This window comes from Selenomonas sp. AE3005 (assembly GCF_000686945.1).
Taxonomy (GTDB): domain Bacteria; phylum Bacillota; class Negativicutes; order Selenomonadales; family Selenomonadaceae; genus Selenomonas_A.
The window spans coordinates 1-56,064 of the sequence record NZ_JMME01000017.1 but is presented as its reverse complement, the minus strand read 5'-3'; the positions used below and the strand labels follow the sequence as shown (position 1 = coordinate 56,064).

The window sequence follows — 56,064 nt, the reverse complement described above, 5'->3', positions numbered from 1 at the left end:
GTATCGGCGCACAGATTCTTGCGGATTTGGGCCTGACTAGTATCCGCCTGATGACCAACAATCCGGCTAAGCGTGCAGGCCTTGAAGGTTACGGCCTGACCATCACGGAGCGTGTGCCGCTGATGATTCATGCCAACAAGTTTGACAAGAAGTATCTGACCATTAAAAAGACGAAGATGGGCCATCTTTTAAATGATGACACTTTAAAATAATATATGTATACGGGAGGAAATGACAATGGCAAATATTATTGAAGGTTTTATTACCGCAAAAGATATGAAGGTGGGTATCGTAGTAGCCCGTTTTAACGAATTCATCACGAGTAAGCTCTTAGGCGGCGCGCTGGACGCTTTGCACCGTCATGAGGCTAAGGACGAGGATATTGATGTAGCCTGGGTGCCGGGTGCTTTCGAGATTCCCGTGGTGGCCAAGAAAATGGCTGAATCCGGCAAGTATGACGCCGTTATCGCCTTGGGGGCTGTTATCCGTGGTTCGACGACGCATTATGACTATGTCTGCAACGAGGTTTCCAAGGGCGTTGCCCAGGTTGGCATGCAGACGGGCGTACCGACTATCTTTGGCGTGGTGACCACGGAAAATATCGAGCAGGCTGTGGAACGCGCAGGCACGAAGGCTGGCAACAAGGGGACGGATGCTGCTATGGCCGCTATGGAAATGGCAAACCTGCTGAAGAAAATCGGCTAAGTGTATTTAGGAGGCTGAAAGCAAATGAAAATTGGCATTATCAGCGATACGCATGGCCATGAAGGCGCATGGCAGACAGCTTTTGACAAGCAGTTCCATGATGCGGATATGATTCTTCATGCCGGTGATGTGCTCTATCATGGGCCGCGTAACCCGATGAAGGCCGACTATAATCCGGCCGGTCTTGTGGAGAAAATCAACAACTGCCCGGTGCCGGTCATCATTGCCAAGGGCAACTGCGATTCTTCTGTGGATGCCAGCTGCTTAGAGCTGCCCATTGAGGCACCTTATGCCTATGTAGTGGCCGAGGGGATTCGCATTATCGTCACGCATGGTGACGCTGTCATGACGGACGCGGAAAAGGATAAACTGGCGGCACACTTAAAGGCCGACCTCTTTATCAGCGGTCATATCCATACCACGGTGCTGGAAAAGCGTGGTAATACCGTCTTTTTAAATCCGGGTTCTGCGGCGCTGTCCAAACGTGAGGACAAGCGCAACACCTTTGCGGTGCTGGACAAAAAGACGATTTCGATTTATGATATTGATACGGACGAAGTTCTGGCAACTTATACGTTTGATTAACAAGCAGGCCTTCCTCGCAGGGGAGGGCCTTTATTATTGAGGAGAAAGATGTAATGAAAGACCATTTAGTAAAAGCCACGGCCGATGGTGTACGCATTTATGCGGCCGTGACCACGGATTTGGTAAATGAGGCTATCCGCCGTCATGACTGCTATCCGGTGGCAGCAGCAGCCCTCGGGCGCACGATGACGGGAGCGCTTTTGCTCGCCGCTAACCTTAAAAATAAGGAGGCGCTCACGGTAAAATTTGCCGGCGGCGGCCCCTTGGGCATTGTGACCGCTGACGCTACGCCGGAAGGCTATGTGCGCGGCTATGTGGGAAATCCGCATGTGAACCTGCCGCTCAATGACAAGGGCAAGATTGATGTGGGCGGCGGTGTAGGTACGAATGGTACGGTATCCGTAACGCGCTTTACAGGGCTTAGAAATCCCATAACCGGCAGCTGTGAAATCACTGATGGTGAAATCGCCGATGACCTGACGAAGTATCTCTATGTTTCTGAGCAGACGCCGTCGAGTATTGGCCTGGGGGTTCTGGTTAATCCGGACTTTAAGTGCATTGGGGCAGGCGGTTTCTTCATTCAGCCACTGCCGGATGCTACGGAAGAATGTATCTCGAAACTCGAGGCCAACCTGCAGAAGGTGAATTCTGTTTCGCACATGGTGGAAAATGGCTATACTGCCAAGGACATCATTGCGGAAATGCTGCAGGGCTTTGACATCAACTATATGTCGGAAACGGAACTGGCGTTTAAGTGCCATTGCTCCAAGGAAATGCTCTTTAACGTGCTCATCAGCCTGGGCAAGGAAGATTTGGACAGTCTGGTGGCTGATGGCAAGGCCGAGGTTTCCTGTCATTTCTGTAATGAGAAATACGAATTTACTGGCGAAGAGCTGCAGGAACTGGCGGCAGCAGCCGATAAAGTCCGCTAAAACTACTACTTTCGTGGTAGGTCTCGGGAAAGTTTCTACTTTTGGGTAATTGTATCATCACTTTGCTATGCTTATAATAGACCATGTCACTTGGGGAAGTGATGATATATAGCCTTCAAGAATGGGGAAGCCTTGCAGGTAGTGGAATTATATATTTTTGAAAAGCGCAGGTCTTGCATGTCCTGCGCTTTTGGCGTATACTAAATGGGATTGATTCCATTTAGAAAGGCAGGAAGTTATGCTTCAATTGAATGAACAGGAATGCTGGCAGATGACCGAGGGACTGACGCGGATAATTACCGCATCGGTGGAAGACCTGCGGCATACGGTCTTTGAAGTGCTCAGTGAGATTGCGCCCTTTGACTGTGGCGTGTCTTATGTGGTAAAGAATGACCCTGATGCCAAGCATTGCCTGGAGCCTATGGCTTATAAAAACGCCGATGTTGTACCTTCTGTTCAGACTTTGTTACGGGCTGCTGAGCTGGCGCATAAGTCTAGTGCTTACAATTCCCTGGAGTGGCAGAAAAAATCGCTGATATTCCGCGATTCCGATATGTTTAATGATGCTTTTTTTACCCAGACTGAAATCGGTCGCATGGTTCACGATGAATTGGGCATGAGCTACGCCTGCAAGATTTTTTTAGTGCATGACGGTATACTGGTGGGGAAGTTCTGGTTGTTGCGCCGCAAGGAACGTGGCAACTTCGAGGAAAAGGAATTATTCCGCCTGCGTCTGCTCGAACCGATAATCACCCGGGCGATGTATAAATATCATCCGCAGAATGAGGAAGGGCGCCGGGCCAAGCAGATTCTTAAGGAAAACTTTGGCCTGACCGACAGGGAGCGTCAGATAACCGGCCTTATTTGCCGGGGAATGTCCAACAAGCAGATTGCCGATAAGCTGATTTGTGCTGAGGCCACGGTGAAAAAACACGTGACGGCCATTGCCAAGAAGATGGACGTTTCCAGCCGCAGTGAGATTTTTCATCGCTGTGTGATGGAAAAAGCTGTACAAAATTTCATCTGATTGTGAAATACGGGTACAGAAAGCCTTTACATGCAGGCTGAAACGTGGTAAACTTAGATAGTTAATTTAAGTATTCTTATGTTAAAGAGTGGGTGCGAACCCACTCTTTAGTCTTATGTTTGGAATACAATGTGTATAGGGAGGTGGATGTATGGCAGCGAAGGATATTGAGGCAGCTGTAGAATCCATGGTGGCAGAGCTGCTCACCGGCCAGGACGTCATTGAACTGGTGGATGTGGAGTATGTGAAGGAACATACTGATTGGTATTTGCGTGTCTACATCGATAAAGAAGGCGGCATAGATATCGAAGATTGTCAGGAACTCAGCGAACGGCTGGAGGCTGTGCTGGATGAAAAAGATGTGATTCCTGACGCTTATATACTGGAGGTATCTTCGCCGGGCATTGACCGCGTGCTCAGAAAGCCCCGGGATTTGGTCCGGGAGCAGGGCAAGGCTGTGGATGTGACTCTCTATGCACCTTTGGATGGCAAAAAGAATCTTACGGGTGTGCTCACGGCCTTTGACGGTGAGAAGATTACCCTGGATGATGAGCTGACCATCGAATTGAGCAAGGCAGCTCAGATTCGTCTGCATATTGATTTTTAAAATATTGGAGGATAAAAATTTTGGCAAGAAGAACAACGAAAGCGAAGGACAACGGACAGGAGTTTCTGGAAACCCTGCGCGAATTGAGCCGTGAGCGCAGCATTGATGAGGAATTTTTATTTGAGGCCATTGAGGCAGCCCTGATTACGGCTTATAAGCGTAATTTCGGCTCGGCACAGAATGTCCGCGTTACCTTGTCCCGTGACACTGGTACCTATCATGTGTACGCTATCAAAACTGTAGTGGAAGACGCTGCTGACGATATTACGGAAATTTCCCTGGCACAGGCACGGACCATTCGTCCGGACTATGTGGTCGGTGACGTTATCGAAATCGAAGTGACGCCGGCTAATTTCGGCCGTGTGGCTGCGCAGACGGCTAAGCAGGTAGTGGTGCAGCGCATTCGTGAGGCTGAGCGCGGCATGATTTACGAGGAGTTTCAGAGCCGTGAAAGCGATATCCTCACCGGCCTGGTACAGCGTGTGGAAAACCGCAATGTATTCATCGACCTGGGCAAGACCGAGGCTGTGCTGACGCCGACGGAACAGATTCCTACGGAAACTTATGCGCATGGTGACCGCATTAAGGCGTATATTGTGGAAGTAAAAAAGACCAACAAGGGACCGCAGGTTGTGGTATCCCGTACGCACCCGGGCCTGTTAAAACGCCTCTTTGAACTCGAAGTACCGGAAATTCAGGAAGGTATCGTGGAAATTAAGTCCGTAGCCCGTGAACCGGGCAATCGCTCGAAGATTGCCGTTTGGTCCAAGGACGAATCCGTTGACCCGGTTGGTTCCTGCGTTGGTTACCGCGGCATGCGTGTACAGGCCATCGTTGATGAGCTCGGCAGCGAAAAGATTGATATCGTGAAATGGAGCGAGGACCCGGCTAAGTTCATTGCCAATGCTCTTAGCCCGGCGAAGGTTGTTTCCGTAGCCGTAAATGAGGCCGAAAAGGTTTCCCGCGTAGTGGTGCCTGACTATCAGCTGTCCCTGGCCATCGGTAAGGAAGGCCAGAATGCCCGTCTGGCAGCTAAGCTCACCGGCTGGAAAATCGATATCAAGAGTGAAACTCAGGCTGCTGACGAAGAACTGGACGAAAACATGAACGAAGTGGAAGTCGAAAGTGACGAGGCTTTCACGGCAGAAGGTGAATAAGGTGAAAACCAAGAAGATTCCGCAGCGGATGTGCCTGGGGTGCCAGGAAGTAAAGTCCAAACGGGACCTCATCCGTATCGTGCGCAGCCCTGAAGGGGAATTTTCCGTGGACGCCACGGGGAAAAAGCCCGGCCGGGGTGCCTATATCTGTCCGCGTCAGGAATGCTTTACCGCCGCGCGCAAGAGCCGGGGGCTGGAGCGTTCCTTTAAAAGCCAGATTGATGTGTCTGTATATGACCTCTTAGAGCAGCAGTTAGACGCTTTAGCAAGTGATACTGAGGGCTAAGTATGGCGATTACAAATGAACAGCGCATTACCAATTTGCTGAGCATGGCACAGCGGGCTAACCGCATTGTTTCCGGTGCCTTTGTTGTGGAACAGGCCATGAAGAAAAAACAGGCAGTGTTTGTGCTCCTGGCTGGTGATGCCGCTGAGGAAAGCAAAAAGAACTTTAAAAATTTAGCAGATAAATATGCGATTCCCTATGCCGAGGCGCTTGACCGTGAGAGCCTGGGCGCTTGTCTGGGCAAGGAATTTCGTGCCGTCGCCGCTTTGACGGATGAAGGTTTTGCGAAAAAACTCCGCCAGCTGATGGAGGAATCACTATGAAATAATTCGGGGGTGGATTGATGTCCAATATGAGAGTTTATGAATTGGCCAAAGAATTCAATAAAGAAACGAAAGAAGTCTTAGAAGTACTGCGTAAGGCTAATTTCGCTGTAAAGAATAATTTTAGCAGCGTTGGGGAGGCAGAACGTGAGGCCCTGATGAAGCATTATAATAAAGATACGAAACCGGCAGCCAAGGCTCCGGCCAAAGAAGTCAAACCGAAAGCCCAGGAGCAGGTACAGGTAAAGGACGCAGCTCCGAAGAAACCGGCTGGGGAAAAGAATCATCATAATGGTGACAGCCAGCGCAAGAGTGCGCCCAAAAGCGAAGGTCATAATGACCGTCCGGCACGCAGCGAGCGCAGCAATGACAGAAATGACCGCAGCGAGCGTGTTGAACGCAGCGACCGCAACAGCGACAGAGTAGAGCGTGGCAGCCGCAATGACCGCAACAAAAACGAGCGCAACGACCGTAATGAGCGCAATGACAGAAATGAGCGTCGTGGCGGCAAGAACGACCGGGGCGGCCGTAATGACAGAAACGACCGCAACGACCGTAATGAACGCAATGGCGGCCGTAATGACCGCCGTGGCGGCAAGGGCCGTAACAACAAGCGCGGCGGCCAGCAGCCGGCACCGAAGATGGAAATCGCCCGTCCGAAACACATCAAGCTGCCGGAAATGATTGCCGTTAAGGACCTGGCCTCCAAGATGAGCTACACCGCCGCTGAAGTGGTGAAGAAACTCTTTATGATGGGTGTAATGGCTACCATCAACCAGGAAATCGACTATGATACGGCTGCTCTCGTAGCCTCCGAGTTCGGTGTTACCTGTGAAGAATTGCCACCTGATGCAGACCCGACGGAAATCCCCGAAATCGAGGATGACCCGAAGTCCTTGAAACTGCGTCCGCCGGTGGTTACCGTTATGGGCCATGTTGACCATGGTAAGACCTCCCTGCTCGACAGTATCCGCAACACGCATGTATCGGCACACGAGGCCGGCGGTATTACCCAGCACATCGGTGCTTATCAGGTAAACTGCAAGGGCAAGAAGATTGTATTCCTCGATACGCCGGGCCATGAGGCGTTCACGGCTATGCGTGCCCGTGGTGCCCAGATTACGGATATCGCTATCCTCGTAGTGGCTGCTGATGACGGTGTTATGCCGCAGACCATCGAGGCTATCAACCATGCCAAGTCCGCTAACGTGCCCATTATCGTGGCTGTCAACAAGATTGATAAGCCGGGTGCTAATCCGGACCGTGTGAAACAGGAACTCATGGAACATGGCCTCGTACCGGAAGAGTACGGCGGCGACACCATTATGGTTCCGGTATCGGCCAAGCAGCAGATTGGTATTGATGACCTTCTGGAAAACGTCCTGCTCGTGGCTGAAGTCGAAGAACTCAAAGCCAACCCGAACCGCGACGCCCGTGGTGTAATCATCGAGGCTAAACTCGATAAGGGCCGTGGTACGGTAGCAACGGTACTCGTACAGAACGGTACCCTGCGTATCGGTGATTCCGTAGTCTGCGGTACGACCTATGGTAAGGTCCGCGCTATGGTGGACGACCGTGGCAACAACGTCAAGAAGGCTGGTCCGTCCGTGCCGGTTGAGATTCTCGGTCTGAACGATGTACCGGCCGCCGGTGATATTCTGGCCGTACTCGAAGAAAAACAGGCCCGTTCTATTGCTGAGGCCCGCGTAGAACGTCAGCGCACCAACCTCATCAAGAGCAAGAAGGTTTCCCTCGATGACCTGTTCCATCAGATTCAGGAAGGCGAAATCAAAGACCTTAACATCGTGGTTAAGGCCGACGTACAGGGTTCTGTCGAGGCTCTCTGCGGTTCGCTCTTAAAGCTCAACAAGAACGACGAAGTCCGCGTCAGCGTTGTGCATTCCGGCGTAGGTGCTGTAAACGAATCCGACGTTATGCTGGCCTCCGCTGCCAACGCTATCATCATCGCGTTCAACGTCCGTCCGGACGCCAATGCGCGCCGTGTAGCTGACACCGAAGATGTAGATATCCGTACTTACCGCGTTATCTATGACGCCCTTAACGATGTTAAGGACGCTATGAGCGGTATGCTTAAGCCGAAGTACAAGGAAGTTATTCAGGGCCGCGTAGAAATCCGTCAGGTCATGAAATTCTCCAAGGCACTGGTTGCCGGTTCCTACGTTCTCGAAGGCAAGATTCACAACAACTCCAAGATTCGTATTATCCGCGACAATATCGAAGTGTTCGATGGTGAAATCGACTCCCTGCGCCGTTTCAAGGATGAGGTGAAGGAAGTAGCTGCCGGTTACGAATGCGGTATTTCCATTATCGATTACCGTGATTTCAAGGAAGGCGATATCATCGAGGCCTATACTATGGAAGAAATTGCCACGGATATCAACGAGGCCAACAAAGAGGCCGCCAGAAAGCGTCAGGCAGAGGCCGAGGCCCGGGCAGCCAAAGAAAACGAGGAATAATGACTGAGATAAAAGTAGAAGGAGGTGCGTGACTGTGGGACAGCTGCGTGTGGAAAAAGTGCAGGAGCTGATGAAACAGGAAATCAGCCAGATTATCTTAAGGGAGCTCAAAGATCCCCGTATTGGTTTTGTTACCGTAACTTCCGTGGAATGCACGGGAGATTTGCGCGAGGCCAAAGTATATGTGAGTCTGATGGGCAGTGAAAAGCAGGTTGAGGACTGCTGGAAAGGACTTAACAGCTCCCTGGGCTTTATCCGCCGGGAAATCGGCAAGCGTATTCGCCTGCGTGTTACCCCGGAATTGAGCTTTGCTTTGGATAAGTCGCTGGATTACAGTGCGCATATCCAGGAACTGCTCTTAAAAATCAAGGCTGAAGAAGGTGCCAAAGACACCGGGGCAGCCTCTGAGGAGTAAATATATGCAAATTTCATTGAAGGAAACGGCAGCGGAGCTGAAAGCTAAACAGCGTATTGTCATCACCGCTCATGTGAATCCCGATGGCGATGCCATTGGGAGTTCGCTGGGCCTGGCACATGCGCTGCGGGCTTTGGGCAAAGACGTGCAGGTTTTCATCGATGATGATATCCCGGCAGCATTTTCTGTGCTGCCGGGATATGAGCTTATAGGGAAACCTGTGGACGGACAAAACATTCCTGCTGACCTGCTGGTGGCAGTAGATGTGAGTCTGGACAGGATTGGCAGGGTGGCTGAGCTTTGCACAGCCCCTGTCCTTAATATTGACCATCATGTTACCAATGACGGTCAGGCCGCTAAGCTCTATCTCGATGGAAAGGCAGCCGCCGCTGCAGAAATAATTTATCAGTTGATTGGTGAACTGGGTGTCGATGGCAACCGCGATATGGCCATGTGCCTTTATATGGGACTGGCTACAGATACGGGCTGGTTCAGATTCTCCAATGCTACGCCCAAAACTATGCTGGCGGCAGCTGACCTGCTGGCCTGGGGCGCTGAACCCAATCTCATTTCCGAGGCGTTGGAGCAGCGGCCTTTTGCCGAGGTGCAGAGTCTGGCTGTCGGCATGCAGAAAATTGAACTGCTGGCCGGCGGCCGCGTGGCCGGTGCCTGCCTGGATTATGCGACAATGCAGGAATACGACGCCCCCGAGGGGCTTATCGGCATGGTGCGCGTGATTGAGGGCGTGGATATTGCTTTCACTCTGAAGGAAAAGGAACCAAATCTCTGCCGTGTAAGCCTGCGTTCCAAGGGACTTGATGTAACGAAGATTGCCCTGCAGTTTGGCGGCGGCGGTCATGTGCGTGCCGCTGGCTGTACCATTGAAAAAAATTGCGCCGAGGCACGGATGGAGCTCATAAACGCCATTATGCAGGTGCTGGAGGCTGAATCGTGACGGCTGCGGCACCGGCAGGTCCGGTACTAAGCGGTTTTTTGAATATCTTAAAACCTCCCGGCATGAGCTCTCATGATGTGGTGGGCTATGTGCGCCGCGTGCTCCATACGAAAAAGGTAGGGCATGCCGGCACCCTGGACCCGGCGGCTGCCGGTGTATTGCCGGTAGCTGTGGGCACGGCAACCCGGCTTATCGAGTACATGGAGATGGCTGACAAGACCTACCGCGCTGAGGTGCGGCTGGGCATTGCCACTGACAGCGGTGATGATACGGGTAAGGTTTTGACTTGTCAGACTGACCTGCCCAAATTTGACCTGTCAACGCTGGAGAATGCTTTAGCCAGGTTTCAGGGGAAAATCACCCAACGGCCGCCGGCGCATTCGGCCATTAAAATCAATGGCCGCCGGGCCTGCGACCTGCTGCGGGCCGGTCAGACGGTGGAGATTCCCAAGCGTGAGGTCATGATTCACCGCCTGCAGCTCCTGCGCTACGCAGGTGATACCATGCTCATTGATGTGGATTGCAGCAAGGGAACCTATATTCGCAGCCTGTGTCAGGATATCGGCACGGCGCTGTCGGTTCCGGCTACCATGGCTTTTCTGCTCAGACGGCGCGTGGGAGATTTTTCGGCTGAGCAGGCGCTGACCTTGGAAGAACTGGCAGCGCAGGGGGCATCAGCCCTGTTGCCGCCTGATGAGTTCCTGAGCGGTATGCAGCGTTTTGATTTAAATCCTAAGCGGGAAAAGGCGTTTTGCAACGGCCTTTCCAGTACCGTACGGAACTTTACGGCGGAGACGCCGGCCCTGCGTGTTTATGCTGATGGGCACTTTATCGGTATTGGCCGCTATGATGCGGAAAAGGCAGAACTTTTCCCGGTGAAGGTAATAGGGCGGTGAACGGAAAATCATGGAAGTATATAACAAACTGACAGATTTGACAAAAAAATATCCCCGTCTGACGGTGGCCTTGGGCATGTTTGACGGCGTGCATATCGGCCATCAGAGCATTATCCGCCGTGCGGTGGAACTGGCCCGTACAATTGACGGCCGGTCAGTGGTCTTTACCTTCAGCAATCACCCTTTGTCGGTGTTGGCACCGCAGGCCCTGCCGCCACAGATAGGCAATAACAGCCTGCGTGAACAGCGTCTGGCGGAGCTGGGGGTAGATATACTAATCTCTATTCCTTTTACCAAGGAATTTGCCAGCCGCCGGCCGGAGGAGTTTTTGGAGCTTTTGCGGCAGAATCTGGCACCTTATTATGTGGTGACAGGCCCAAACTATACCTTTGGCAACAAGGGCAAGGGCACGCAGCGAATGCTAATGCGTTCGGGGCTGGAATACGGCTTTACGGCCGAAATTTGCCCGGCTGTTCTGCGTGATGGCCGGCCGGTCAGCTCCACGCGTATCCGCAAACTGCTGTCTGAGGGTGATTTGCAGACGGCCAGTGACTTTTTAGGCTATCCTTTTACGGTGATAGAACGCGTCATTCATGGTGACGAACGGGGGAGAGTTATCGGCTTTCCAACGGCTAACCTGGCTATCAGCGAGCAGCGCGTCATGCTGCCCAATGGGGTTTATGCTGTGGGCGTAACCTATCAGGGAAAGCATTATAACGGCGTGGCCAATATCGGCAATAATCCCACCTTCAAGGGCTGTAACCGCCGCATTGAAGTGAATATCGACGCGTTCAGCGGCAATATCTACGACATGCTTATCGCCGTGGAGTTTTTGGCAAAACTCCGTGACGAAGTGAAATTCGATGGTGTGGAACAGCTCGTCAGACAGATAAAAAAAGATAAAGAAAAGGCCAGGAACTACTGGCAATACTGAAAAATGCTGTGCAGGCTTTAGTAGCTTGCACAGCATTTTTATTTCTTATACATGCGGCTGAGCGCATTGTCTTTAAAGATATTGCCCTGTTCGATGTAGCGATGGACCATTTTTTCGGATTTGTGACGTGTCTGCCGCATGATGGTCAGGGCGTCGATATCATGCTGGGCAGCACTGGTGGCAAAGCCGCGGCGCAGGCTGTGCCCGGCAAACTGCCGGGGGTCAAGTCCGGCCAGACCGGCGTATTTCTTGACAATCAAGGCCACGGACTTGTCGGATAACTGCACATCACGCAGGCTTTGCGCCTTGGTGATGGGGCGGAAGATGGGGCCATGTGAAATACGGGCGGCATCAAGATATTTTTGCAGGGCCCGTACGGCGCAGATTTCCGGGTCAGGCGCATAGGGAATGGCAATGTTGGAACCATGCCCCAGCTGGTCTCCTTTGGCCTTGGGAATGAAGATGACAAGCCCCTGCGTGGTGAAGGTAAGTTCCTCGCGTTGGACACTTACGAGTTCTGACCGGCGGAACGCCCCGGCAAAACCCAGAAAAATGAGCGCTTTGTCGCGCAGGCCGGTCAGGCTTTCTTCGTCGAAACAATCGGCCAGCAGGTAGAGGGTTTCCATGAGAATGGGGGACTTGCCACGCTGGAAGGTTCCCTTTTCGCGGCGTATGGCGGCCATGGCGGCGCGTACCATGCCGTCCTTGGCCGGGTTGTTTTTGCCGTAACCGGCGGCAATATGGTTTTCGGAAATGGCCGTAATGCGCCGCGAAACGGTGTTGGCCTTGGCATCATCTGCCAGGTCGTTTATGTAGTTGACAATGGTTTCCGGGGCTGCAGGCAGGTCGCGTTCCCCGTGATACTGACACCAGTCAGCAAAATCGTTCCAGTCGCAGGCATAGGCTTTGAGTGTATTGTCGGCCTTGGCCTTTTCCAGCCGGCGTTTGGCCTTGGCTGAGAGCCGTTGATTGGCAGCCACGCGCTGGTTCTTTACCAGCATGAAATTATCTTTAGTGTTCATAGGCGTCCGTCTTTCGTAAAAATATATACATATAATACAACATTTCCGTGGCTAAAAGCAATAAAATAACCCTACCGCCAACCGCGATAGGGTTATTTTATGATATATCAGCTTTTGGTGATATTTATGCGCAAATTAAAGGGCACGCTGAACCTTACCAGAACGCAGGCAACGCGTGCAGACGTTTACACGTTTTACTTCGCCTTCAACAACAGCGCGTACACGCTGGATGTTCGGCTTCCAAGTACGTCTCGTCTTCAGGTGGGAATGGCTGACATTGTTGCCAGACAGTTCGCCTTTTGCGCAGATTTCGCAAACACTTGCCATGTGTTACACCTCCTTAACCTGTGGGAGCACTAACACTCCTAACACACAATAATGGTATTCTAACATAAAAAGGCAGGGGGTGCAAGTATTTTTACTTGACAGGCCGAAATTTATTTCCGAAAATCTTGCAGAAGGTGCAATCAATGGTGCAAATCGGGTTTTTATTACTATTTTATATTGTATAATAGATAAATTTATAATAAAATACGACTATGGGATAAGGTTAGGTCCTAATCTCAAATAAAATACGGAATGGGTTGTGTTATGAAAAACTTCAGATTGACAGAGAAAGAAATGAATACGCTGGCTGAGCGTTATCCGACACCGTTTTTGGTGGCATCGCTGGACAAAGTTGAGGAGAACTACCAGTTTATGCGCCGTCATCTGCCAAGGGCAGGGGTGTATTACGCAATGAAGGCCAATCCGACACCGCAGGTGCTGCAAAAATTGGCGGCACTGGGTTCTCACTTTGATGTGGCGTCTGCCGGGGAAATGGAAATCCTCCATGAGCTCGGGGTCGGCGGTGAACAGATGATATATGCCAATCCGGTAAAGGACAGGGCAGGACTTAAAGCCGCGGCGGCTTTTGGCGTGCACCGCTTTACCTTTGACGATGAATCAGAAATAGATAAGATGGCTGCGGCTGTGCCCGGTGCGGACGTACTGGTGCGGATTGCGGTACGCAATAATAAAGCCCTGGTCGATTTAAATACAAAATTTGGTGCGCCGGTGGAAGAGGCTCTGGGGCTGTTACAAAAGGCACAGGCTGCCGGCCTGCATGCCATTGGTATCTGTTTTCACGTGGGCAGCCAGTCTCTGTCTACGGCCGCCTATGAAGAGGCGCTGCTGGTGGCACGCAAGCTCTTTGATGATGCTGCAGAAATGGGCATGCAGCTGACGGATTTGGACATTGGCGGCGGTTTCCCTGTCCCCGCAGCCGAAGGTCTTAATGTAGATTTGGCCGCGATGATGGAGGCCATCAACAAGCAGATTGACCGTCTGTTCCCCGATACCGCGGTATGGACGGAACCGGGCCGTTATATGTGCGGTACGGCTGTAAACCTGGTGACGTCTGTCATCGGCACCAAAAAGCGCGGCGCACAGCCCTGGTATATTTTGGACGAAGGGATTTACGGCTGCTTTTCGGGTATTATGTACGACCATTGGACATATCCGCTGCACTGCTTTGGCAAGGGGAAAAAGACGCCGGCAACGTTCGGCGGTCCGAGCTGTGATGGTATTGATGTGCTTTATCGTGACTTTATGACGCCGGAGCTTAAAATCGGGGACAAGGTTCTGGTCACGGAGATGGGCGCTTATACCAGCGTCAGTGCAACGCGGTTTAACGGCTTTTATCTGGCACCAACGATTATTTTTGAAGACGAGCCGGAGTATGCGGACCGTATGCAGCCTGATGATGAACAGGCAGATAAGGCGGCGGTATGATGGATATTGCAGAGATAAAACACATGCTCTTTCATGCGCTGACGGAAGAGTCTTTGGAGGAACGGCTGGACCAGGCCAAATCCCAGCAGGAAGTCTATGCTATTCTGCAGGAGCTTGATTACTTCACGCTGACAATGGAGGAGTTTCAGCAGGGTATCACTGCCATGCAGGCAGACGCTGAGCAGGAATAACTTAAACAGTATATTAAAAGGAGGCCGCGGCTTGATAACCGCCGGCCTCCTTTACTATTGGCAGCCGCTTACCATGTAAGAGGTGATACAAGTCTTTTTTTTGCTTAACCCTTTTCAGAGGGCGGTGTTTGGAGTATAATAGCGAAGTTACTGCATTTATTTAAAAATATTTTGGGAGGCAGGTATGGAATTATTGATTACAGCCCTGGGGCTTTATGCCTTGGGAACTTTGGCAATTATCTGGCCCAAGCGCTTAGAACTTGCCGCACACTATACGGCCATGTGGCTGGCCACGGGTGCCAGTCTTATGGTGCTATGGGTGGCGTGCCAGTTTTTAGGTCAGGCCGGCTGGGGAATGCCTATTTATAATGATACAATTTGGCAGCTGGGGCGGTATTCGCTGGTGCTGGACAGCTGGAGCGCGGCCTTTTTGCTGATTATCGGCCTGTCCGGTGCGGCCGTCAGCATTTATGGTATCGGTTACGGCCGTGGTTATCTGGGCAGCCGTATCCGTCAGCTGGCCGGCCTGTGGAACCTCTTTATCGGCTCCATGGTAATGGTGGTGCTGGCCGGTGACGCCTTTACCTTTATCCTCGCCTGGGAAGTTATGGCTCTGGTGTCCTTCCTGCTCGTGAATCACGAGAGCGAGAAAAAACAGGTGGTGCATGCTGCTTACCAGTACATGGTAATGACGCATATCGGCACGGCGGCCATTTTAATTGCCTTCTATATTTTAGGCGGTGGGGCGGACAGTTTTGCTTTCAAGGATTTGGCACATAGCGAACTGACGCTGCCTTTGCAGCACCTGGCCTTTGGCTGCGCTTTTGCCGGTTTTGCTTTGAAGTCCGGTCTTATGCCGCTGCATGTCTGGCTGCCCAATGCTCATCCGGCAGCCCCGAGTCATGTGTCAGCATTGATGAGCGGCGTTATGCTGAAGGTGGCGGTTTATGGTTTTGGCCGCTTTGTCTTTGAGTTTATCGGCGCTGAGGTGCTCGGCTACGGTCTGGTGGTTATGGTCATCGGTCTGCTGTCAGCTTTCCTGGGCGTGCTGTACGCGTCCATGGAAAAGGATATGAAACGTATTCTGGCCTATTCCTCCGTGGAGAATATGGGCATTATCTTTGCGGCCTTTGGCTGCGGTATGGTACTTACGGCCCTGGGGCACAGCCGTCTGGCCATGGTAGCGTTCACGGCTGTGCTGGTGCATTCTGTGGCCCACAGCCTGATGAAATGCCTGCTCTTTATGAGTGCCGGTTCGGTTATGCACGCTACGGGCACACGCAATATCGAAAAGCTGGGCGCGCTGGCGGAGAAAATGCCCTGGACGGCGGCTTTTACCTTCGTGGGTTCCATGTCCCTGGCCTCGCTGCCCTTTACGGCCGGCCTGGCAGGGGAGTGGCTGACACTGCAGAGCATGATGACGCTGGCGTTTCAGGCTGCCTCCACAGAGCTGCGCCTGCTCGTAATTTTTGCTTTCGTTCTGTTGGGCCTGACGGGGGCATTGGCCCTCGGCTGCTTTGTACGGCTTTACGGCGTGGCCTTCCTGGGACGCCGCCGTTCCGGACTTGTCTTAAAAGCACATGAAATGCCTTTTTCCATGCTGCTGGGCATGGGGATTGAGGCTGTGGCCATCATCATCGTCGGTGTAATGCCGGCACCGTTGGTCAATATTATGCGTAATGTCCTGCTGGTTGATGGCGAGGCCATGCCCGGGGGTAATTTCCTGGGTATCTGGTGGGACGGCGGTCAGTCTGTAGCCCTGTTCAGCCCCTGGCTGATTCTGCTGCTGGCCGGTGTGCTGATAGCGCTGCTGTGCGCTGCTTTAATCAGCCGGAAAATCGTGGTCACGCAGGACGTTACCTGGAACTGCGGTACGGAACCTACCCGCCGCCAGCAGTACACGGCAACAGGCTTTTCCAAGCCTTTGCGCCGGGCTTTCGATTTCATTCTGAAACCGCGCCGGGAACGCGTATTTCTGCAGCGTGAGCATGCATATTTTGGGCGCAAGCTGCAGTATAATCTGCAGATTCCTGACCAGTTTACGGACAGGCTCTATCGTCCGGTGCAGCATGTTCTGATTCGCAGTGCAGAAATCCTGCGCAAGCTGCAGCAGGGCAGTGTGCGCCTGTATATCGGTTACACTATGCTGGCTATGGTAGTGGTTCTTCTTTGGGGGGCGATGTGATATGGTAATGGATATAATGATAGCAGCCGGTCAGGCTGTACTGTTGCTGTGTCTGGCACCGCTGATTGTTGGGATTATCAACAAGACCAAAGCAATCCTGCAGAAACGGCAGGGGGCCAGTGTATTTCAGGAATACTTTGACCTGTGGAAGTGGTGGCAGAAACCTGTCATCGTTACCAAGTATTGCAGCTGGGTGTTTTTGGCAGCACCGGTGGTGTACCTGGCCACCAGCATAATGGCAGCCATGATGCTGCCGGGCCTTTTACAAAACGGCCTGCGTCTTGGTGACGCCTTTGTCTTTGTATATATTCTGGCTTTGGGCCGGTTCTTTATGACTTTGGGTTCCATGGATTCTGCTACGGCGTTTGGCGGCATGGGCGGTTCCCGCGAAATCTATATTTCCGTACTGGTGGAACCGGCGGTCATGCTGGCCATTCTCGTCAATGCCGCGCGTTACGGTTCCACAACTTTATCGCAGATGGTCATTGACTACAATGCCTTTTACTTTACTGTGCCGGCAGTAATGGCAGGCGTGGCCTTTTTCCTGGTCATGCTGGCGGAAAACAGCCGTCTGCCGGTGGATAACCCGGACACCCATCTGGAACTGACCATGATTCATGAGTGCATGACGCTGGAGTATTCGGGACGCCTGCTGACCTTTATACATTGGGGCAGCATGTTAAAGATTCTTTCCTTTCTGGTGCTCTTTGGGGCGCTCTACATGCCCCTGCCGCTGCCGATAGCCGTGAAGGTGCTGCTGAGTGCCGTGCTTATCGGTCTGGTGGAAACGCTGAACAACAAAATGCGCCTGTTTAAAGTACGCGTGTATCTGTCGGCAGCTGTCGTCATGCTGGCGGTAGCTTTTATTGCTCAGTAAGAAAGGAGTAAGTAAGTGGAATATATAGTAGTTCTGCTCCTGTTTGTGGTTGTTATGCAAACAAGGGTAATGGAATTGCGCCGCTCAGTTGTCTGCCTTATGATTCAGTCGGGACTTATTGCCAGTGCCTGCATAGTGGTGGGGCTCAATCATGGCCTTTGGCATGCGCTGGTGCCCTGCCTGCTGACGATTGGTGTTAAAGTCATTTTCATTCCGGGCACGATGCTGCGCTTAATCGATAAAATCACCGATGACCGGGAGATTTTTTCCAATATAAATGTAAACTATGCGACGCTGGCCGCGGCAGCCTTTTTGGTGCTGGGCTATATTCTGGCCGGGCGTTTCATGCTGGCACCAATCGCCAGGGATATTTTTGCCGCGACCATCATGATGATTATGACGGGGCTGGCTCTGATGGTAATGCGCCGCCGCGCTATTTTGCAGATGTGTGGTCTTATCACGCTGGAAAACGGGATTTACCTGCTCGGCCTGATTATCACGCAGGGCCTGCCGCTCGTGGTGGAGCTCGGTGTATTCCTCGACGTGCTCATCGCGGTCGTCGTGCTCGTCATTCTGACCAACCGTATGAGCCTGTCCTTTATGACCACGGATACCACGGTTATGAAAAAGTTGAAAGGGTGAGGCAGTAGTAATGGAATTATATTATATTTTGGCACTGCCACCCATCTTTGCCATGGTGGCAGCCAGCAATGTGCTCAGTCTGTCTGTACTGCACTGGGCTGACAGACTGACGGCCTGTGCCGTCTTTGGCTGTATATTGTCCTTAGGGGCGCATTTTGTTCCGGCCGAGCCCCTGCGTCTGAACTATTTTATGGTAGACGCGTTCAGCCTGTGGATGCTGTTCATCATCGGCCTTTTGTATATGGCCTTTGCCTGGACCAGCAAGGCCTATCTGGAACGTGACACCAATATCCGCTATGGTTACCTGCGCCGGTTTACGCATTTGGAAGGCCGTTTTTACGCGTTGTCCCATCTTTTTGTCTGGACGATGATGCTGGTGGTGACGGTGGACAGCCTGGGACTGATGTGGGTGACGATTGAGGCCACTACGCTCGTTTCGGCGCTGCTTGTAGCGTTTAAATTTACCCGTACATCTTTAGAGGCAGCCTGGAAGTATGTAATGGTCTGCACCGTAGGCATCTGTCTGGCACTCTTAGGTACGATTATCGTTTATTATGGCCAGCTGCAGGCCTTGGGCGACACAGCACCCCTTAACTGGGAGTTCCTTAGTGAACACGCTGTGATGCTGGACCCTGATGTGGCTAAGATGGCCTTTTGCTTTCTGTTTGTGGGCTATGGTACGAAAATTGGCCTGGCGCCGATGCATGCCTGGCTGCCGGACGCTCATTCCGAGGCCCCGGCCCTGACCAGCGGCCTGCTTTCCGGGGCGCTCTGTATCTGTGCCCTGTACGTGCTGCTGCGTGCTACGGCTGTTTTAATGCCGGCTGTAGGCATAGATTTTATCAGCAATATGTATATCTACTTTGGCCTCTTTACCATTGCTCTGGCTGTACCATTTGTGGTGGTGCAGCGCGATGTAAAGCGTATGCTGGCTTATTCCTCCATGGAAAACTTCGGCCTGCTGGCTGCCGGCTTTGGCCTGTTTATGCCGCTGGCTGCTGAGGCCTCCCTGCTGCACATGTTCAACCATGCACTCGTTAAGTACATGCTGTTCTATACGGCAGGGACGATTATGGAAACGTATGCCACAAAAAACATGATGCGCATTCATGGCATGATGCAGCAGGCACCGCGGACAGCGATGTTCTGGCTGCTGGGCATTGTGGGCATTTTAGGTATGCCGCCCATGGGTGTATTCTTCAGTAAGTTCTTTATCATCGCGTCGTTCTTTGAAAATAATCACCCGTATCTGGGTATTATGGCGCTGCTTTTCCTGGCTGGCATGCTCTTTGGTATTCTTTACCATGCCATGCGTATGCTCGGCGGCAGACCGAGCCGCAAATCGGCCGGCGAACTGCTGGGCCGTCTGGATATGACGGTGCTCATCATCATGCTGGCAGGCAGCGGCCTTATCAGTGCTTTTGCTTATGAAATTCCGTATGTCGGCACTATTCTGACGGCAGCGGCACAGATTGTCCTGGGAGGTGTACACTAATGGCAGAGGCAATATGGCAGCTTAAGACTGTCAAACCCAAGGCCCTGAAGGGGACGGCAAATATCCTGTCCAACGGTGGCAAAAATCCCTTGACAGCGATGTTTGGCCGTGACGAATCAGAAAATCCTGACGTACAGGGCTATGCTATCTATGTGGTCTTTGAAAACCTGGCCGAGCATAGGCTGGAGGCGGTAAAGGCCATCTTTGAGCCGGGGGAATCCCTGTGCTATGAATCCCTGACGCCGCTTATCCCGGCTGCGGCCTGGTATGAACGGGAAATTCAGGATATGTTTGGCATTGTGCCCCAGGGACACCCGGACCCGCGTCCGTTGGTACTTCATGATACCTTCCCGGAAGGTTATTATCCCCTGCGTAAAAAAGTCGACAAGACGGCACAGGTGCGCGGCCAGCGTCGTATGGACATGGCTGTGGCACGCGGCGAGGGACTCTTTGAAGTTCCGGTAGGGCCAATTCATGCCGGTATCATAGAGCCGGGACATTTCCGTTTCAGTCAGGCTGGTGAATCCATGCTGCAGCTGGACGCCCGTCTCTTTTACACTCATCGCGGCCTGGAAAAGGTGATGGAGGGTAAAACCGTAACAGAGGCGCTGCCAATTGTGGAACGCATTTGCGGTGCCTGCTCCGTGGCCAACACCTGGAGCTATTGCCAGGCTGTGGAAAAAATTGCCGGCGTAAAAGTTCCGCGCCGGGCGGAAATCATCCGCACGCTGCTGGCGGAAGTGGAGCGCATAACCAACCATGTCGGTGACCTCGGCAATATTCCGGCCGGTGTAGGTTTCAATCCGGCTATCAGTTTGGGCGGCCGCACGAAGGAATTGCTCATGCGCCTGCAGGAACAGCTGGCCGGCAATCGTTTCCTGCGCGGTGTCATCGTGCCCGGCGGCGTAGCTAAGGATATTACGCCGGCTTTGGCAGACGCTGTCACGGCGGCGCTGGAGAAAGCCGCACAGAATGTGGCTGACCTCGACGCAATGTTTGCGCAGCAGGCCAATTTCCAAAACCGTATCCGCACGACGGGAACGGTGCGCAAAACCACAGCTGTGGACTTAGCTATGGTAGGGGTGGGGGCCAGAGCCTCCGGCTTTGCCCATGACAGCCGCAAGGACTTTGCCTATGGTGTATATCCGGAACTTGACTTCCAGCTGATTACGGAAACGAGCGGTGATGTGGCTGCCAGATTGGCCGTACGCATTCGGGAACTGCGCGAGTCCTTTGCCTTGGTTAAGGCTTTACTGGCCAAACTTGACCAGTCAGCTGACGAGTCAGATTTGACCGTCAATATTGACTGGTCAAATGTCAGCGGCGAGGGCTGGGGAATCAGCGAATCGGCCCGGGGCAGTGATTTCCACTATGCAGCCCTTATTGATGGCCGAATCGACCGTATTTTTGTCCGCAGCGCCTCCTATCCCAACTGGCCGGCTGTGACTATCGCCGTACAGGGGGATATCATTCCTGACTTCCCGTTGATAAACAAGAGCTTTGAGCTTTGCTATGCTTGTATAGACCGCTGATTAGGAGAGTATCATGTTTAAGGTAATAGAACGACTGTTAAAAGATAAAATCGCTACCGAAGAACTGTCTTTCAGCGGCAGTGAGCGTTATCGGGGAAAGATAACCGGCAGCTGTCCGCAGAATTTGCGGGCAGCCTGTGCCGCTGCATGTCCGGTTGGTGCCTTTCAGCCGGCTGAAAACGAGGCCGGTTATACTATTGACTACCGGCGCTGCCTTTTCTGCGGTGCCTGTGTAGCTAAGGCGATGGGGGCAATTAAGCATGAAAACAGCGATGCCATGCCCGTACTCACGGAAACGGCGGCTGAAGTAACGGCCGCGGCCATCAAGCAAAAACTTGGCCGCAGCCTGCATGTGCGCCACTTGGACGCCGGCTCCTGCAATGCCTGTGACTTTGAAATGGGAGCCATGTCCAATCCGGTTTATGACCTGCACCGCTTTGGTGTTCATGTTGACGCGTCACCGCGCCATGCTGACCTGCTTATGGTTACTGGTGTAGTGACACGCAATTTGGAACAGGCGCTGAAAATGTCTTATGATGCCATGCCCGAGCCACGCCTCGTCATGGCATGCGGTGCCTGTGCTGCCGGCGGCAATACCTACGGCGAAAGTTACGCTATTGTCGGGGCTGCCGACAAGGTAGTGCCGGTCGATATTTATATCCCTGGCTGTCCGCCGCGTCCGGCGGCGATGATTGCCGGCCTGCTCGCGGCAGCTGATATGCTGAAAGCAAAAATGTAAGAAAATACGACAAACTGCCCTGTAATATTGTAGGGCAGTTTTTTCTTTTTCTTATCACTGACAGACAATTCCAATAAATAACATTATTTAAATTTGAACAGAAAATAGTTGACATTTATGGAAAAATAAGCTAATATAATACGCGTGGTGAGAAACAAAAAGTGAAAAGCTTCTCAATCTGCAAAGTATCTTTTTATGAAAGAGGTTGAATGTAAAATGGCAAACATCGATCTTAGCCAGTATGGTATCACTGGTACGACTGAAATTCTCCACAATCCGTCCTATAAGACGCTTTTTGAAGAAGAAACTAAAGAAGGCTTAACTGGATATGAACAGGGTCAGGTTTCCGAGCTGGGCGCCGTAAACGTCAAGACCGGTATCTTCACTGGCCGTTCTCCTAAAGATAAATTCATCGTTGACGATGAGACTTCCCATGACACTGTTTGGTGGGATTCTGAGGATTATCACAACGATAACCACAGAGCTACGCCGGAAACCTGGAACGCTCTGAAAGAAATCGCCAAGAAAGAACTCTCCAACAAGAAACTCTACGTAGTAGATGCTTTCTGTGGTGCCAACAAAGACACGCGCATGGCTGTACGTTTCATCGTGGAAGTTGCTTGGCAGGCTCATTTCGTAACGAATATGTTCATTCAGCCGACGGAAGAAGAACTGGCTAACTTCAAGCCGGACTTCGTTGTTTACAACGCTTCCAAGGCTAAGGTAGAAAACTACAAGGAACTGGGCCTCCATTCCGAAACGGCAGTTGTATTCAACCTCACGAGCCGTGAACAGGTTATCATCAACACCTGGTACGGCGGTGAAATGAAGAAGGGTATGTTCTCCATGATGAACTACTTCCTGCCGCTCAAAGGCATTGCTGCTATGCATTGCTCCGCCAACACGGACAAGCAGGGCCAGAACACGGCTATCTTCTTCGGCCTCTCCGGCACGGGTAAAACCACCCTGTCCACGGACCCGAAACGTCTGCTGATTGGTGACGATGAACATGGCTGGGATGATGAAGGCGTATTCAACTTCGAAGGCGGCTGCTATGCTAAGGTTATCAATCTTGACATGGAATCCGAGCCAGACATCTATGGCGCTATCAAACGTAACGCTCTGCTCGAGAACGTAACTCTTGATGAAAAGGGCACGATTGATTTCGCTGATAAGACCATCACGGAAAACACCCGTGTATCCTATCCTATCGACCACATCAAAGGCACTGTTAAGGGCTTTGTAAATGATAAGAGCGCAGCTCCGGCAGCCAAGAGCGTTATCTTCCTGTCCGCTGATGCTTTCGGCGTACTGCCGCCGGTTTCCATCCTGACTCCGGAACAGACGAAGTACTACTTCCTCTCCGGTTTCACGGCTAAACTGGCTGGTACGGAACGCGGTATCACCGAACCGACGCCGACCTTCTCCGCTTGCTTTGGTCAGGCATTCCTCGAACTGCATCCGACCAAGTATGCTGAAGAACTCGTTAAGAAGATGGAAGCTAACGGCACGAAGGCATACCTCGTGAACACGGGCTGGAATGGTTCCGGCAAGCGTATCTCCATCAAAGATACCCGCGGCATCATCGATGCTATCCATAGCGGCGCTATCAAGAAAGCTCCGACCAAGAAGATTCCGTTCTTCAACCTCGAAGTACCGACGGAACTTGAGGGCGTTGACACGAACATTCTCGACCCGAAGGATACTTATGCTAACCCGGCTGAATGGGAAGAAAAGGCTAAAGACCTTGCTCAGCGTTTCATCAAGAACTTCGACAAATACACGAAGAACAATGAAGCAGGTAAGGCTCTTGTTGCTGCTGGCCCGCAGCTCTAAGATTGCATAATAGAAAGACCATCGCATTTTTACCGTGCGATGGTCTTTTTTTGACATTTGACAAGTCAATTTTAAGGGAAATCTAATGCAGGCGTGCTATACTTTCTCAGAGAATTTTGTGAAAGGCAGGGAGTATGATGACATTAAGTTTTGAGAAAAGATTTCCCACAGAAGAAGAACGCTATGAAAAATATATCTGGCTGATAAAACTGTCCATAATTGCAAATATTTGTGCCTATATCGCCATCATCTTAGCAGATGCAGATGCTATGAACCTCATGCGGGTAGTCAAATTTGTTTTATGGACAGTAATTTATATCGTACTCCTGCAAACAGCCTGGAAAAGCAGAGCCCTTCATTTTATTATCCGCCTTTGGCTTTGTGCTGCCAGCAGTGTTGCCTTAATGGCGCCGCTGATAGCTTATTTCGGATTTATGCCTATGTTGTTTGGCGCCGTTATTACCATCTTTGCCAATCGAAAACATCTGAAAATATTTTTAAGGTACAAAGATTTTCTAAAGTATCTTGCCGCTTGTTTTGGAATAAGTATCCTGATGAATGTGGCCGGCTGTGTAGGAGTGCCGGGAATAGATAATGCAACACTGTATCAGATAAAACATCTGTTGCTGTTTTATTTATTATGGCGCTTGCTCCAGCACGAATGCAAACAGGGCAGACCCTTTCGGGAAACCATCCGCATACTTATGCTGATGCCGGTAATCGGTGTATTCATGCTGATGGGCTGGCTGTCCATTATCCCCATGCTTAGAAAAAAGCTGTTCGGTGAAGACGGCCACGACTTTTTAGCGCTGGAGAAGTAACTGAAAAAAATCATTAAGGCACACGGGCTTTTATCCGATATACCAATAAGGATGATTGAGGACTTTCATCAGGGAGGATAAGGCAATGCGTATCTTGAAAAACTTGACCAGGCAGGAGCTGGACTATTATACCAGCCAGCCCACGGCGAAGAAACTCAATGAGCGAATCAAGACGGACGGCGTGACCGTTCCCGCTCCCAATGCAGAACAGCAGGTTAAGCGTTCAGCAGCTGAGGATAAGGTGGATATTTCCGCAGCTGGTTATGAACTGCAGCGGGCAGATGAGCAGGCTGTCCGTGAACAGACGGAGGAAGCCCCGCGGATTGATTATTCCGTTTCCCGTCAAGGTGACAGCAATAAATTTGTCATCCGTTTTGGGAATGCAGCTATGGTCAGCCGGGCGGTGAAGCAGGGCTATATCGAGGTCGAAGGTCAGCGGATTGACCTTTCCGATGATGTGAAGAAGCAGCTGCTGGCCACGAGCAAACAGATTCAGGATATGAAGGAGGGCGTTTCCCTGCATAACTTCCTGCTCCACGAAGCGGCCAATGCCCGCCAGAACAGTGACGCTATGAAAGAAGCCAACGACAAGATGAGCCGCGCCATGCAAACCGCATCCCGCATCATGCATGGCCGCAAAGTTTCCCCTGCCGATGAAAAGGAACTGATGGAGTTTAACAAAGACCTCTACGCCATGGCAAAGAGTGCCGCGGCTTTGGAACAGCACCGCCGTAAGCGGGACGACAAGGATGATGAAAAGATTTCCGCCGACAACGAGGAAGCCCGGGCACGGGAAGCCGAGCCGAAGGATTACAGCGTGGAAGAAATGCCCATGCCTGACGTCGAAACTCAGATGACGGTTTCTCTGGATGGAGAAGTGGGTGAGGTAATCGATATTGGAACAGGGAAGGATGTGTAAATCATGGCAGATATGAGAATTGGCGCGGGTTTCAGCTCGCCTTATGAACGATATGACAACTATGGCAGTTACAGAGAATATGGGAAAGAAAATGCTGGGTATGAAGCAGACAGCGTTTCTTCCCCGCAGGAAGAGGAGAAAGACCAGAATGTAAATGGCCGCAAATCTAGTCCCGGGGAATGTGAAACCTGTAAGAACCGCAAATATCAGGATGGCTCCAATGAGATGGTTTCGTTCAAGGCAGCAGGGCATATTGACCCCAACAGTGCCGCTTCGGTCGTTATGAGTCACGAACAGGAACATGTATCCAACGCCTACCAAAAGGCGGAATTGGGCAATGGGGAAGTGGTAAGGGCCAGTGTGCGCCTAAAGACAGATGTCTGCCCGGAATGTGGCCGAACCTATATCTCCGGCGGTGAAACCTCCACCCAGATTCGCTACTACAACGAGGACAATCCCTATCAAAAGGATTTGAAATCCGCTGATGTCAGCAAATACCGGGGCGCCAATGTGGATTTTGATGCTGGCTGAAGCTGATAGAACAGCTTCCACTGTATACAGAAATTGAAGTAAACGGCCAAATCTACTGGTTCATGCATGCTGACTGTGAGCCTGACGTTCCACTGACCGAGCAAAAAACAAAAACATTATTGTGGAACAGAAGCCTGGCTAACTAAGTGGAGAAGTATATCAGTCATCGGAATAGCAATGAAAATAGAAAATCGAGAAAGGGGGGCTAAGCCCTTATTCTCGGTTATTTTTATCAAGATGATATGGTCAGGTTGTAGTGATATAGAAATAGGGACCTTACCTCGAAAATTCAGGAGGTTTAGGTCCCTTGTGGTATTATTTCCAGTATTGATTGAAAGTTCCTTTGGGATAGTCTGAGGGATGAGCCCATCCAACAGTGCCATCTGACTTTCTGAGGCACATCCAAAAATCAATGCCTAAATCGGCAGTGGTTGCCTCGCCAATATAAACGCCCCATGGGGAATTGGCGTTTGCAGTGGTGAATCCTGAAATATTGTACCCCTCCAGCCACCAGAGCAGCTGTCCGTTCCATAAGCCAAGATATGTTCCTTCGCCAGTATACTGGAGCAGATGAATGATTGTGCCGGGATAAAGCGTGATGAACTGTGGACTAGATGAGTTTTGATACTTATAAGCCTTGGTGGCTTTCAGTACTTTGACTGCATGACGATTGGGGTGAGTATAGACCACGCAAGAAATGCGATCAACGACTTCATTGACAGAAATTGTACCGCTTACATTGCTGCTCCTGGGGGCTGCATAGAGAGTTACGGGAGCTTGGACTTTTAGTTTTACGTTGACTGCAGCTTCAGCTGGCATTCTATCCCATACCGTATAGTTTGCAGGAATTTCCGCAGCTAATACATATGTTGCAGTTAAAAATAGGATAGCCATAAGTAAGAAGGGGATTTTCATATGTGTTCGACTCATATAATCACATCCTTATCAGAGCCTGCGGATACCAAACCATTGTGCATTTTGATCCCAGAAAAGCTGGAGCTGAAGGTCAACAGCGAATTTGCGCTGGTAGCCATATTGAGCACCAGGGGGCATATATTCATGCCTACTGGTGAGAATGAAGCGGCCAGTTGCATCGTTGTTTAGTGCTGTGCTGATTTGATGCCATTCGCCGGGCGTATACCCCATGGCCGCAAGACTATCAATGGAGACGTAAGTAACCCATTGACCATCTTTCTTACCGATAATCCAATAGCCACAGTTTTTGGCATGAGCACCTACGTCAGCAATTATTTCGAAGAATTGCATGCTGGGAAAGGTCGTGTATATTTTGCGGATTTTATAGCCGATTCCAGCATTATCACCATCATAAGCGGTGAATGAGAGATAGTCACGAGTTCCGTTACGGCTCATGAGTCGCAGTACGCCATCTCGCTGGAGGATGAACTTAATGGCCTCATTATCATAGGTTTCATTGAGTACGCGGGTATCCAAATAGAGAAATGTGGATTCACCGGGTGTCAGGAATCCTGTTTCCTGCGCAGAGACCGCCTGTGGGATGCCAAATAGGCAGGCCATTAACAAGAAACAACTAAGTAACAGTTTTTTCAATTCAAGCACCTCCTAAAAATGAAGAATCATAAACCTATATAGTGATTCGACTACAAAGCCAAGATTCCTTTAAGTATATCAGATATGAACGGAGGAAAAAATTTTACTTGTAATGGTTTGTAATGTATAGGGGGTTGATGTATGGAAACAAGACCCAAAAAATCAAGAAAAAAATCTCCGTCCCGATGGAGCAGTGGAATTTGTTCTATCTGTGGTGTATGGGTAAATATGAATACTCAGGAGCATGCGGAGGGGCATGGCTTCAAGAATGCCGACAAGATGGCAAAGGCTGGCGTCGTAAAATCAAACAACAAAATGGGGTGAAGAAAATCAGCACGGTAATTTACTATTACTCGGCAACGGGTAACTCGTTGTATGTGGCGCGGGAATTGTAGAAAGCGGTCAATGATGTAGAGATAAGGTCGATTGTAGAAGCTATGCAGGAAGATAAGCCGCAGGTCAATGCAGAATGCGTGGGATTTGTATTTCCTATGCATTACTTTGGCTTGCCGTTGCAGGTTGAGCACGATACTGGAATCTCCGTATATCTTTGCCATAGCTGCCTGTGGCGTTCCTTATTGGGGCAGGCCGTTTGTGGATGCGGAAAAGATATTGAAGGAAAAGCATAGATTATGGCGAAATAACAAAGGGCAGAAAAAGGTACCGGCATAAGAAAATCAAAGCGGCAGAGCTAATCCGGAGGAATGTGTGATGCTTCAGGTCTATACAGGGAATGGCAAAGGAAAGACCACAGCGGCTATGGGACTTGCCATCCGGGCATTAGGGGCAGGCAGGAAAGTTTATATCATGCAATTTATGAAAAGCCTGGCCTATAGTGAGCAGAAGATTCTTCAGGGCTTTGCGCCTGAACTTATTTTAAGAACCAGTGGTAAGCCGTTTTTTGTTGCGGAAGAAGGAACTTTAAGTAATGAGCTGCGGGATAAGCTGGGAGACAGCGTAGTGATTTTTCCGAAGGGGAAACCTCCGCAGGATTATGTTGAACTTATAAAAGATGGCTTTGTTGAAGTGACAAGAGCAGTATCTTCGGGGGATTACGGGCTGATAATTCTGGATGAACTCAATATGGCATTGCATTTTGGGCTGATAGGCAGAAGTGATGTTGAGGAACTGCTGGAAAAGGCGCCAGAGAATACGGAACTGGTGATTACCGGAAGATGTGCTCCAGATTGGCTGATTGAGCGGGCTGACCTGGTTACAGAAATGAAGGAAGTTAAGCACTACTATACGAAAGGTGTCGAGGCGCGTAAGGGGATAGAGTGTTGATGAGGAGGAGAGCGGAATGAGCAGGATAAAAGAACTTAGAAAAGTAGTTGGCAGTAAACTGCGCGAAAGCATAACGGATGTGGAAAAGCTGGAAAGTGCCTATGCGCACCTTTATGGCGTTTCCCTCGCCGCTACAGTGATAGCGGAAAAGCGTGGCGAGGATTCGGAGTTTGCCAGCATGGCCGCCATGCTGCATGACATAGCAGCCTATGTCAATGGAACATATGATGACCATGCGCATAGAGGGGCAGATATGGCGAAGGAAATTCTGTTGCGAAATGCCTTGGCTAAGCCCAAGGAAATTGACATTATATGCTCTGCTATATACCATCATGATGACAAAATGGTGAGGGATGAGCCGTTGGCTGAAGTGCTGAAGGATGCAGATGTCATGCATCATACATTCAACGATTTGGCAAAGCCGGTCAAGGAAAAGGAGCTAACACGCTATCTGGCATTAAGGCAGGAATTCGGACTGCCAGTACAGGAGTAGAATTTTTGCAAAAACTCACGATGAGGAGCATTTATGGTCAATAAAATATTAACCAGCTTTTTTGTGCGCAGGCTTCCGGAAATCAGAAGAAGCAAGGGCATCACAAGAAAAGAAATTGCCAAGGGAGTTGGTATTACCTTAGGCAAGTATGACAAATGGGAAGCCGGAAAGGTGCTGCCTAAGTCAGAGGATATTGCCCGGCTCGCCAGCTTCTACAAAATGAGCGTGGATGAATTTTTGGGGCTTACGGAAGAAGAAAGTGAAGTGATTAAACAGAAGCTTATAGAAGATGCCGAAAGGCTTTCGCCTGAGGCGCGGAAGATTGTGGTAGATGCCATGACGGACAAGCAGGCATAAAATCTGCTGGGGGTGATGACATGGACTATTCGGTGGAATATCGGAAAAATAAGATGCCAATGGAGCTCTTTCGGCAGAGATATCAGGATAAGGAAAAATACATGGCATATTGTCGTGAGTGCCCAAGGTACGATACCGTCTGGAGCTGTCCGCCGTTAGATATAGATTCGGAAGTCTATTTATCCCGATTTGAATGGATAAATGTGGTGGGGGCTAAGATCAATCTGGAACGCCATGTGATAGAAGATGCTGATACTGCAGACAAAATAAAAGATCAGGGCTGGAGGATTGTGTCTGAAGTGAAGCTGCGCATGGAAGAAAAACTACGCAAGCTTGAGAGGGAACTTCCTGGAAGCATATCCCTTTCGTCTGGTGGCTGCAATTTGTGCATAGAGTGCAGCCGGAAAGCAGGTCAGCCATGCAGGTTGCCGGATAAGATGAGATATTCGCTGGATGCCTTTGGCTTCGACCTGAGTGCCATAACCCAGGATATGTTGGGAATAGAAATCCAGTGGTGCAGGGACAGACTGCCGGACTACTTCACCTTGGTTCATGGGATAATGACGGTGAACGAGGTGCCGGAGAAAATATGGTTGTCTATAAAAGCAGATATCAAATAATGCCTGTGATCAGGCAGTGTGTTAGAGAAAAAATCTGAGGTGATAGCATTGGTAAAACTGACAGGTTACTACCAGCTGCCGGGGGCAATTCCGCAGTCGGTGGATTTTGAGGACTTATTCGATAAATCATTCATGCGTAAGTATACGAACTACCGCAGCTTCGAGAAATTCCTGCAAGGGGGAAGATTCCATATCACATCTCAGCAGGATTTTGAGGATCTTCCCGAGGAACAGATGGATAAGCACGTTGCCAAGACTACACGGTTTAGAAGCTGGGGAGAAATGATTGATTTCGCGACAGATATCTATGCGCGGAAACAGGATAAGAAGATGTCATAAAAAAACGCCGGGAGCTATGTAGAGACCCCCATAAGTTAGATTTCTTGGTCTAACTTATGGGGGTCTCTACATCATGCGGTAGCCTTTTTGGCGCGTTGGTAATAATTTTGGGATTAGGAAAATTGGGGAAAGCGTGTATGATAGCCGAGGTGCTTGGATATTATAATTTGGCAATTATATCGGAAATTGCCACAATTACGGCAGAGCCACTGATGGCAATCCTATGGTTTTCCATAATTTCACAGCGAAGAGTGCCGCCTCGCTTGGATGCCTGATAAGCATTTATTACAGATTTTTGCATTTGTGATGCCCAATAATCTGCAATTTGGCAATGAGCTGAGCCGCAAACAGGGTCTTCGGCTATGGATAATTTAGGAGCAAAACTTCTCGAAACACAATCAAACTCCAATCCTATCGCCGTAGCATTTTGGATGCGTCCATCGATGTTTTTCAGCAATTTCTGATTTGGATGCATTGTACGCACATCGTCCTCTGTCTCAAAGACACAAATCAAATCCAGTCCAAGGATTGCTTTTTTCGGGCGAATGCCAAAGGCGGCTTCCATATCATCTGTAACGGGAATTTCCTGCAAGTCGTATCGTGGAAAATCCATCTCATACATATCTTCGTTACGTTTGACGGTCAAGAGACCGCTCATTGTGTTGAATCGAACAACATCACTGTTCGGATTATAATAATTCAGAATGACAAACGCAGAAGCAAGAGTGGCATGGCCGCAAAGCTCCACTTCTGTTCCTGGAGTAAACCAGCGAAGGTGGTATCCTTGTTGTTCCTTAACGATAAACGCAGTTTCGGATAGGTTGTTTTCCATCGCCAATTTCATCATGGATTCATCGGATGGCCAAGCATCCATGACACAAACTGCAGCTGGATTTCCCGAAAATGGCTTATCTGTAAATGCATCAACTATATATTGTTTCAAACTTAAATACCTCCTGGTAAAATAGTACGTCGAGAAAGAATTCACAGCCTAACCGTGATTTTTCTTCCGGTATGATAAGTGTTTTGGTAAAGCTGGCCAATTCGTCAGCCGTCAGCCCAGACGCGGATTCCTGCATAAAGTCATAGTCAAGTGTTCCGGGGGAATGTCATAATCGGCTAGAGCTCTAGTCATGAACTAGAGAATTTTGTGGGCTGTGCTGCAAATGATATAGCCTGTGGTTTCCTGTAGCATAATTTTTTGTTTATTGTATAACTGAAATTATTATAGCATAGTCTGGCAAGTCAATATCATGGATTATCAATTCCGGGAAAAATATATTATTTGTGAACCCGTGGCAGTGCCCATTAGTATCATCGGAGATTTATAGGCGGCTGGATTGCTAGGCTTTATAAAATTCGGAGTTTCACCGAACTATGATTCACTTTAGGTATAAAGTGTTGCTTGCTAGTTAAACAAATAATAATATAGATTACTACACCTATTGACATAATAGGTGTAAAGTTGTAATATAGACACATCGCAAGATGTGGGAACTGACTGGACAACCAGAGGTTTTGCAGTGGGAGTAGTATTTCCTATGCAAAGCCTCTTTTGTTTTAGGATTCTGCAAAGGCGCATGACTAACGATTTAACTGTATACGAGGGAGGTTTGATTGGTGAAAAAAATCATCGGCATTGGGGGAAATTTGATGTTTGATGCAGCGGGTATGTTCCCAGGATATCCCCGAGCCTATGTGAACCATGATTATGTGGCCGCCGTAAAAGCTGCTGGAGCTGTACCACTGGTTTTGCCGGTTTTGTCTGATGCTGAATGTGTTGAACGACAGCTGTCTGTGGTTGATGGCCTGATAATTACCGGTGGCTATGATGTAAATCCGTTGCTGTTTGCAGAGGAGCCACATAAGTTGTTGGGAGAAACACTCAAGGAAAGGGATGATTTTGACCTGCTATTGATAAAAACAGCAAGACGCTTGGGGCTGCCGGTACTGGGCATTTGTCGTGGCCTGCAAATACTGAATGTAGAAGCAGGGGGAAGCTTATATCAGGATTGCAGTGAAGCTGATAAATGTTATGTCAGACACTGGCAGGGCAGTAATCCTGCGCAGGCTACCCATACGGTTTCGTTCTTAGAAGATTCATGGCTTTATTCTATATTTGGAACTAAAACTGAAACCAATTCCTTTCATCATATGTCCATAAAGAAAATTGCTGATATGTTTAGAGCAGTTGCTTGGGCGGCTGATGGGACTGTCGAGGGCATTGAATCAGTGGATGGGCCGTTTGCTGCAGGCGTGCAATGGCACCCGGAGATGATGCATCGGCAGGAAAAGATGCTTGCTTTGTTCAAATCGTTTGTGTCTAAGACATAATATTTGCTTGTAGAGGGGGATTTTTATGGTAAGAGAGAAATTTGGCTTTTGGAGTATAGTTTTGTTGGGGATTAACGCTATCATCGGTTCAGGTATTTTCCTGCTTCCCAACAAGGCGTATGCATTGTCCGGCAGTTATTCTTTGCTGGTTATTCTGTTTGATGCTTTTCTGGCTATTTCACTGGCTTTGTGCTTTGCGGAACTAAGCGGTTTATTCACGCGTAATGGCGGCCCTTATATTTATGCCAAGGCAGCTTTTGGCAACTTCATCGGTTTCGAGGTTGGCTTTATGAAGGCTGCTATCAGCATTATTGCCTGGGCGGCGATGTCCAATGGTTTTGCAACGGCATTAGCCGCCATATATCCAGAGGCGGGGATCCCTTTGGTGAAAAACTTCATCATTGTGCTCCTTATGGGCTCTTTAGGACTTATGAATATTTTTGGTGTAAAATTGTCTAAAGCCGTGAACAATCTGGTAACAGTGGGGAAATTGTTGCCGTTGGTTCTGTTTATCGCGGCAGGATTGTTCTGCCTTCAGGGCAATAATCTGGAATGGGGAACGGCGGCTGCAGCTGAAGAATTCTCCTTTGGTGCAGCTGCGTTGTTGATAATCTATGCATTCACGGGTTTTGAGGCCATTGCTGAAGCGGCAGAGGATATGGAAAATCCCAAGAAAAATCTGCCACGCGCAATTGTTATGGTCATGTTGGTCGTATCGGTATTTTATTTCTTGATACAGACGGTTTCCATTGGCGTTTTGGGGGCAGGATTAAGTGAGACCAAGACGCCGATTGCGACGGCAGCAGCTTATATTTTTGGCCCGGTTGGTTTGGCATTGGTAACTGCTGGCACGTTAGTATCCATCGGCGGCATCAACATGGCTTCATCTTTTTTGACCCCCAGGGTAATTGTCGCTATTGCTGATGATAAAATGCTGCCGCCGGTTTTATCGCGCTATAGCCGTTGGGGGACACCATATGTGGCGATTATATTTTCTACGGTTGTGGGCATACTGATTGCGCTGTCCGGCTCGTTCACTACCTTGGCTGCTATCAGCGTGGTTTCACGCTTTGCCCAATATCTTCCCAGCTGCCTGGCTGTTTTGGTTCTGCGCCACCGTCACCCGGAAGCGCCAAGCTCTTTGCAAGCTCCGTTTGGCCCGCTGTTCCCTGTAGTTTCGATTGCTGTTAGTATTTGGCTGCTTCTGCAGGCAGATATAGATAAGATTATCTTTGGTCTTGGGGGGCTTGTAGTAGGTATTCCTTTTTACTTTTTGATGAAAAAACAATATCTGTCAAAGCAAGGGGCAAATGAACAAGATAATAATGAAGGCGTTCCCGTAGAGAGCACAGCAGGTAGATAAATAACTGTATCAATGCAGAACGAGCAATTATATGTATTCTAATCAAAGATCGGCTAAATAAAGGGAGGCAGGATATGGAAGAAATTGCACATTGGCTTTATGCCATAGATGAACTTGTTTGGGGAACCCCCATGACCGTCATTTTGATTGGTACTGGGATAATATTGTCTATTCGTTTATTACCAGGATTCCATGGATGAATTTGTTTGCGATAGATCCTTTGTGCTTAAGAATGCATTCGGCTGGAAACGGGGAGCTGTGGTGCTGGCGGTGTTCTGTTTTCTGTTTGGGCCTTGGACATGCAGTGTGCAAACAGAAGCCGTGGTCGGGTCGATGAACGAAGCTTTTGGAATTTCTGGTCTGTGTGGCCAGAGGCATCTATTCCAATGATGTGGGCACAGGTTATGGGATGATTGCCCATGCTACGGCTAAGACCGATCATCCTGTGAGACAATCTTTGTGGGGATGGGGAGAGGTTTTCCTGGACACCATGATTATCTGTTCAATAACAGCTTTTACTATCATCATTACAGGTTCTTACTACACCAGTGAGGCAACATCAGGTACCCTTACCACTGTAGCCTTCAGCAATGTGTATGGGGCTGTGGGAGGAAAGATGACCGCTTTGGTCATAGCGGTATTGGCGTGGACAACCATTATTGGCATGTATTATACCTGTGAAAAGTCGGTGAATTATGCCCTGGGGGATACCAAATTCAATAAAAGTCTCATGCCACTGTACAAAATCTACTACATGCTGTAGGACTGCTCCGAGTGATATAGCGTCTATTGCGGCTTGGGCAAGAAACAAAGCATTTTTTATAAAATCTTGATTAATTGAGATGAGCCATTGCGGGGAAATCGTCAGTATGAAAAAAGAGTCCTATTGGTGCCGGATAGCATCAGCAGGACTTTATTTCATGTGACTGATTTTCCGTACTGCTTAGAAAAGTTTGGTAAACAAAGGATAATGCTGCCTGTTTGCAGAATGAAGGAAGATGGGAGCGAGTCAGATTTCTGCCTATCCCAAGATGGAATGAATTCCAATAACAAACTAACGAAAAGAGGAGAATGAAAGATGTTCAAGAAACATTGGCCAAAAGCTATCACCGCCTGCCTGCTGGCAGGTGCGCTGAGTATGGGAACAGCGCTTGCTGCCAATACGGATGAGGTGCGTGTAATTCCCTATCCTGCTGGATTGAATACCAAGACGGAAGGCGCATCTTCGGCACCAACAGAGATAAATCATGCCGATTCTCCTTACTTCAAGCATTTGGATATCTATGAAATGAAAACCATTATTGGCCGTCGCATTGTACTGGCGCATTATCCGACCTATCAACAGACTAGAGAATATACCTGTGGACCAGCAGCTGCCCTTACCGTGCTTTACTGGTATGGCAATAAGGATTATGACGAAATGTCCTTGACAAAAGCGATGAAAACACAGGGTTATCCCATTGGTACAAGTTTGAAAAATATGGTGAACTTTTTCCAGAATATAGGCTGGAACGTAAAATGCGGTTTGAACACAGATAAAATCAGCCGCTTTGAAGATTTTAGGATTTTTCTGATGGAACCACTATCACATGGTCGTCCTGTTTTGGTGGAAAATGTGGAGTGGGGTGGTCATTGGCGTGTGATTATCGGCTATGACAATATGGGGACGGAATCGCCTTTGGATGACATGCTCATCTTTGTTGACCCTTACGATACCTGTGACCATTATCAGGATGGCTATACTGTAGGAAATGCCGAAAAATTCTTCTCCATGTGGTTTGACCATTCCATGCTCCCCGAAAAAGAACGCTATCAGCCATGGATTATTGCTTATCCGAAATAATGCGAGTCTGGCAAATTTTCATATGCAAATATCTTACTGTCTATAGCAGATGGCAAAGCCATAAAAATGTGAGGGGGATATAGTTATGGGTACAGGGAGGTAGATTATCTGTTGTGATATAGGCAGCAGGTAAATCCCGATTCTTCAAGAATATTACAAGGAAGAAAGTTGTTGCTGGTCCGTAATTTCAGAAAGGATAGTATTATATGAAAGGCGCTTGGCTAAAGGCAATTCTACTATTGCCCTTTAATGTAACAGTCATAATACCGGCCCTGCTGTTATGGTATACAGGTTATCAGTGGTCCATGCCGGCTGGGGCGCAGCTCGTTTTAGGCATTATATTTTTCTGTGGGGGATTTGGCTTGTTTATCAAGACCACATTGCTTTTTCATAATGTGGGCAAAGGGACACTTTCGCCGTGGGCACCGCCTGAACGGCTCGTCATACAGGGGCCGTACAAAAGAGTGCGCAATCCCATGATATTAGGAATACTGTTTATCCTGTTATCCGAGGCGTTGCTTTTTAGCAGCTGCTGTATTTTTATATATGCGCTTATCTTTTTCGTTATTAACTGTGTGTACTTTAAGACGGTAGAAGAAAAGAGGCTGCTGGAACGTTTTGGCCAGGATTACAGGGCGTACAGGGATAGTGTTCCGATGTGGCTGCCTGATTTTCGTGGCAAGCGCCAGGGAAAATAAAGAGCAGCTTATGCAAGCTGGGGAGGTGCTAAATGGTGGCAGCTGAGGATATAGATTCTTTTTTTGCCAAACAGGAACTGCGTCCGGAATTGCTTACAGCGGCGGGCGCTTTTCGTGAGCAATATCCATGGCAGGGACAGCGGCAGGTCAATAAGCCGCGCTTTCCGTATTTTGGCCGGGATATTCTGGCCAAGGCTGTAGCTGCGCTGCTGGCAGGAGCGAACTTGCTGCTGGTCGGGCCTAAGGCTGTGGGTAAAAATATTTTGGCGGATAATCTAGCCTGGCTGCTCGGCAGGCCGGCCTGGAATGTGTCCTTTCATATCGATGTGGACGCGGCGTACCTGATTGGTATGGATACCTTTCGGGAAGGCGCAGTATGTTTTCGACCGGGCCCGGTATATGAGTGTGTAACAGCCGGCGGAATCTGCATTTTGGACGAAATAAATATGGCCAGAAATGAGGCGCTGGCGGTACTGCATTCCCTGCTTGACCATAGACGGCAGCTGGAAGTGCCGGGATATGACCGGCTGTGCTTACACCCTGCGGCCCGCATTATCGGGACGATGAATTATGGCTACGAGGGAACACGCGAACTTAATGAGGCCCTGTTGTCCCGGTTTGTGGTGCTTAACCTGCCTGTGCCAGGGGCGCAGGAGCTGCGGGAACTTTTGACCTATGAATTTGCAGATTTGCGTACAGAGGCCGCCGACACCTTAGCCGCCTTGTTCCTTGACTTGCGTACAAAATATGAGGCCAGGGAAATATCAGGCCGGGCTGTAGACCTGCGCGGCCTGCTGGACGCCGTGCGGCTTGTCCGTCAGGGACTCACGGCAGAAGAGGCTTTGTCTATGGGGTTGACGGGAAAGTGTTTTGATGTTCAGGAACGGGCATTGGTGAAGGATTTGCTGGCCCTGCGTGTTCCTCCTGACTGGGGGAGAAAAGACCTGTTTGTGGAGTGAGTCAGTATGACATACGAAAGCCTGCACATTCAAAGGCAGAAACGGGCATTGAATATTGTATGGGCGGCTGCTGGCCAGTATGACTTTTGGCCGGATTTTTTAGCCTACCAACAAAACGGGGAGCCGGATATATATTTAAATTCCATTGTCGGTCTGGTATGCCGTCACTATGACAGGGAAAAGCTGACAGCCTATCTGCATGGAAAACTGGATAAATCTCTCTTTGGTGAACTGTTTACAGAGCTCTTTTGGCTGGGGCTGGAAAATGCGGCCTATGAACGGGAATTGCCTTGCCGGCCAGTGCTGAGAGAATTACGCTGCCGCCATGCCCGGCAATTTTTGACAGAATCAGCGTCGGTTGATATTTCCCTGCAGCAGCTAATGCTCAGGCAGGAACTGGTGCATACCTTGAAATCTGCCAGATGCCGGGAGATTTTAGCGCAGCCGGCAGGCTTACTGAATCCTTGGGAAAAGGGGCTTTACCAGGCACTGGTTTTTACAGGCAGCCTGTCTACAGAAGAACTGATTGCGGCTATGGAAGAAATTATCCGGAAGTTTTTCTGCGGTCATTGGTATAATAAGCCACGGACTGTAATTCATTTTTATGGCAATTCCTGGCTGCTGAAACTGCTGAAAAAGTTTTGGCCACAGGGGAACGAGGCACCAGAGCATTGGCAGCGGCTGTTGGTGAATGAGGCGGCCGCCAACGGGACTGACATGTCAAAAGCCTTTTTGGTCGGCAGAAAGGTAATCAAGGGCGACAAGGAACTGACGGAGCGTTATGGTAAGCCGCTTTTTTCCCAGGAACGCCGGGCAGAAATTGCGTTTCGTTATTGCCAGGGATTTCATCGGCAGGTGGGGCTGTGGTTTACTGGTGAGCCAGGCGAGGTTTGTCAGGAAAACAGGGATTATTATTGCCGGCACAAGGCGTGCTTTGCTACTGAATTGCGTGCTTTAGCCAGGCGTCTGCAGAATGCTTTGCTCTTGTGTCGTCGGCCAGTGAAATTGCCGGCACGCAGCGGCAGGCTGGCTGTAGACAGGTTATGGCGTGGCGTAATCCTGCATGATACTCGGGTATTCGCGGCCGTGGAACCTGTCCTGCAGGGAGATTTTTCCGTTATGCTGCTGTTGGACGGTTCGGCCTCCCGGGAAGGACGACAGGGGATTATAGCCAGTCAGGCATATCTGCTGGCGGAGGCTTTGGGACAAGTGGGGATATCATTGGCTGTGGTATCTTTTTTTAGTCAGGATGGCTGTACGGTGATGCACCGATTAAAGGACTTTGGGGAAAAGTCGGCGCAAGGGATTTTTGCTTACAAGACACAGGGCTGGAACAGGGACGGCCTGGCCTTGCGTGCACTGCCGGAATTATGGCAGCCTGCAGGTGGCAAAAGACTGCTGTTTATTTTGAGTGACGCTGACCCCAGCGATGAAAATGCTATTCCGGGCCAAGGTCTGAGACCCCAGAAAAATTATGGGGGAGAACCAGCCTGGAATGATACCAGGGACGCCGTAAAAGAACTTCGCCAACAGGGCATACAAGTGGCAGCGCTTATAAACAGCGTCCTGGCTACGCCGTTAGTCACAGCACCGGCGCAAAGAATTTATGGTGCGGATTACGTTATCCTGCAGTCGCTGTCTGACATGGCACAAAAAGTTGGGGATATGTTGGAGAAAAAAATATACCACCTTAGTGGTAGTTCGTAAAGAATAGTATACTTTCGGATTATTTTATTTTACATCAGCTAATCGTATAATAATCCATGTCACTTGGGGAAGTGATTATATACACACAATACCTTCAACAGTGGGGAAGCTTTGCAGGTAAAGGAAATTATGATAAAAACGCAGGTTTAACAACCTGCGTTTTTGCGTATAACGAATCTTTTACTGTCTGGCTTACTGGAGCAGCATGCTGTTCAGGGCGTCACTGATGGCGATGAGAACGACCAGCACAGCCACACCGCCCAGCAGGTATTCGGCACAGCCTAACAAATTTTTGGCCTGCCAGTGGTTTTTTACATTGGCCCAAACGATTTCCAGTGTAATGAATAAGGCGATAAAGCAAATAATATTTACTACGTAGCGTAAGATTTCCATATAGATGAACAACTCCCCTCTAACAGTAATAGTGAATGATGGCTGTTGATTTGTCAAGATGTGGATTTTAAAGGAATAGCGAATGTTTGTGGCGAATGCTTAAACATTCAATATTGTTTTATGTACATAGCAGGAGAAGATGATGAAAAAAACAAAAGTTATGATAGAAGGTGCCATGGACATGGAAACGGAGCTGCTTATAGCCTCGCTGGAGCAGCCACGGGAATATCTGTTTGGCACGTGGCGTTTTGTCGAAGGAATGTATAAGAATGTACCGCTGGTCGTGGCAGTAACTTCCATCGGTGCGGCAAATGCTGCAGCCGCTACGGTTTTAGGCATAGAGCATTTTAAACCTGCTGCGGTAATCAGTCAGGGAACGGCCGGCGGACATGACCCGGAATTGCAGGCTTTTGATATTGTGCTGGGCAAACAATCCTTTGACGCCAGTTCTTATCGTACGGCCAAGGAAGATAAAACAGACTGGCGGAACATGGAGCTGATGGGCGGGTATGCCTATGACCAGCATACGAAGGCTTTTTATCCGCAGGAGGTTTATTGTCCCGGTGATGAGGGGCTGTTGGCGGCAGCACATAAAACCGCCGTGTCTTATACCCGTGGCAGCGTAGTTGATGGCTGTATTGCCAGCTGCAACAGCTGGACGCGGCAAAAGGAACGGCTGTTGTATTTCCATGAAAACTTTGGTTCGTCATGTGAGGAAATGGAAGTGCATGCCGCCGCGATGATTTGCCGGCAATATGCTGTTCCCTTTTTAGGAATCCGTATCATAGCGAATACGGAATTCAGTGACGCAGAGTTCCAGCCTGAGGCTGCCCATGTGTGCCAGAATTTCGTACTGAACGTGGTGCAGAATATTATATAATATAAAAGAAATGCCTTGGGGAGCAGCCCCAGGGCATTTTTAGTAGATATGATATTCTTTCACTTTTCTCGTCAGCCCTTTATTTATAAGGAACTCTGATTCTTATTTTCCTTCTGTGACCACGTTTTGACCGCAAATAAATGCTTTTTCGAGCATGACCGCAACATCACCGGCAGATTCCTCGTACATATGGGAATATACCGATAGGGTAACACTGGCATTGGCGTGCCCCAGACGCCGGCTTATGGTGGTCACGGGAACATTGTTATGGATGAGGTAGCTGGCATGGGAATGCCGCAGGTCATGAACGTGGATGGGCGGCACACCTGCTTTTATGGCGTAGCGTTTCAAATAGTCACGATATACTTTTTGTGAGTATGTGAAAATCCGCTCAGGCGGCTCCATAAAGTGGTTTATATAGTCCTGCACCTCTTTCATCAGGGCGGGCGGCATAGACACCACACGGACACTGTACGGCGTTTTGGGCGTGGTTACCTTACCCGTGGACATCATAACGCTTTTGCTGATATTGATGGTGCCGGCTGTAAAATCGAAATCAGCAGGGGAGAGCGCCAGCAGCTCCCCAATACGCATTCCGCTGTAAAAAAGCAGTAAGTAGGCAAGTTTCAGCTCCGGCTTGTCTACCTGAGCAATGACCTTGGAAAATTCTTCCAAGGACCCAAAAGCCTGCCGCTTTTGCCTTTTGCCAATGGTGTCCACGGCCTTGGTGGGGTTCTTGGCAAGGTCATAATATTTCACGGCGTAGTTAAAGACCGCATTCAGCTGAATATTTATCTGCCGCAATGTGCTGGGGGCATAGGGCCGGCTGTTTTACGCCTGCTTTTGCAGCAGGTCATTTTGCCACTGCCGGATATCCAGCTTGCTTATCTCATTGACTGGACGTCGGCCGAAAGCCGTGCGGATATGAGAATTGATGATTTTTTCCGTTCCCCTGTATGTGCTGGCTTTTAGATTAACCTTCCTATCCTTCAGATAGGCGTCACACAGGGCATTCATGGTCAGCTTGGCAGTATCACCGGATTGTGCCTTGAATTCAGTTTCGTACTGTAGTGCGGCCTTCTTGGTCTTAAAGCCCCACTTTGTGGTCTCGTGCTTCTCTCCGGTATAGTCGGTATAGCGGAAACGGCAGTACCATATGCCTCGGGCTTCGTCTTTATACGCAGGCATACTATCACCGGCCTTTCGTAAAAGTGTAGTCAAAAGGCCCAGCTGGTGGTATACTGTAATCAGAGAGTGCAGTAACACCTACGGGGGCCTAGCGCGGGAGCCGTCTTCTGTTGGTAGCAGGGGGCGGCTTTTTGTATTTAGATGTAAAAAAATAAGGCACATATCCTCGGATGAGAATACGCGCCGTCTAAAACCGTTCGGTTTTCGTTGTAGCTATATAATATCTCATCTTGTGGCTGTTGTCAATATTGTTCAGTTGAAATACAATAAAATAATTTTCCGACAATAATTATAGGCCTCTGTAATTGAAGGGTTACGTGAGTAATAGTTTGAATGGCGCCGCATTCTTTTGAAAAATAGGTTACGCAACTTTTCTCTGGCCTTGGTGTGGAGGCCTTCACTGGTTACTAGCGACTTATGAGCCATTAATAAGACAGTAAAATCTTGTGTAAATTGCTTTCTAATGTAGCGACGTCGGTAAGAGGTGGTCATCCAAGGAAAAGCAATAGATGCCTTTGTTAAGGCCACTTTGTTGATTTTGCCTTCGCGGTTTAAGTGGCAAATTAAGCAATTGCTATGTGCAGAGGCATTTCTCAAATTACGAACGTTGTCCAACAATTTTCCTGAAAACGGAGCAGGTCTGTCTGGGTATATAGAGTAGTACAACTTGTATAAGCTGATGAGTTCTCCAAAGGAGATTACCTCCATAAGCACCCAGAGGGGGAGATGGTCTCTATTATTGAAATAGAAATCGTGGCAGTAGCTGTCCTGCATCTTACGGTCTGCCTCGTCCAAAAAATCTGGATGGTATTGCAAAAATTTATCCACAATATGGTAACCATCTTCATCCGGATTTGCCAGGGCATCGTTAATCAAGAATGTTTTTATGGAATGCTCGATGTCAAGGCACAAGTCAAGAATCAAGTAACGAAGATGCATGTCGATTGTTGATAGGTCAACCAAGTGGGCAAAATCCAAACGAACATATTTCCCTTGGTTTGGCCCTGCCGGGTGTTGGGTATAGTTTTTTCTGTATGCAGAAACTTTTGTGAGATAGTTATGCTCTGACAGGAAGTGCTTTGCCGCATCTTCCGTATAGGATTGGAAAGTTATCCCTTTTGCTTTTAGATGTTCTATTTGTTCATCGAGCGTCAGTAGTCTTCCACCTGACATATAATCACGTCCTTTGTTTTACGGATTGCACCGCTTGCACGGTACATACCCCGCGGCAATGGCATCATCACGGGTGCTGAACTCCACGAACCTTTCCGGATGCTTTATCGTGGAGCAGTTGGAGTAGTGGAACTTCATCGACTTCGGGTTGCCGAGGTAGTCAGATGCCAAGGCAGGGGTAGCTATTGATACACAGACAGCGGCCAGCGTGGCCAAAGCTATTTTCTTGAACATGGGAATCCTTCCTTTTTTATTGCAAGCTACTAGATTTTCTATATACAGCTCGCTATAATGGTGATAAAGGGGGATGGTTATCATGTTAGTAATGCACTATTTGTCATGCGCCATCACATTTTTGTTAGTCTTTTATCTGTTGTGGGTACTTGTTGATATTCCGCTGAAACGTTTTTGTAAGGGCTTGTTAAAGCCTGTCTATAGAAATCTTATCGGGATAACAGTATCACTTGTCATTCTGATAAATTTCTTCACCATTTCGTCGCCGTATAAATGATGGTGGTTAGAGGTCTTTGTTGGAAGCCTGTAGTTCCTGGATACCTTGTTTAGGAACTGGCAGTTTTTCTTCAAGGACCTTTTTAGTTAGCTCCATTTCCTTTAGATGGTTATCATTATATTCCTTGTAAGCATCCATCGCGTAGCCAATAACCCCTTTGGTTTCCCAATGAACTGGACCGACGTCAAGCGTTCCGCCAACGAAAAAGTGAAGAAGTGCAAGAACAAAAACCATATTCTTCTTTTTTCCTACCCATTCGATAGGACCTGGCGAATTAACACTAGCTTTAAAGATAACATCATCCATGTCTACGGATAATTCTGGGTGCGCATTATTGAATATCTCAGCTACGCCATAGATGCTGTTCATTAAAACGCGTAGTTCAGAGTTCTTGATAGGCTCATGAGTAGTAACGTTAAATATGAGATGAGTCTCTTCATCATTACCATAGAAATCAAACAATGTTCTGTTTATAAAATTGCTGCATTTATTTGCACTCGAAATTGAATGGTGCGTATTGATTAGGCTGTATAAATAAGGATCAAGGTCTACACGGGCAACCTTCTTTATCCATTTAATATTACGGCGTTTTCGAAAAGGACATTCACCTTCTTGAATTTTATCAGTGGGGTGAATGTAAGCGTCAGACGTAATAATACCAAAAGAAATCTCTCGAGACCTACTGTTGGGAATGAGGACAATATCATTCTTCTTCATTGTGCCAACGAAGGTTTGCATTTGCGCTGCAGCGACACCAGGACGTTTTTCCTTTTCATAGTGTTCTTTTACTTTATTTTTTAGTTGTCTTCGTGTAAGAGCTATTATGTCATCGAGATTAGTAAAATCATTCCAGTTTATCGCAATATAGGCCTTATCTTTGAACTCGCGATAATATTTCTCGCCTGCTGTTCGAACAAACCAGTAGTTGCGAGGGAGGTCTTCATTAGAAAAAAGAGATAATTGCATTGATTTTACATATCCTTTCTTTACAGCCACCCATCGGGGTGGTTTATATTTATGGTCACTTTTTGCAATAAAATGGTATAATATAGGTGATGATATTGCAGAAAGTGAGGGAGAATAATGTACAAGCTTATAATCCATATTGTCATAGTAGCTATGGCTGCAGCTACAATTATAAGAATGTCGGTAAATCCTTGGAAAACTGCAGCTTATTTGATGATATTACTTGCTTTTTGGGATGTTTTGAAGAATTACATACGCCAGTACAATAAGAAGTGAATTTAACTGGTCGATACTGGTTCTCGCGGGCTCATCAACGAAAGGTGAGACTAAATCTAAAGATTGTGCTAACCCAAACAGATATTGGGGCAAATCAGATATTTTAACAATAGCTGTATCTTTAATCTTCAACAACAGGTTTTGAATGTATTGCTCAATAGAAGTTTTTTCATTCAATTCAACAGACAAAATGGTATCAATCTGTTGATAAGAATCCGGCTGTTCAGTGTGAAGATATTCTAAAGCAGGGAGCAGTGTTGATACATTTGATAGTGCAGGAGGCATTATAACGGCTGGGATGAAATGTTCTAATTGGAGAATTGTATTTTGAATCTTCATCAGCTCGGGGATTCTGGAAATATGTGCCAGCGTTCTTTTGTATTCAGTCATTGCTGCAATCATGGACATATATGGTTGTTGGCACATTGCAACAGCCTCAATATCGGGGCGAAATGCCTCGGCTGTTATAGCCTGCGCCTGCGTAAGCTGAGCTGTAATCGCAGCAGTTTGCATAGCCAGTGAAGCGCAGGGTATCTGAATGGCGTTCTGAAATGCCTTTAGTGCCAGCGGATTGTAGATGCGCTGAATAGTTTCCGCCATTTCGAAAATTGGGTACGTATTTGTTGATAACCGTATATGATCCTGAATGGTAGCCAATAATATCCGCTTCTTTCTCTAGCCGTCCATCCGGGCGGATTTTTGTTATTCCCATTTAATTCTATATGGAACTGCTCCATCAAGCGGTAGTCGATGTCGTGGAGGTAGTAGCGCTCGATGCGGCTGAGGCAATTCGATTTTATGCCGGCGGCTTGGTAGGAGATGCGGCAGGTATCGTGGATGGTGTTGGTTATTCAAAATGCTCGTTATCGATAATTGCTTTGTGGTAAGGCTCCATAACTGCTTCGAATTTTTCTTCATAGCTCATACTGGAGGGGAATCCTTCAATCATTTGATTTAATACTTCGATATCCTTGCTCGTGCCATATCTCTTGTAAATCGTGACCAATTCCTCAAAGGCTTCCTTTGCATCGGCTTCGTCGCGGGGCGGAAAAGAAACGCTCCTATCCAAAAAGTGATAAATCATTTCAATGGTTGACTGAAGGTGATTCCTGTAAGTGCGTCGTGCAGGATAGCCATTAACCACATACATCCCCTTATTGATTATGTCCTTAAGCTCCGGGTATCCGGCAGATGATTTGAGCGCGTCCTCACGTTCAGCCCGCCGAAATGTCTCGTATTCTTCAGCGTCTCCGTTGAACTGAGGCGGGATGTATTCGTCATAAAGGTCATACTTCTGCAGGAATTCCACTATTGACAGGTCATAGTGCTCGCACAGTTTGCCAAGCAGGAACTCACTGACCTCTTCATCCCCGGATTCGTATTTCAGAATTAGAGCCTCGGGGATTTTGGTGTTAAGGGAAACAACGTCAGTGGTTTCCCCGCGTTCCACGCGCTCGGACTTGAGTGCCGCACCTAATTCCATGTGCATCGTGTCATCGCCAACTAAATAATTGAGAGTACAGCCCAGAGTGTTTGCAATGCTCTGGGCTTTTGTTATATCCAATTTGGTGGTCTTACCATTTAGAAAGTCTGAAACCGAAGATGGGGACATACCAGACGCCTCAGCTAGGTCTTTTCGTTTAAGGTTTTTCATGTCTAAACATATTTTTATTTTTTCACTAGGTGTCATTATTATCGCCTTCTTTCATGGCTACATTATAACATTTCTACGGTTTCCCGTAAATATCAAGTGGGTATTTTCGTATTTATTCGAGAATAGGGGTTGATATTATACGGAACTCGTATTATATTATAGCCATGGATAACGAAGCTCGTATTACAACGGGAAATCGGTCCGAAATTCGTAAGTAGGTAATCAAAAATGTTTCCAAATCTAAAGGCAGAGATGGCCCGTTACGGTCTTAGCTACGCTCAGGTAGCTGCGGCGGTTGGTCGTAATCCGGCATGGCTGGATGCCAAGCTGAGAGGTAAGGGCAATATCTCAATTCAAGAAGCGCTCATCATCCACGACAAATTCTTCCCGGATATGGATTACGGATATTTGTTCGCGGGAGAACCGGTAAACAGCGTTGGGGCAGTAAAGGAGGCAACTGCATGAGTAATTCATTAGTCGAAGTCAGCAACAATCAGATTGTAACGGACAGCCGTCGGGTAGCGGAAGTGTTTGGGAAAGAGCACAAAAATGTGCTTCGTTCTATAAGCGAAATTTTAGTAGCTCAAAAATCAGCCACTAAATTTTTCTACGAGACGGAGCACGAATACCGGGGGCAGAAGTTCCCTATGTATCTTATGAACCGAGACGGATTTTCTTTGCTGGTTATGGGCTTCAATGGCAAGAAGGCGCTCGAATGGAAGGTCAAGTACATTGAAGCCTTCAACGAGATGGAAAAACAGCTCACAGTGCCCAAGCTTGCTCCCAATCCGCATTATCGGACGCGCCTTATCAAAACTGCGGTTAAGGATATCGGCGGTACGGCGGACGCAATAGCAGAGGTGTTCGGCGTCAAAAAGGGTATGGCAACGGCGGCCTTGAAGATGGTCGGCGAGGCTTACGGCATTGATACCGAGCCCCTGCAAACTTTACTCCCGGCAGAGGCAACGCCCGGCTTGCTGACACCAACCGGCATAGCCAAGGCGCTGGGGATAGTGAACGGCAAGGGCACGCCTGACCCGGCTGCGGTCAATTGCAAGTTGACGGAATGTGATTAACTGGCACGAGAGTGTGTTGGAAGCGATGAAGTGAGGGAGGAATTCTTATGACGAAGACTTTGGAAATTGATTTTTGTGAGTATCTGTCCTGTGTTACCGATGATGGTGAGATAAAGTCCGGTTTTGAGAAGCAGGCGGAAGCGTTCATCAGGGAGACTACTGAGGCAGTAAATGATTTCATTGGCAAAGCGGTGACCATTGCTCACCACGGGATGAACGTTGGAAATGGTGACTTTAGAGTGTGTTTTGACTTATCCAACGAAGAAAACTTAGTCGCTATGCACATTATCTCCGCAGGGCATGGAGTAGCAACCTTTAACTTCTCGATGGACGATTCACTGTTACTGATAAGCCAATATGAACTTGTATCCATTGAAACGAAGTGAGAGAGGAAAGGCGATGGACATTGACCTGTTGAAGCGGACGATGAAATACCATGGCTGGACGAATGAGAAACTGGCCAAGGCTATGGGGATTCATCGGGATACGTTGCAACGAAAAATGCGTGGGGCGGTTCGCTTTACGGTAGATGACTTATGTGTAATGCGTGAAGTCATTCCGTTGGCAGATGAGGAGTTACTACAGATTTTTTTCAAGTAAAAAGTCAGGGTGCTGCAACACTCTGACTTAGGGATAAAAATTTGCTTTACTTCCGTTTGTGGCTTGACGGGCGCTGGCTTAAGGCACTGGCAGCAGCAGTTTTGGATGCTTTGCTGGTACGACCGTCACGCAAGACCTTAGAGGCGGCACTTGCGGCGCGTGCAGAAGTAACTTTTTTAGAATTATCTGCCATGTATTTCATCTCCTTTCTTATTGTTCCTAGATAATGATACTACATATTGGTGGAGATGTCAAATAACAACTATATGTTGTATGTCAAAAAGGCGATGGCGAGTGAACGACTCGTTCATAAATTATGAAATAAGGAGGTGGTCAGCATGTTCAAAAGCACAGTTCTGCTTAGCATAACAGATGTAATGACGGTCACCGGCTATAAGCGAGCCCGGGCGGGCAGTATTGTGGCCAAGGTCAACGCCTACACCGAAAAGCAGGGGTTCATAACTCCCCGACGCGGGTGCTGTTACCTGAAAGCATTTGCCAAGCTGACCGGGCTTAGCAAGCCGGAGATTTTGGAGGCATTAAACAGGGAGGAAGTTACACTATGAAGGATTTTTGGGAACAAGTCGAAGAGGCGCGGGCTCACAAACGTGGCATTGAGTCAGCCTTGAAAAAGTTTCTTGCGAGTACCGCCATTATCGGGGCCGCAGTAATTTGCGCTGGCTTTTACGACGGCGACCAGGTAAGAGTGGAAACCGTCTACACGGTACAGCCTGGAGATACGCTTTGGAGTATTTCCGAGGAGTACCTGCAGAAAAATACTGGCGGGCGGCGCTATATTCTTGAGTTCAAAGAAGGGATTAAGGAGCTGAATCCGTGGCTGGTTGACAGCAAGGAACAGGTTCATCCCGGTGACAAGGTAACCATCAGTTACTGGATAAAGAAATCGGAGGTTGAGAGTAGATGATTCCCGGATGTAAACCCGGTCGCGGATGCTTAACCTGCGAATTGCCGCCGGACGCATGTAATCACTTGGGGCGAAAAGTATTTAATGAGGAGCGTCAGATGATACTGGCGGTAGGACGAGAGACGATGGAACACGGCCGTCCGAAAAAGAACAAAATAAAAGACCGCAGCAGGTAGGACTGCTACGGTCAGAAAAACCAGGCAAGTAGGTTTTTATAGGCCTATTTTATCACATTGATAGGGAGGTTATCAAATAAATGAATAATGTCAATAAAAGCCTATGTCTGTGTTTTTGCAGGCATAGGCTTTTATTGTTATATACTTGTTTCGTGACCACGTTTTGACCACAAAATGTTCAAAAAGCGATTTTTTGACCTTTTGTCAACCATCAAAAAACCGCATAAAATAAGGCTTCATGAGGTGTAATTGTTTGGGCTAAATAGTACCGTTAATATATATGATATTCTTTCCACGGTATCTGGTCTAAGCGTATGGTTTTCAGAAATTCCACAATATCCTTACGGCCGTAATAGTGAGGGGTGCCGTTGTTATCCTGACTCATGAGGATTATGGGCATATTGGGGAAGAACTGAGCCAGCTCATGGCGCGTCTGCACCATTCTGGCAGTATACATTGTAACAGATTGCTTAACGGATATAATCGCAAAGGTAACCCCTTGCTCGATAATCACTGCGCCATGTATAGTCACTGCAAAACACCTCGCGTTCTTCTTTGTCATTATTTTAACATCAGTGCCTGCATGGGAGCAAGGTTTTATGTTATACTAAAGGATAATCGTTTGGCGTTAGGAAGGAACTTTTTTATGGAATCAGCAAGTAATATAGATTTTGCCCATCTTCATGTGCATACGGAATTCAGTCTGCTGGATGGCGCTGCCCGTATCAAGGATTTGGTGGGGCGGGCCAAAGAACTGGGCATGAAACACCTGGCTATTACTGACCATGGTGTAATGTACGGTACGATTGACTTCTATAAAGAGTGTCAGAAACAGGGGATAAAACCCATTATTGGCTGTGAGGTTTACCTGGCTCCCGGCCCGCGTCAGGAACGGCAGGAAGTCAACCATGTCAAGTATTATCATTTGATTTTGCTGGCAGAAAATCAGACAGGCTATAAAAATCTTGTGCAGCTGGTGTCTCTGGCTAATATTGAGGGTATGTATTATAAGCCGCGTGTTGATAAGGAAATTCTGCGTAAATATCATGAGGGTATTATCTGCTTGTCGGCCTGTATTGCTGGTGATGTGCCACAGGCTTTGATTCAAAACAATAAGGAAAAGGCTGACCGGCTTGTACAGGAATACATAGATATTTTCGGCAAGGAGAATTACTTTCTCGAAATCCAGAATCACGGCCTGCCGGAAGAACGAACAGCCAATGAGGGCTTGATTGAGCTGGCACAGAAGTACGGCATTGGCCTTGTTGCCACCAACGATAGCCACTATGTACGCCGTGAGGACAGCGAGTTCCATGATATTCTGCTCTGTATTCAAATGGGCAAGACGGTGGATGATCCCCAGCGTATGCGGTTTAACAGCGATGATTATTATCTAAAGTCCCCGGCGGAAATGGCGGCACTTTTTACGGATACGCCGGAGGCTATCAGCAATACCGTAAAGATAGCCGAGCGCTGTCAGGTTGATTTTGAGTTTGGTCATATTCAGCTGCCTTACTATCCGATACCTGAGGCCTATAAAGATGATGAGGCTTATTTGCGCGCTTTGTGTGAACAGGCACTGCCTGACCGTTATCCGGAAATTACGGCGGAGATAAGGGAACGTCTGGACTATGAGCTGTCCATTATTCATCGTATGGGCTATGACAGTTATTTCCTGATTGTCTGGGATTTTATCAATCATTCCCGGGAGCAGGGGATTTCCGTAGGGCCAGGGCGTGGTTCGGCTGCCGGCAGTATCGTGGCCTATCTGCTCGGCATTACCAATCTTGACCCCTTGCAGTATGATTTGCTCTTTGAGCGTTTTTTGAATCCGGAACGTGTCACCATGCCGGATATTGATATCGACTTCTGCTATATACGCCGGGAAGAAGTCATCGATTACGTTAAGGAACGTTATGGTTATGACCATGTAGCGCAGATTGTTACCTTTGGTACCATGGCGGCCAAGGGTGCAGTGCGCGATGTGGGACGGGCGCTTAATATGCCTTATGCGCAGGTAGATGGCATATCAAAGCTGATTCCCAATGAACTTAAAATGACGCTTGATAAGGCGTTGAAAAGTTCCAAGGACTTCCGTGACCTCTACGATGGTTCGCCGGAGGTAAAGCGGCTTATTGACCTGGCCCGCAAGGTTGAGGGGCTGCCGCGTCACTCATCTACCCATGCCGCTGGCGTCGTTATTGCGAAAAAGGCGCTGACGGAATATCTGCCTGTATCGGTATCGGAAGGTACGCTGGTTACGGAATTTGACAAGGACCATGTGGAGGAACTTGGCCTGCTCAAAATGGACTTTTTGGGGCTGCGTACGCTCACAGTTATCAGTGATACGCTCGATAATATCAAACGTACACGGGGCGAAGTGGTGGATATCAATAAGATTCCCCTGGAAGATGAACTCACGGCCAAAATGCTCTGTGAGGGCCGCACGGGGGCTGTGTTCCAGATGGAATCTTCGGGCATGACGGCCTTGGTGAAGGACCTTGCACCGCGGAACTTTGCTGACCTCATTCCGACAGTGGCTTTGTACCGTCCAGGCCCCTTGGGCAGCGGCATGGTGGAGGACTTCATCGCCGGCCGTCATGGACGCAAGGAAGTTACCTATATGCACCCGCTGCTGGAACCTATCCTTAAAGAAACGTTTGGTGTGGTGCTCTATCAAGAGCAGGTTATGCAGATTGTGCAGGTGCTGGCCGGGTTCTCGCTGGGACAAGCTGACCTGTTGCGTCGTGCCATGGGTAAGAAAAAGCATGAAATCCTGATGGCGCAGAAGGAAAACTTCCTGAAAGGCTGTGCGGCCAACAATATCGAGGCGGAGCTGGCCAATACAATTTTTGACTTGTTGACGCATTTTGCCGATTACGGTTTTAATAAGTCCCATAGTGCGGCGTATGCGTTGGTGGCTTGGCAGACAGCTTACCTGAAAGCTCATTATCCGGCAGAATATATGGCAGCAATGCTGACCAGTATTATGGATAACTCTACAAAAGTACCAGCGTATATTGAACTGGCGCGCCGTATGGGCATTAAAATCCTGCCGCCCGATATCAACGCCAGCTTGACGAATTTCAGTGTAGACAAAGGGGCTATTCGTTTCGGACTGGCGGCGGTACGTAATGTCGGTGATGCAGCCATTGAGGAAATCATGGCTGCACGCAAGGACAAGGGCGCCTTTACGTCGCTGATGGATTTTTGTACCTCTTTGGATATGGGGACAGTTAACAAACGTGTTACGGAAAGCCTCATAAAATGTGGTGCTTTTGACTCACTGGGGAACAAGCGCAGCCAGCTGCTGAAGGTGCTTGACAAAGTGGTAGGTGAGGCGCAGCGGCGGCGGCGTGATAGTGCCAATGGTCAGCTGGGACTGTTTGATATGACTGCCATTGCAGATGCGACGGAGATAAAACTGCCGGATATACCAGAGGCCGACATGAAGGACCGTCTGAGCTGGGAAAAGGAAACAACAGGGTTCTATATTACCGGACATCCGCTGGACCAGTTCCAGGCAACACTGGGAAATTTACCCCGGCTGGAGGTTTTGCTGTCCGGCGGTGTAAAGGATAAGCAGCTGGTACGTATCGGTGGTCTTATTACTGAATGCAAGCGAATTACAACCAAAAAAGGGGAAACTATGTGCTTCGTCACGCTGGAGGATTACACCGACAGGATTGAGGTTACGGTTTTCCCACGGACGTTCTATCAGCATATCAATCTGCTGGTGCCGGATATGGCAGTCGTCATGCAGGGCAAGGTGGATGTGCAGGACGATGGTGTAAAGCTGCTGGCTGATAAAATCTGGTCGGTGCTTGATTATGCGCCGGAGTATTATCTGATGATACCGGCAGGCGATAATGAGGAACTGCTGGGGAAAGTCAAGGACATTATAACAAAGCATCCCGGCCATAATCCTGTGTTTATCTATCAGGGGCGCTGGCAAAAGCTCGGGGAGCAATACTGGCTGGATAACGCCCCGGAAACACTGACGCTGCTGGAAGAGGTTCTGGGAGCCAAAGGCGTAAAAAAGCGATAGAATGCACAGGAGAGTTAGGTTGAAGGTGCTGAACTTTTATGGTGGCGCAGGTATTGACAAGAGCACTATCGCCGCAGATGAGACTCCTCTGATGAAGATTGTGAGGGATGACAATGGCTGAACGCCTTATCCTCCATATTGATATGGACTGCTTTTTTGCAGCGGTGGAGCAAAGGGACAATCCGGAACTGCGTGGGAAACCCGTCATAGTTGGTGGGCTGTCCTCTAGGGGCGTGGTGTCAACAGCATCATATGAGGCCAGAAAATACGGGGTACATTCGGCCATGCCCATGGCTTTGGCAAAGCGGAAGTGTCCGCAGGGAATATTTCTGACTGGCAATTATCCGCAATACAAGGCAGTATCGGCACAAATTTTTGAGATTATGAGCCGATTTTCTCCCTTGGTAGAGCCGCTTTCTATTGATGAAGGCTTTTTGGATATCACGGGGATGGAGCGGTTTATTAAGGGGAATCCAAGAAACTATGGCATGAAGTTAAAGCAGGCCGTCCTGAAAGAAACGGGACTGATAGCCTCAGTGGGGATTGCGCCCAACAAGTTCCTGGCAAAGCTGGCATCAGATTTGGAAAAACCTGATGGGCTGGTTATAATCAGGCAGGAGGATATTCAACGCATTCTTTGGCCATTGCCCATAGCGAGAATCTGGGGCGTTGGCAAGAAAACAGAAGAAAGGCTGGCTGCATTTGGGTACAGGTACATAGGAGATATTGCCAGGGCCGGAAAGGATGTACTGCAAAAGCAGGTAGGGGAAAGGCTGGCACGGCATCTTGTGGAACTGGCAAATGGCAAGGATGACCGTCCTGTGGAGCCAGTACGGGATGCACAATCTATTGGCAAAGAAACCACCTTTGAGGAAAATTTGCAATCCCGGCAGGAGGTGGAACAACATCTTCTTTACTTGTCCGCCCAAGTCGGCTGGAGGTTGCGCCGTAGTGGCAAGAATGCCCATACTGTGCAGATAAAAATAAGGCTGGGAGATTTTTCCACCTATACACGCCAGAAAACTCTTTCAGATGCGATTTGCTATGATGAGGACATCTTTAAGGAGGCAAAAGCCCTCTTTCGGGCATTTTCCCTTCCTTACGGCAGCGGTATACGTCTGCTGGGGGTAAGTTGTAGTGGTTTTGATGCGCCTAGCGAGATTTCTCTGTTTGAGATGGAAAACAAACAAAAGAAGGAACGTCTTTACACAGCGATTGACAAAATTAAGGCAAGGTTTGGGGAAGATAAGATTGCCCATTTAGGAGAATCAAGGGTGTTGAAAAAGATAAACGCTTCACTTGATGGGAGTGAAGCGCGGCATTGAGGAGTCTATCCCGGATTTTGTGTAAACCTCCCCAGTGATGTAAAATAGGAGCATCATTTGGGGAGGTTTTATCATGAGCAGAAAAACACGCAGTCCAGAAGAACAAGCTCGCAGAGCAAAGATTCGGGAGTTGTTGCAGGCAAGCAACATTGGCAGTATGGAGGACATCCAGAACTTGTTCAGGGAAACCATTGCCGAATTTATGGAAAACGGCCTTGAAACCGAGATGGATGAATCTCTGGGCTATGGTAAGTACGACTATAAGAACAAAGATACCGACAATAGCCGCAATGGGCATAGCAAAAAGAACCTTCGCACCAGCTTTGGTGAAGTTGAAGTCTCTGTCCCTAGAGACCGCAAGGGAGAGTTCGACCCGCAACTCATCAAAAAGAACCAGACCAGCATAAGTCAGGATATTGAGGAGAAGATCTTCTCCATGTATGCCAAAGGCATGACTACCAGTGATATTGAATCCCACGTTCGAGACATATATGGTATCGAGGTGTCAGACACCACCATTAGCCGCATCACAGACAAAATACTGCCGATTGCCAGAGAGTGGCAGCAACGTCCACTGGAAAGCCTTTATGCCGTAGTGTTTATGGATGCCATTCATTACCATGTTCGCAGTGAGGGGCAAATTGTCAAGAAAGCCGTATATATCGCCATTGGCATTGACATGGACGGACACAAAGATGTACTGGGGATGTGGGTAGGCGAGAACGAAAGTGCCAAATTCTGGGCCAACATCCTGAACAGTCTCAGGAACCGTGGTGTAGAAGACATCCTCATTGCCTGCACGGACAACCTGACGGGCTTCTCAGCAGCCATAGAGGCGGTTTTCCCACAGACAGATATACAAAACTGCATTATCCACCAATTGCGAAATTCCAGCAAATATGTCAGCTACAAAGACCTCAAGGCACTTATGGCTGATTTGAAAGAGGTTTACGCAGCGGTAGATGAGCCATCTGCCCTGGCTGCATTGGAGCGATTTTCGGAGCGTTGGGATAAGAAATATCCCAAGATTTCCCAATCCTGGCAGGATAACTGGGCTAATTTGAGCACCTACTTTAAATTTCCCAAAGAGCTAAGAAAGTTGATTTACACCACTAATACTATTGAAGGCTTTAACCGCCAACTACGGAAAGTGACAAAAGCCAAATCTGTATTCCCGACAGATGACAGCTTGCTGAAGATGCTTTATCTGGCCATGATGGATATTACAAGGAAATGGACAGGACGCCGCCAAGACTGGAGCCTTATCCATGCCCAGCTTGCCATTTATTTCGACGGGAGAATTCCGGAATAAAAAATGCCTGCACTACCAAGAATCTCTTGGTGTGCAGACAAAGGATTTCTATACTTCGATATAGAAAGAAAAAAAATACTATACCTGTTTTACATTGCTACAGGGAGTTTACACAGAATTTGGGACAGCCTCG

General features: G+C 48.6%; 65 protein-coding genes (1 of these 65 only partly in view). 50 read left to right on the top strand and 15 right to left on the bottom strand.

From position 1 onward, the window contains the following. The 14 genes from DL94_RS0110650 to DL94_RS0110585 all read left to right on the top strand — a co-directional run. Positions 1-212 carry the end of a bifunctional 3,4-dihydroxy-2-butanone-4-phosphate synthase/GTP cyclohydrolase II gene (locus DL94_RS0110650; RefSeq protein ID WP_028130139.1) on the top strand. The gene continues 1,000 nt to the left of window position 1, outside the view, so only the last 212 of its 1,212 coding nucleotides appear in the window; its start codon lies beyond the left edge, outside the window; it ends in the stop codon at positions 210-212. Positions 213-237: 25 nt separating this feature from the next. Then, entirely contained in the window at positions 238-705 is a 468-nt protein-coding gene (gene ribE, locus DL94_RS0110645) for a 6,7-dimethyl-8-ribityllumazine synthase (RefSeq protein WP_028130138.1), read from the top strand. A 24-nt stretch (positions 706-729) separates the two neighbouring features. Then, complete coding sequence (gene yfcE, locus DL94_RS0110640; RefSeq protein WP_028130137.1) at positions 730-1,290, top strand: phosphodiesterase; 561 nt, start codon at positions 730-732, stop codon at positions 1,288-1,290. A gap of 53 nt (positions 1,291-1,343) precedes the next feature. Then, complete coding sequence (gene hslO, locus DL94_RS0110635; protein ID WP_028130136.1) at positions 1,344-2,222, top strand: Hsp33 family molecular chaperone HslO; 879 nt, start codon at positions 1,344-1,346, stop codon at positions 2,220-2,222. 238 nt (positions 2,223-2,460) lie between these two features. Continuing rightward, positions 2,461-3,249: a helix-turn-helix domain-containing protein gene (locus DL94_RS0110630; RefSeq protein ID WP_081798804.1), complete on the top strand. Its 789-nt coding sequence runs from the start codon at positions 2,461-2,463 to the stop codon at positions 3,247-3,249. A 151-nt stretch (positions 3,250-3,400) separates the two neighbouring features. After that, positions 3,401-3,856: a ribosome maturation factor RimP gene (gene rimP, locus DL94_RS0110625; RefSeq protein ID WP_028130134.1), complete on the top strand. Its 456-nt coding sequence runs from the start codon at positions 3,401-3,403 to the stop codon at positions 3,854-3,856. Between the two features lie 20 nt (positions 3,857-3,876). Beyond that, a complete protein-coding gene (nusA, locus tag DL94_RS0110620; RefSeq protein ID WP_028130133.1) occupies positions 3,877-5,013 on the top strand; it encodes a transcription termination factor NusA in 1,137 nt (378 codons plus the stop codon). Position 5,014: 1 nt separating this feature from the next. Further along, entirely contained in the window at positions 5,015-5,299 is a 285-nt protein-coding gene (gene rnpM, locus DL94_RS0110615; protein WP_028130132.1) for an RNase P modulator RnpM, read from the top strand. A gap of 2 nt (positions 5,300-5,301) precedes the next feature. Beyond that, complete coding sequence (locus tag DL94_RS0110610) at positions 5,302-5,622, top strand: L7Ae/L30e/S12e/Gadd45 family ribosomal protein (RefSeq protein ID WP_028130131.1); 321 nt, start codon at positions 5,302-5,304, stop codon at positions 5,620-5,622. A gap of 20 nt (positions 5,623-5,642) precedes the next feature. After that, positions 5,643-8,099, top strand: a complete 2,457-nt coding sequence (gene infB, locus DL94_RS0110605; RefSeq protein WP_028130130.1) for a translation initiation factor IF-2 — start codon at positions 5,643-5,645, stop codon at positions 8,097-8,099. A gap of 34 nt (positions 8,100-8,133) precedes the next feature. Then, positions 8,134-8,514, top strand: a complete 381-nt coding sequence (rbfA, locus tag DL94_RS0110600) for a 30S ribosome-binding factor RbfA (protein WP_028130129.1) — start codon at positions 8,134-8,136, stop codon at positions 8,512-8,514. Positions 8,515-8,518: 4 nt separating this feature from the next. Continuing rightward, positions 8,519-9,469 carry a DHH family phosphoesterase gene (locus DL94_RS0110595; protein ID WP_028130128.1) on the top strand — a complete coding sequence of 317 codons (951 nt, stop codon included), beginning with the start codon at positions 8,519-8,521 and terminating at the stop codon, positions 9,467-9,469. Continuing rightward, positions 9,466-10,365, top strand: coding sequence for a tRNA pseudouridine(55) synthase TruB (gene truB, locus DL94_RS0110590; protein ID WP_028130127.1), 900 nt, complete (start codon positions 9,466-9,468; stop codon positions 10,363-10,365). Before DL94_RS0110595 ends, truB begins: the two co-directional genes overlap by 4 nt. 10 nt (positions 10,366-10,375) lie before the next feature. Further along, entirely contained in the window at positions 10,376-11,299 is a 924-nt protein-coding gene (locus DL94_RS0110585; RefSeq protein ID WP_028130126.1) for a bifunctional riboflavin kinase/FAD synthetase, read from the top strand. A 38-nt stretch (positions 11,300-11,337) separates the two neighbouring features. On the opposite strand, the gene DL94_RS0110580 is transcribed toward DL94_RS0110585, so the two are convergent. Further along, on the bottom strand, positions 11,338-12,321 hold the full coding sequence (locus tag DL94_RS0110580) for a site-specific integrase (RefSeq protein ID WP_028130125.1): 984 nt from the start codon (positions 12,319-12,321) through the stop codon (positions 11,338-11,340). Between the two features lie 135 nt (positions 12,322-12,456). After that, the gene (gene rpmB / locus DL94_RS0110575; protein WP_014424781.1) at positions 12,457-12,648 is read right to left on the bottom strand and encodes a 50S ribosomal protein L28; all 192 of its coding nucleotides are present in this window, start codon (positions 12,646-12,648) and stop codon (positions 12,457-12,459) included. A 264-nt stretch (positions 12,649-12,912) separates the two neighbouring features. Between rpmB and DL94_RS0110570 the strand changes: the two genes are divergently transcribed. The 12 genes from DL94_RS0110570 to DL94_RS0110515 all read left to right on the top strand — a co-directional run bounded on the left by DL94_RS0110570 (position 12,913) and on the right by DL94_RS0110515 (position 25,862). Continuing rightward, entirely contained in the window at positions 12,913-14,094 is a 1,182-nt protein-coding gene (locus tag DL94_RS0110570; RefSeq protein ID WP_028130124.1) for a type III PLP-dependent enzyme, read from the top strand. Further along, positions 14,091-14,285, top strand: a complete 195-nt coding sequence (locus tag DL94_RS0110565) for a hypothetical protein (protein WP_156031808.1) — start codon at positions 14,091-14,093, stop codon at positions 14,283-14,285. The genes DL94_RS0110570 and DL94_RS0110565 overlap by 4 nt, the downstream gene beginning before the upstream one ends. Before the next feature lie 184 nt (positions 14,286-14,469). Next, positions 14,470-16,470, top strand: a complete 2,001-nt coding sequence (locus tag DL94_RS0110560; protein ID WP_028130122.1) for a proton-conducting transporter transmembrane domain-containing protein — start codon at positions 14,470-14,472, stop codon at positions 16,468-16,470. A gap of 1 nt (position 16,471) precedes the next feature. Next, positions 16,472-17,347, top strand: coding sequence for a respiratory chain complex I subunit 1 family protein (locus DL94_RS0110555; protein WP_028130121.1), 876 nt, complete (start codon positions 16,472-16,474; stop codon positions 17,345-17,347). 15 nt (positions 17,348-17,362) lie between these two features. After that, a complete protein-coding gene (locus DL94_RS0110550) occupies positions 17,363-17,989 on the top strand; it encodes a hydrogenase (protein ID WP_028130120.1) in 627 nt (208 codons plus the stop codon). Positions 17,990-17,999: 10 nt separating this feature from the next. Then, entirely contained in the window at positions 18,000-19,484 is a 1,485-nt protein-coding gene (locus tag DL94_RS0110545; protein ID WP_028130119.1) for a proton-conducting transporter transmembrane domain-containing protein, read from the top strand. After that, entirely contained in the window at positions 19,484-21,016 is a 1,533-nt protein-coding gene (locus tag DL94_RS0110540; protein WP_028130118.1) for a hydrogenase large subunit, read from the top strand. The genes DL94_RS0110545 and DL94_RS0110540 overlap by 1 nt, the downstream gene beginning before the upstream one ends. Before the next feature lie 13 nt (positions 21,017-21,029). Next, positions 21,030-21,755: an NADH-quinone oxidoreductase subunit NuoB gene (gene nuoB, locus DL94_RS0110535; protein WP_028130117.1), complete on the top strand. Its 726-nt coding sequence runs from the start codon at positions 21,030-21,032 to the stop codon at positions 21,753-21,755. 216 nt (positions 21,756-21,971) lie between these two features. Beyond that, entirely contained in the window at positions 21,972-23,591 is a 1,620-nt protein-coding gene (pckA, locus tag DL94_RS0110530) for a phosphoenolpyruvate carboxykinase (ATP) (RefSeq protein WP_026760739.1), read from the top strand. Between the two features lie 134 nt (positions 23,592-23,725). Then, a complete protein-coding gene (locus DL94_RS0110525; RefSeq protein ID WP_156031805.1) occupies positions 23,726-24,412 on the top strand; it encodes a hypothetical protein in 687 nt (228 codons plus the stop codon). Between the two features lie 85 nt (positions 24,413-24,497). Continuing rightward, complete coding sequence (locus DL94_RS0110520; RefSeq protein ID WP_028130115.1) at positions 24,498-25,331, top strand: hypothetical protein; 834 nt, start codon at positions 24,498-24,500, stop codon at positions 25,329-25,331. 3 nt (positions 25,332-25,334) lie between these two features. Next, entirely contained in the window at positions 25,335-25,862 is a 528-nt protein-coding gene (locus tag DL94_RS0110515) for a hypothetical protein (RefSeq protein WP_028130114.1), read from the top strand. Positions 25,863-26,177: 315 nt separating this feature from the next. Here DL94_RS0110515 and DL94_RS0110510 read toward each other — a convergent pair whose 3' ends face one another. Further along, positions 26,178-26,792 (bottom strand): hypothetical protein, encoded by a 615-nt coding sequence (locus DL94_RS0110510; protein ID WP_028130113.1) that lies wholly within the window; start codon positions 26,790-26,792, stop codon positions 26,178-26,180. Positions 26,793-26,807: 15 nt separating this feature from the next. Further along, positions 26,808-27,440, bottom strand: a complete 633-nt coding sequence (locus DL94_RS0110505; RefSeq protein WP_231464654.1) for a hypothetical protein — start codon at positions 27,438-27,440, stop codon at positions 26,808-26,810. 132 nt (positions 27,441-27,572) lie between these two features. On the opposite strand from DL94_RS0110505, the gene DL94_RS0110500 reads away from it, so the two are divergent. The 6 genes from DL94_RS0110500 to DL94_RS0110470 all read left to right on the top strand — a co-directional run bounded on the left by DL94_RS0110500 (position 27,573) and on the right by DL94_RS0110470 (position 30,524). After that, the gene (locus tag DL94_RS0110500; protein WP_197020740.1) at positions 27,573-27,755 is read left to right on the top strand and encodes a hypothetical protein; all 183 of its coding nucleotides are present in this window, start codon (positions 27,573-27,575) and stop codon (positions 27,753-27,755) included. Between the two features lie 387 nt (positions 27,756-28,142). Then, a complete protein-coding gene (locus DL94_RS0110490) occupies positions 28,143-28,715 on the top strand; it encodes a cob(I)yrinic acid a,c-diamide adenosyltransferase (RefSeq protein ID WP_028130109.1) in 573 nt (190 codons plus the stop codon). Between the two features lie 16 nt (positions 28,716-28,731). After that, on the top strand, positions 28,732-29,208 hold the full coding sequence (locus DL94_RS0110485) for an HD domain-containing protein (RefSeq protein ID WP_028130108.1): 477 nt from the start codon (positions 28,732-28,734) through the stop codon (positions 29,206-29,208). Between the two features lie 33 nt (positions 29,209-29,241). After that, positions 29,242-29,565, top strand: a complete 324-nt coding sequence (locus DL94_RS15370; protein WP_051586419.1) for a helix-turn-helix domain-containing protein — start codon at positions 29,242-29,244, stop codon at positions 29,563-29,565. A gap of 20 nt (positions 29,566-29,585) precedes the next feature. Next, positions 29,586-30,185: a DUF2284 domain-containing protein gene (locus DL94_RS0110475; protein ID WP_028130107.1), complete on the top strand. Its 600-nt coding sequence runs from the start codon at positions 29,586-29,588 to the stop codon at positions 30,183-30,185. 39 nt (positions 30,186-30,224) lie between these two features. Further along, on the top strand, positions 30,225-30,524 hold the full coding sequence (locus tag DL94_RS0110470; protein ID WP_231464657.1) for a hypothetical protein: 300 nt from the start codon (positions 30,225-30,227) through the stop codon (positions 30,522-30,524). Positions 30,525-30,684: 160 nt separating this feature from the next. On the opposite strand, the gene DL94_RS0110465 is transcribed toward DL94_RS0110470, so the two are convergent. Continuing rightward, positions 30,685-31,467, bottom strand: coding sequence for a PhzF family phenazine biosynthesis protein (locus DL94_RS0110465; protein ID WP_028130105.1), 783 nt, complete (start codon positions 31,465-31,467; stop codon positions 30,685-30,687). A 677-nt stretch (positions 31,468-32,144) separates the two neighbouring features. On the opposite strand from DL94_RS0110465, the gene DL94_RS0110460 reads away from it, so the two are divergent. The 8 genes from DL94_RS0110460 to DL94_RS0110425 all read left to right on the top strand — a co-directional run bounded on the left by DL94_RS0110460 (position 32,145) and on the right by DL94_RS0110425 (position 39,428). Further along, a complete protein-coding gene (locus DL94_RS0110460) occupies positions 32,145-32,858 on the top strand; it encodes a gamma-glutamyl-gamma-aminobutyrate hydrolase family protein (protein WP_231464651.1) in 714 nt (237 codons plus the stop codon). A gap of 25 nt (positions 32,859-32,883) precedes the next feature. Next, a complete protein-coding gene (locus tag DL94_RS14700; RefSeq protein ID WP_051586418.1) occupies positions 32,884-34,221 on the top strand; it encodes an APC family permease in 1,338 nt (445 codons plus the stop codon). 74 nt (positions 34,222-34,295) lie between these two features. Beyond that, positions 34,296-34,421, top strand: a complete 126-nt coding sequence (locus tag DL94_RS16550; RefSeq protein WP_255326889.1) for a hypothetical protein — start codon at positions 34,296-34,298, stop codon at positions 34,419-34,421. Positions 34,422-34,567: 146 nt separating this feature from the next. Then, positions 34,568-34,984, top strand: coding sequence for an alanine:cation symporter family protein (locus tag DL94_RS14695; protein ID WP_028130103.1), 417 nt, complete (start codon positions 34,568-34,570; stop codon positions 34,982-34,984). 315 nt (positions 34,985-35,299) lie between these two features. Further along, entirely contained in the window at positions 35,300-36,064 is a 765-nt protein-coding gene (locus tag DL94_RS0110440) for a C39 family peptidase (RefSeq protein WP_051586417.1), read from the top strand. 206 nt (positions 36,065-36,270) lie between these two features. Continuing rightward, the gene (locus tag DL94_RS0110435; RefSeq protein WP_028130101.1) at positions 36,271-36,762 is read left to right on the top strand and encodes a methyltransferase family protein; all 492 of its coding nucleotides are present in this window, start codon (positions 36,271-36,273) and stop codon (positions 36,760-36,762) included. Positions 36,763-36,794: 32 nt separating this feature from the next. Then, the gene (locus tag DL94_RS0110430; protein WP_051586416.1) at positions 36,795-37,721 is read left to right on the top strand and encodes an AAA family ATPase; all 927 of its coding nucleotides are present in this window, start codon (positions 36,795-36,797) and stop codon (positions 37,719-37,721) included. 6 nt (positions 37,722-37,727) lie between these two features. Continuing rightward, positions 37,728-39,428: a hypothetical protein gene (locus DL94_RS0110425; RefSeq protein ID WP_028130099.1), complete on the top strand. Its 1,701-nt coding sequence runs from the start codon at positions 37,728-37,730 to the stop codon at positions 39,426-39,428. Between the two features lie 192 nt (positions 39,429-39,620). Here the strand turns inward: DL94_RS0110425 and DL94_RS0110420 are convergent, their stop codons facing one another. Next, positions 39,621-39,821 (bottom strand): hypothetical protein, encoded by a 201-nt coding sequence (locus DL94_RS0110420; RefSeq protein WP_028130098.1) that lies wholly within the window; start codon positions 39,819-39,821, stop codon positions 39,621-39,623. 139 nt (positions 39,822-39,960) lie between these two features. On the opposite strand from DL94_RS0110420, the gene mtnN reads away from it, so the two are divergent. Next, on the top strand, positions 39,961-40,701 hold the full coding sequence (gene mtnN, locus DL94_RS0110415; RefSeq protein WP_028130097.1) for a 5'-methylthioadenosine/S-adenosylhomocysteine nucleosidase: 741 nt from the start codon (positions 39,961-39,963) through the stop codon (positions 40,699-40,701). 102 nt (positions 40,702-40,803) lie between these two features. On the opposite strand, the gene DL94_RS15875 is transcribed toward mtnN, so the two are convergent. The 7 genes from DL94_RS15875 to DL94_RS0110385 all read right to left on the bottom strand — a co-directional run bounded on the left by DL94_RS15875 (position 40,804) and on the right by DL94_RS0110385 (position 46,505). Beyond that, complete coding sequence (locus tag DL94_RS15875) at positions 40,804-41,505, bottom strand: site-specific integrase (RefSeq protein ID WP_051586414.1); 702 nt, start codon at positions 41,503-41,505, stop codon at positions 40,804-40,806. A gap of 27 nt (positions 41,506-41,532) precedes the next feature. Further along, on the bottom strand, positions 41,533-41,889 hold the full coding sequence (locus DL94_RS15870; RefSeq protein WP_051586413.1) for a tyrosine-type recombinase/integrase: 357 nt from the start codon (positions 41,887-41,889) through the stop codon (positions 41,533-41,535). Between the two features lie 252 nt (positions 41,890-42,141). Beyond that, complete coding sequence (locus DL94_RS0110405) at positions 42,142-43,062, bottom strand: Abi family protein (RefSeq protein ID WP_028130096.1); 921 nt, start codon at positions 43,060-43,062, stop codon at positions 42,142-42,144. Between the two features lie 18 nt (positions 43,063-43,080). Beyond that, entirely contained in the window at positions 43,081-43,296 is a 216-nt protein-coding gene (locus DL94_RS0110400; protein ID WP_028130095.1) for an Ada metal-binding domain-containing protein, read from the bottom strand. 283 nt (positions 43,297-43,579) lie between these two features. After that, positions 43,580-44,539 (bottom strand): restriction endonuclease, encoded by a 960-nt coding sequence (locus DL94_RS0110395; RefSeq protein WP_028130094.1) that lies wholly within the window; start codon positions 44,537-44,539, stop codon positions 43,580-43,582. A 219-nt stretch (positions 44,540-44,758) separates the two neighbouring features. Then, complete coding sequence (locus DL94_RS0110390) at positions 44,759-45,472, bottom strand: hypothetical protein (protein ID WP_028130093.1); 714 nt, start codon at positions 45,470-45,472, stop codon at positions 44,759-44,761. Between the two features lie 190 nt (positions 45,473-45,662). After that, positions 45,663-46,505 (bottom strand): helix-turn-helix transcriptional regulator, encoded by an 843-nt coding sequence (locus DL94_RS0110385; protein WP_028130092.1) that lies wholly within the window; start codon positions 46,503-46,505, stop codon positions 45,663-45,665. 192 nt (positions 46,506-46,697) lie between these two features. On the opposite strand from DL94_RS0110385, the gene DL94_RS14685 reads away from it, so the two are divergent. From DL94_RS14685 to DL94_RS0110365, 4 genes are read left to right on the top strand one after another with little or no spacing between them, the layout of a single operon-like run. Continuing rightward, a complete protein-coding gene (locus DL94_RS14685; RefSeq protein WP_051586412.1) occupies positions 46,698-46,934 on the top strand; it encodes a helix-turn-helix domain-containing protein in 237 nt (78 codons plus the stop codon). Continuing rightward, positions 46,931-47,545, top strand: coding sequence for a Rha family transcriptional regulator (locus tag DL94_RS15665; protein WP_072023113.1), 615 nt, complete (start codon positions 46,931-46,933; stop codon positions 47,543-47,545). The genes DL94_RS14685 and DL94_RS15665 overlap by 4 nt, the downstream gene beginning before the upstream one ends. Positions 47,546-47,592: 47 nt before the next feature. Continuing rightward, on the top strand, positions 47,593-47,931 hold the full coding sequence (locus DL94_RS0110370) for a hypothetical protein (protein ID WP_028130091.1): 339 nt from the start codon (positions 47,593-47,595) through the stop codon (positions 47,929-47,931). Between the two features lie 13 nt (positions 47,932-47,944). Continuing rightward, a complete protein-coding gene (locus DL94_RS0110365; RefSeq protein WP_028130090.1) occupies positions 47,945-48,145 on the top strand; it encodes a helix-turn-helix domain-containing protein in 201 nt (66 codons plus the stop codon). A 46-nt stretch (positions 48,146-48,191) separates the two neighbouring features. Here the strand turns inward: DL94_RS0110365 and DL94_RS16320 are convergent, their stop codons facing one another. Continuing rightward, positions 48,192-48,338, bottom strand: a complete 147-nt coding sequence (locus DL94_RS16320) for a hypothetical protein (RefSeq protein ID WP_173440063.1) — start codon at positions 48,336-48,338, stop codon at positions 48,192-48,194. Between the two features lie 145 nt (positions 48,339-48,483). Here DL94_RS16320 and DL94_RS0110355 point away from each other — a divergent pair, with 145 nt between their 5' ends. Together DL94_RS0110355 and DL94_RS0110350 are read left to right on the top strand one after the other, a co-directional pair. Then, positions 48,484-48,711 carry a hypothetical protein gene (locus tag DL94_RS0110355; protein WP_028130089.1) on the top strand — a complete coding sequence of 76 codons (228 nt, stop codon included), beginning with the start codon at positions 48,484-48,486 and terminating at the stop codon, positions 48,709-48,711. Further along, complete coding sequence (locus tag DL94_RS0110350; RefSeq protein ID WP_081798802.1) at positions 48,708-49,070, top strand: LysM peptidoglycan-binding domain-containing protein; 363 nt, start codon at positions 48,708-48,710, stop codon at positions 49,068-49,070. The genes DL94_RS0110355 and DL94_RS0110350 overlap by 4 nt, the downstream gene beginning before the upstream one ends. 447 nt (positions 49,071-49,517) lie before the next feature. Here the strand turns inward: DL94_RS0110350 and DL94_RS0110345 are convergent, their stop codons facing one another. Further along, positions 49,518-49,778, bottom strand: a complete 261-nt coding sequence (locus tag DL94_RS0110345) for a hypothetical protein (RefSeq protein ID WP_028130087.1) — start codon at positions 49,776-49,778, stop codon at positions 49,518-49,520. A gap of 114 nt (positions 49,779-49,892) precedes the next feature. Here DL94_RS0110345 and DL94_RS0110340 point away from each other — a divergent pair, with 114 nt between their 5' ends. The 3 genes from DL94_RS0110340 (at position 49,893) to DL94_RS0110325 (ending at position 55,931) form a co-directional block, all read left to right on the top strand. Next, positions 49,893-53,294 (top strand): DNA polymerase III subunit alpha, encoded by a 3,402-nt coding sequence (locus DL94_RS0110340; protein ID WP_231464647.1) that lies wholly within the window; start codon positions 49,893-49,895, stop codon positions 53,292-53,294. Between the two features lie 113 nt (positions 53,295-53,407). Beyond that, entirely contained in the window at positions 53,408-54,619 is a 1,212-nt protein-coding gene (locus DL94_RS0110330) for a DNA polymerase IV (protein ID WP_369793724.1), read from the top strand. 73 nt (positions 54,620-54,692) lie between these two features. Beyond that, positions 54,693-55,931 carry an IS256 family transposase gene (locus DL94_RS0110325; protein WP_028128767.1) on the top strand — a complete coding sequence of 413 codons (1,239 nt, stop codon included), beginning with the start codon at positions 54,693-54,695 and terminating at the stop codon, positions 55,929-55,931. The last annotated feature ends 133 nt before the right edge of the window (positions 55,932-56,064 follow it).

Bases quoted from the DNA above. Each gene is read 5' to 3' on its own strand.
- ribE (WP_028130138.1), top strand. From the start codon at position 238: ATGGCAAATATTATTGAAGGTTTTATTACCGCAAAAGATATGAAGGTG.
- yfcE (WP_028130137.1), top strand. From the start codon at position 730: ATGAAAATTGGCATTATCAGCGATACGCATGGCCATGAAGGCGCATGG.
- hslO (WP_028130136.1), top strand. From the start codon at position 1,344: ATGAAAGACCATTTAGTAAAAGCCACGGCCGATGGTGTACGCATTTAT.
- DL94_RS0110630 (WP_081798804.1), top strand. From the start codon at position 2,461: ATGCTTCAATTGAATGAACAGGAATGCTGGCAGATGACCGAGGGACTG.
- rimP (WP_028130134.1), top strand. From the start codon at position 3,401: ATGGCAGCGAAGGATATTGAGGCAGCTGTAGAATCCATGGTGGCAGAG.
- DL94_RS0110610 (WP_028130131.1), top strand. From the start codon at position 5,302: ATGGCGATTACAAATGAACAGCGCATTACCAATTTGCTGAGCATGGCA.
- infB (WP_028130130.1), top strand. From the start codon at position 5,643: ATGTCCAATATGAGAGTTTATGAATTGGCCAAAGAATTCAATAAAGAA.
- DL94_RS0110595 (WP_028130128.1), top strand. From the start codon at position 8,519: ATGCAAATTTCATTGAAGGAAACGGCAGCGGAGCTGAAAGCTAAACAG.
- DL94_RS0110585 (WP_028130126.1), top strand. From the start codon at position 10,376: ATGGAAGTATATAACAAACTGACAGATTTGACAAAAAAATATCCCCGT.
- DL94_RS0110580 (WP_028130125.1), bottom strand. From the start codon at position 12,321: ATGAACACTAAAGATAATTTCATGCTGGTAAAGAACCAGCGCGTGGCT.
- rpmB (WP_014424781.1), bottom strand. From the start codon at position 12,648: ATGGCAAGTGTTTGCGAAATCTGCGCAAAAGGCGAACTGTCTGGCAAC.
- DL94_RS0110570 (WP_028130124.1), top strand. From the start codon at position 12,913: ATGAAAAACTTCAGATTGACAGAGAAAGAAATGAATACGCTGGCTGAG.
- DL94_RS0110565 (WP_156031808.1), top strand. From the start codon at position 14,091: ATGATGGATATTGCAGAGATAAAACACATGCTCTTTCATGCGCTGACG.
- DL94_RS0110560 (WP_028130122.1), top strand. From the start codon at position 14,470: ATGGAATTATTGATTACAGCCCTGGGGCTTTATGCCTTGGGAACTTTG.
- DL94_RS0110555 (WP_028130121.1), top strand. From the start codon at position 16,472: ATGGTAATGGATATAATGATAGCAGCCGGTCAGGCTGTACTGTTGCTG.
- DL94_RS0110545 (WP_028130119.1), top strand. From the start codon at position 18,000: ATGGAATTATATTATATTTTGGCACTGCCACCCATCTTTGCCATGGTG.
- DL94_RS0110540 (WP_028130118.1), top strand. From the start codon at position 19,484: ATGGCAGAGGCAATATGGCAGCTTAAGACTGTCAAACCCAAGGCCCTG.
- nuoB (WP_028130117.1), top strand. From the start codon at position 21,030: ATGTTTAAGGTAATAGAACGACTGTTAAAAGATAAAATCGCTACCGAA.
- pckA (WP_026760739.1), top strand. From the start codon at position 21,972: ATGGCAAACATCGATCTTAGCCAGTATGGTATCACTGGTACGACTGAA.
- DL94_RS0110525 (WP_156031805.1), top strand. From the start codon at position 23,726: ATGATGACATTAAGTTTTGAGAAAAGATTTCCCACAGAAGAAGAACGC.
- DL94_RS0110520 (WP_028130115.1), top strand. From the start codon at position 24,498: ATGCGTATCTTGAAAAACTTGACCAGGCAGGAGCTGGACTATTATACC.
- DL94_RS0110515 (WP_028130114.1), top strand. From the start codon at position 25,335: ATGGCAGATATGAGAATTGGCGCGGGTTTCAGCTCGCCTTATGAACGA.
- DL94_RS0110510 (WP_028130113.1), bottom strand. From the start codon at position 26,792: ATGAGTCGAACACATATGAAAATCCCCTTCTTACTTATGGCTATCCTA.
- DL94_RS0110500 (WP_197020740.1), top strand. From the start codon at position 27,573: ATGGAAACAAGACCCAAAAAATCAAGAAAAAAATCTCCGTCCCGATGG.
- DL94_RS0110490 (WP_028130109.1), top strand. From the start codon at position 28,143: ATGCTTCAGGTCTATACAGGGAATGGCAAAGGAAAGACCACAGCGGCT.
- DL94_RS0110485 (WP_028130108.1), top strand. From the start codon at position 28,732: ATGAGCAGGATAAAAGAACTTAGAAAAGTAGTTGGCAGTAAACTGCGC.
- DL94_RS15370 (WP_051586419.1), top strand. From the start codon at position 29,242: ATGGTCAATAAAATATTAACCAGCTTTTTTGTGCGCAGGCTTCCGGAA.
- DL94_RS0110475 (WP_028130107.1), top strand. From the start codon at position 29,586: ATGGACTATTCGGTGGAATATCGGAAAAATAAGATGCCAATGGAGCTC.
- DL94_RS14700 (WP_051586418.1), top strand. From the start codon at position 32,884: ATGGTAAGAGAGAAATTTGGCTTTTGGAGTATAGTTTTGTTGGGGATT.
- DL94_RS16550 (WP_255326889.1), top strand. From the start codon at position 34,296: ATGGAAGAAATTGCACATTGGCTTTATGCCATAGATGAACTTGTTTGG.
- DL94_RS0110440 (WP_051586417.1), top strand. From the start codon at position 35,300: ATGTTCAAGAAACATTGGCCAAAAGCTATCACCGCCTGCCTGCTGGCA.
- DL94_RS0110435 (WP_028130101.1), top strand. From the start codon at position 36,271: ATGAAAGGCGCTTGGCTAAAGGCAATTCTACTATTGCCCTTTAATGTA.
- DL94_RS0110430 (WP_051586416.1), top strand. From the start codon at position 36,795: ATGGTGGCAGCTGAGGATATAGATTCTTTTTTTGCCAAACAGGAACTG.
- DL94_RS0110425 (WP_028130099.1), top strand. From the start codon at position 37,728: ATGACATACGAAAGCCTGCACATTCAAAGGCAGAAACGGGCATTGAAT.
- DL94_RS0110420 (WP_028130098.1), bottom strand. From the start codon at position 39,821: ATGGAAATCTTACGCTACGTAGTAAATATTATTTGCTTTATCGCCTTA.
- mtnN (WP_028130097.1), top strand. From the start codon at position 39,961: ATGATGAAAAAAACAAAAGTTATGATAGAAGGTGCCATGGACATGGAA.
- DL94_RS15870 (WP_051586413.1), bottom strand. From the start codon at position 41,889: ATGCCTGCGTATAAAGACGAAGCCCGAGGCATATGGTACTGCCGTTTC.
- DL94_RS0110405 (WP_028130096.1), bottom strand. From the start codon at position 43,062: ATGTCAGGTGGAAGACTACTGACGCTCGATGAACAAATAGAACATCTA.
- DL94_RS0110400 (WP_028130095.1), bottom strand. From the start codon at position 43,296: ATGTTCAAGAAAATAGCTTTGGCCACGCTGGCCGCTGTCTGTGTATCA.
- DL94_RS0110395 (WP_028130094.1), bottom strand. From the start codon at position 44,539: ATGCAATTATCTCTTTTTTCTAATGAAGACCTCCCTCGCAACTACTGG.
- DL94_RS0110385 (WP_028130092.1), bottom strand. From the start codon at position 46,505: ATGACACCTAGTGAAAAAATAAAAATATGTTTAGACATGAAAAACCTT.
- DL94_RS14685 (WP_051586412.1), top strand. From the start codon at position 46,698: ATGTTTCCAAATCTAAAGGCAGAGATGGCCCGTTACGGTCTTAGCTAC.
- DL94_RS15665 (WP_072023113.1), top strand. From the start codon at position 46,931: ATGAGTAATTCATTAGTCGAAGTCAGCAACAATCAGATTGTAACGGAC.
- DL94_RS0110370 (WP_028130091.1), top strand. From the start codon at position 47,593: ATGACGAAGACTTTGGAAATTGATTTTTGTGAGTATCTGTCCTGTGTT.
- DL94_RS0110365 (WP_028130090.1), top strand. From the start codon at position 47,945: ATGGACATTGACCTGTTGAAGCGGACGATGAAATACCATGGCTGGACG.
- DL94_RS16320 (WP_173440063.1), bottom strand. From the start codon at position 48,338: ATGGCAGATAATTCTAAAAAAGTTACTTCTGCACGCGCCGCAAGTGCC.
- DL94_RS0110355 (WP_028130089.1), top strand. From the start codon at position 48,484: ATGTTCAAAAGCACAGTTCTGCTTAGCATAACAGATGTAATGACGGTC.
- DL94_RS0110350 (WP_081798802.1), top strand. From the start codon at position 48,708: ATGAAGGATTTTTGGGAACAAGTCGAAGAGGCGCGGGCTCACAAACGT.
- DL94_RS0110340 (WP_231464647.1), top strand. From the start codon at position 49,893: ATGGAATCAGCAAGTAATATAGATTTTGCCCATCTTCATGTGCATACG.
- DL94_RS0110330 (WP_369793724.1), top strand. From the start codon at position 53,408: ATGGCTGAACGCCTTATCCTCCATATTGATATGGACTGCTTTTTTGCA.
- DL94_RS0110325 (WP_028128767.1), top strand. From the start codon at position 54,693: ATGAGCAGAAAAACACGCAGTCCAGAAGAACAAGCTCGCAGAGCAAAG.